The organism is Micromonospora sp. CPCC 205561, from assembly GCF_036906775.1.
Lineage (GTDB): Bacteria > Actinomycetota > Actinomycetes > Mycobacteriales > Micromonosporaceae > Micromonospora.
Window position 1 is genome coordinate 1 of sequence record NZ_JBAKHV010000028.1, and the last position, 56,460, is coordinate 56,460.

A 56,460-nucleotide genomic window follows, 5' to 3' on the forward strand; every position below is an offset into this window, starting at 1 on the left:
GCGGCCGCTGACCGGCTCGGCGTTCGCGGGCCGGCTCGCCGCCGAGGCCGACCGCGCCGCCGGCGGCGGGGCGGACGGGGCCCGGGCGGTCGCCGCCGTGGCCGCGCTGACGGCCCGCCACGGCGACACGGCGGTGGAGTTCGGGCACTGGCACGGCGACTGGGTGCCCTGGAACCTCGGCGTGCACGCCGGCCGCCTGGTGGCGTGGGACTGGGAGCACAGCGGGCCGGACGTGCCGCTCGGCTTCGACCTCGCACACGACGCGTTCCAGCGGGCTCTGGTGCTGCGCGGCGAGCCGGCGTCGGCGGCGGCGCGCGCCGTCGACGCCCACCTCGACCGGTACGGCGCCGACCTGGGACTCGCGCCGGCGGCCCGGCGGCTGGTGGCCGACGCCTACCTGCTGGAGATGTGGCTGCGCACCTGGCGTCTCGCTGACGCCGGGGCGGGTTGGAACGCCGCGCTGCATCCCGCCCTGCTGGACGTCGTCGAGAAACGACATAGCGGCTGATCCACCCGAAACGCCTGGTGCGGCGTTCCGCCCTCCGCTCCGGACGGTGACGAGAAAACTCCAGGTCGTGACGAACGTCGATGGCGACGCTCGGCGCGGCACGCCCGACCCGCCACCCGCGGAGCTCGCAGGTCGTCCGGTCGCCCTATTCAACCGGCCCGGGAACCTGTGATCTGCTGTCGCGTGGCGGCCACCGTAGGTCCAAGCGAACTTGTGGGGAGTCGCGTGGAAACGACAACCGAGGAAGCCGGCGAGCCCGGCGTCCTGCTCCTGGTGGGCTCCAGCGGCGGCCACCTGGCCCAGCTGCTCGCCCTGCGCCCGTGGTACGAACGCTGGCGGCGCTGCTGGGTCACCTTCGACACGCCCGAGGCGGTCTCGCTGCTCGCCGGCGAGGACCTGGTCCCGGCGCACCACCCGACCACCCGCAACGTGCCGAACCTGCTGCGCAACGCCGTACTGGCGTGGCGGGTGCTGCGGTCGCGCCGGGTCGCCGCCGTGGTCACCACCGGCGCGGGGGTGGCCGTACCGTTCGTGGTGCTGGCCCGGCTCCGGCGCGTCCCTACCGTCTACATCGAGGTGTACGACCGCATCGACACCCCGACCCTGACCGCCCGGCTCTGCCGGCCGTTCCTCTCCGCGATGCTCGTGCAGTGGGACGAGCAGCGCCGGCAGTACCCGGAGGCCACCGTCGTGGGGACCCTGCTGTGAGCGCCGAGAGCACCGGAACCGCACCCGCGCACCGGGTCGCCCCCGGGCGCCCCCGGACGGCGTCCCCCGCGCGGGTGCCCCGGCAACGCGGCTCCGGCGACCTCGCCCGGGCCCGGCTGCTGGTCGCCGTCGGCACCGACAAGCATCCCTTCGAGCGCCTGGTCGGCTGGCTGGAGGAGTGGCACCGCGCCGTCGCCGACGACGTCGGGCCGACCGTCCAGCACGGGCACACCCGTGCGCCCGCGATGCCCGGGGCGGTGGCCTTCCTCGGCCACGACGACCTCCAGAGCGCGATGGCCGAGGCCGACCTGGTGGTCTGCCACGGCGGGCCGGCCACGATCCTGGAGGCCCGCCGGCACGGCCACCTGCCGATCGTCGTCCCCCGGGACCCGGCGCGGGGCGAGCACGTCGACGACCACCAGCTGCTCTTCGCCCGCCGCCTCGGCGCGGCCGGCATGGTGGCGCTGACCGAGACCCGGGAGGCGCTGTTCGACGCGCTCACCGCCGGCCTCGCCGACCCGTCGCGGTACGCCGTCGCGGCCGACCCGCAGGCGTCCGAGGCGCGCCGGGCGGCGGTCGAGCGGGTGGGCCGGGTCGTGGAGGAACTGGTGGCGGCGTCGGTCGGCCGGCGGCAGCGCGCGAGGTGGCGGCCGTGGGCGCGGTCGGGCCGGAACGGAGAACGGCGATGACCGAACATCCGAGCGTCAGCGCGGTGGTGCCCACCCGGGACCGCCCGGAGCTGCTCCGGGCTGCGGTGCGGGCCATCCTCGACCAGGACCATCCCGGCCCGGTCGAGGTGGTGGTGGTACACGACCAGTCCGAACCGGACACTTCGCTGGCCGAACTGTCCCGCCCCGACCGGCTGGTCCGGGTCGTCCGCAACGAGCGCGCCCCCGGCCTGGCCGGGGCCCGCAACAGCGGCATCCTGGCCGCCACCGGCGAGCTCGTGGCGTTCTGCGACGACGACGACGAGTGGCTGCCCGGCAAGCTGCGCGCCCAGGTCGAGGCCCTCGCCGCCCACCCCGACGCCGAGTTCGTCAGCTGCGGCATCCGGGTCAGCTACGACGGGCACACCGTCGACCGGGCGCTGCCGAAGGACTCGGTCACCCTGGCCGACCTGCTGCGGGACCGGATGACGGAGCTGCACCCGTCGACCTTCCTGATCCGCGCCGCCGCCCTGCGCGACGGGTTCGGGCTGGTCGACGAGGAGATCCCGGGCAGCTACGCGGAGGACTACGAGTTCCTGCTCCGGGCCGCCCGCAGCGCGCCGCTGGTCAACCTGCGCACGCCGTACGTGCTGGTGCGCTGGCACAAGCGGTCCTACTTCGCGCAGCGCTGGGACACCATCTCGGAGGCGTTGCAGTGGCTGCTGCGGCGATACCCCGAGTTCGGCACCCAGCCGGCCGGCGAGGCACGGGTCGCCGGGCAGATCGCCTTCGCCCGGGCCGCGTCCGGCGACCGGCGGGGCGCGCTGCGCTGGGCCCGGCACACCCTGCGGCGCAACCCCCGCGAGCCGCGGGCGTACCTGGCCCTCGCCGTGGCCGGGCGGGTGGTCCGCGCCGACGCGGTGCTGCGCACCCTGCACAAGCGCGGCCGGGGCATCTGAGCACGCCAGCCATGTCGCACCTCCCCTGAACGACACCATCGACGATCGAAGGACCCCACTCCATGGCGCTGCACTCCCTCCGGTTCCGTCTCGTAGACTCGCCGACCTCGCTCGGCGCCAGGAGGCGGGCGCGGCGTGCGGCCTGGCTGTCGGACACGTTCCCGGACCTGGCTGAGATGAGCGTTCTCGACCTGGGCGGACGGGTGGAGAGCTGGGCCCGGGTCCCCGTCCGGCCGGCGCACGTGCACGTGGTCAACCTGGAGCCGTTGCCCACGGAACTGCCGGACTGGGCCGAGGCGGACCACGCCGACGCCTGCGAGCTTCCGAAGAGCATCCTGAGCCGACGCTACGATCTTGTCTTCAGCAACAGCGTTCTGGAGCACGTCGGCGGGCACGAGCGTCGTCAGCGGATGGCGGAGGCCGTCCGGGAGTTGGGGCGCGCGTACTGGGTGCAGACGCCGTACCGGTACTTCCCGATCGAGCCGCACTGGGTGGCGCCGGGCATGCAGTTCCTGCCGGTGTCGGCGCGGGTGGCGGTGGCCCGCAAGTGGCCGCTCGCCTACACCCCGGGAAAGTCCTACGAGGCGGCGATGAGGCAGGTCCTGACGACCGAACTCATCGGTCGTGCCGAGTTTCGTTACCTGTTCCCGGACGCCGTCATCCGTAACGAGCGCCTGCTGGGTCTGACGAAATCGATCATCGCGATCCGCAGGCCCTGACGGGCCGACCGGGGCGCGGCAACCCTAGCGGCGGTCCGTGTCGGGACCGCGGTCCACCCGGCGGTCGCGCCGGCGCCCCCGGCGATCGGCCGAGGCCTGTCGCAGCCTCTCGTACCAGGCCGGGGTGGTGGCCGGGTCGAAGATCCGGGCGATCACGATGTCGGTGGAGGAGTGCGCCAGGATCGACAGCACGATGGTCAGCGCCACCAGGTGGAATATCTCGTCACCGGCCGGAATGCCGGCCTGGAGCACCAACAGGCCGTAGACCACCGAGGCGAAGCCCTTCGGCCCGAACCACATCGCGGCGAACTGCTCCGTGCGGCTCAGCCGGGAGCCGAGGAACGAGACGGCCAGCGCCACCGGACGCGCCACCACGATGGCGAGCACCGCGAACAGCCAGCCCGGCCAGGAGATATCGCCGAGGAACTCGATCGAGATCAGCGCGCCGAAGACCAGCAGCGCGGCCAGCTTGAACACCTCGGCGATCAACTCGCCGAAGTGCTCGAAGCTCTCCCGCTGCCGCTCGCCGAAGGTGGCCACGGTGATGCCGGCGGCGAACGCCGCGAGGAACAGGTTGGCGTGGGTGACCTGGCCCAGGGCCAGCACCAGCAGGCCGATCGCCACGCCGTTGAGCGGCTCGTACTGGGTCGAGGCGGAGAAGAAGCGGGTCTTCTCCAGACGCAGCGCCAACCATGGCACCCCGACCCCGATCACCACCCCCAGAAGCAGTTCCAGGCCCAACTCGTCCAGGTGCAGGTCGTCCGAGCCGGCCGCGACGGCCAGGAACAGGATGACGAAGGGCAGCGCCAGGCCGTCGTTGATCCCGGACTCGACGTTGAGCAGGTGCCGCAGCCGGCCGGGCACCCGGTCGTTGCCGACCAGCGCCGAGGCGAACACCGGGTCCGTGGGTGCGAGGACCGCACCGAGCAGCAGCGACTCCGGCCAGTCCAACCCCACCACGTAGTGGGCCAGCAGCGCGGTGATCAGCAGCGTCAGCGGCAGGCCCCAACCCAGCGCCCGGCCGGGCAGCCGCCACGCCGAGCGCAGGTCCGCCCAGCCCACCCGCATGCCGTCGGTGAAGAGGACGGTGAACAGGGCCAGTTCGGCCAACGTCGCCACGATCGGCGAGTCAGCGGTGATGTCCAGCACGCCGGTGGTCTCCGGGCCCAGCACGAAACCGGCGACCAGGAAGAGCACGGCGGTGGAGAGGATCGTGCGGTGGGCCAGACTGGAGAGTAGGACCGCCAGCAGCAGGGCGGCGGCGAACGCGAAGAGCAGCACCGGGGCTCCCAGAAATCGGGGTCGACGAAGTCACTGCCGACCAGACTTCCCGGCGCACCGTGGCTGATCCTACGTTCCGCCCGAGCGTGGCGTCCGCAGGGCGGGACACGGCGGGCGGCGCACGGCGGCGGCCACCGGGCGTGACAGACTGGCCGCTGTGTTGCGCTGGTTGACTGCAGGGGAATCGCACGGGCCCGCCCTCGTCGCGATGCTGGAGGGCGTGCCCGCCGGCATCGAGGTGACCACCGGGGAGATCGCCGGTGAGCTGGCCCGGCGCCGGCTCGGCTACGGCCGGGGCGCGCGGATGTCGTTCGAGCAGGACGAGGTCGAGGTCGTCGGCGGGCTGCGGCACGGGGTGACCCTCGGCAGCCCGGTCGCGATCCGGGTCGGCAACTCCGAGTGGCCCAAGTGGCGCACCGTCATGGCCGCCGACCCGGTCGACCCGCAGGCGCTGGCCAGCCAGGCCCGCAACGCGCCGCTGACCCGCCCCCGTCCGGGCCACGCCGATCTGGCCGGCATGCAGAAGTACGGCCACACCGACGCCCGCCCGATCCTGGAGCGGGCCAGCGCGCGGGAGACCGCCGCCCGCGTCGCCGTCGGCACGGTCGCCAAGGCGCTGCTCCGGCAGGCCCTCGGCATCGAGATCGTCTCCCACGTGGTGGAGCTGGGCCCGGTGGCCACCAAGCCGGGGCTGCGCCCCGCGCCCTCCGACGCCGCCCGCATCGACGCCGACCCACTGCGCTGCCTCGACCCCGAGGCCAGCGCCCGGATGGTCGCCGAGGTCGACGCCGCGAAGAAGGCCGCCGACACGCTGGGTGGCGTGGTCGAGGTGCTGGCGTACGGCGTCCCGCCCGGCCTGGGCAGCCACGTGCAGTGGGACCGCAAGCTCGACGCCCGCCTCGCCACCGCGCTGATGTCCATCCAGGCGATCAAGGGCGTGGAGATCGGCGACGGCTGGCAGCAGGCGCGCTCCCGCGGTTCCGAGGCGCACGACGAGATCATTCCCAGCGCCACCGGCGTACGTCGGGTCACCGACCGGGCCGGCGGGCTGGAGGGTGGCATCACCACCGGCGAACCGCTGCGGGTGCGGGCCGCGATGAAGCCGATCTCGTCGCTGAACCGCGCCCTGGCCACCGTGGACGTCACGACCGGCGAGCCGGCCACCGCGATCAACCAGCGCTCGGACGTCTGCGCCGTGCCCGCCGCCGCCGTCGTCGCCGAGGCGATGGTGGCGCTGGTGCTGGCCGAGGCCGCCACCGAGAAGTTCGGCGGCGACTCCGTCGCCGAGATCCGCCGCAACCTCACCGGCTACCTCGACGCGCTGGTGATCCGGTGAGCGCGGGCCGACGGGCGGGGCGCGTGGCCGGCCGGCGGTGCCGCTGATGGCGCCGGTCTGCGTGCTGGTCGGGGCGCCCGGCTCCGGCAAGACCACGGTCGGGCTGGCGCTGGCGGAGCTGCTCGGGGTCGAGTTCCGCGACACCGACCTGGACATCGCGCGGCTCGCCGGCAAGCCGATCCCGGAGATCTTCATCGACGAGGGCGAGGAGCACTTCCGTACCCTCGAACGGGCCGCGGTGGCGGCGGGGCTGGCCTCGTGCGGGGGCGTGCTCGCCCTCGGCGGCGGCGCGGTCCTCGCCGAGGAGAACCGCGCCGCCCTGGTCGGGCACTCCGTGGTGCACCTCTCCGTGGAGCTGTCCGACGCGGTGAAGCGGGTAGGGCTCGGCGCCGGTCGCCCGCTCCTGGCGATCAACCCGCGCGCGACGCTGAAGCACCTGCTGGACCAGCGCCGCCCGCTCTACGCCGAGGTGGCCACCGCGACCGTGGTGACCGACGGGCGGGCCCCGGAGGAGATCGCCGCCGAGATCGCCGCGCTCCTGAAGCGCTGAGCCCTCCGTCGCCGGTCAGTCGCGGGCGATGCGGTCGAGCACGTCGGCCAGCGCGGTCGGCTCGCTGAGCATCGGCCAGTGCCCGGTGGGCAGCGCGTGCAGCCGGCCGCCGGCCAGGCCGGCGAAGAACGGGTGGCCCTGCGCGATCATGTCCTCGACCACCTCCAGCGGAATGGTGCTGGCCACCAGCGCCGTCGGCACCGCGCGTCCACCGGTGCGCCGCAGCGGGTCCGTCGCGGCCCGCAGCGGGTGGGCGGTGGCGCGCCGCCGCAGCAGCGCCAGCGTGGCGGGATCGAGCCCGGCCAGGTTCTCCGGGTCCGCCGCCGGGTCGAACGCCGGCGGCGGCAGCAGGTGCCCGTCGCCGATCTGGGCGCGCAGCCGCGACCGCTCCTCCGGCGGGTTGCTGTCGAACTGCGACATGCCGTCCGGCAGCGGCCCGCTCTCCACGTAGACCACCCGGGCGACCCGCTCCGGTACGCGGTCCGCCGCCTGGGCCACCGGCAGCCCGCCGCCGGAGTGCCCCACCAGCAGCACGTCGTGCAGCTCCTCCACCTCGATCAACCGGACGATGTCGGCGGTGTGCGTCTCCAGGCCGACCTCCGGGCCGGCCAGGTGGGCGCGCTCGGCCACCCCGGTCAGCGTCACGGGGTGCACCTCGTGGCCCCGCCCGCGTAGCTCGGCGGTCACCGCGCGCCACGCCCAACCGCCCAGCCAGAATCCCGGTACCAGCACGAACGTCGCCATCCGCGACCTCCCTCTCTCGTCGTCCCGGGAACCGTACGATCGAATCCGGACGTCTTCCGCCCGCTTTACAGGAGTGGCCCGTGTCACATCCCGCGGCCCGGGTCCTCGGCATGCTCGAACTGCTCCAGAGCCACCACCGGCTCACGGGGGCGGAGCTGGCCCGCCGGCTGGGGGTGGACGGGCGCACCGTGCGCCGCTACGCCGTGACCCTGGCCGAGCTGGGCATCCCGGTGACCGCCGAGCGGGGTCGCCACGGCGGCTACCGGCTCCGCCCCGGCTACAAGCTGCCGCCGCTGATGCTCACCGACGACGAGGCGGTCGCCGTGCTGCTCGGGCTGATCGCCGCGGAGCGGCTCGGGCTGGGCACGCAGGAGCCCGCGACCGCGACGGCGCTGGCCAAGATCCGCCGGGTGCTCCCGCCCACGCTGGGCGAGCGCCTCGCCGCCGTGCGGGAGCATCTCGGCTTCACCCTGCGCCGTTTCGCGCCGGAGGCCCGACCGGCGACGGCGACGCTGCTCACCCTCGCCACCGCCGCCCGGCACCGCCGTCGGGTACGGCTCGACCACCGCTCCTTCTCCGGCGCGGCGACGCGCCGGGAACTCGACCCGTACGGGCTGGTCTTCCATGCCGGCCGCTGGTACGTCACCGGCCACGACCACCTGCGCGGGGCCGTGCGGACGTTCCGGCTGGACCGGATCGGCGCGGTGGAGGCGGGGGAGGAGAGCTTCGCCGTTCCCGACGGCTTCGACCCGGTGGCCCACGTGACCCGCTCGCTGGCCCGCGTGCCGTACGCCCACGACGTCGAGGTGCTGCTGGAGACCGACCTGGCCGCCGCCCGACGCCGTCTCCCGCCGAGCGTGGCCGAGCTGAGCGCCAGCGCGGACGGCGTCCTGCTGCGCGCCCGCGCGGAGAACCTGGACGGGATGGCCCAGCTGCTCGCCGGGCTCGGCTGGCCGTTCACCGTCCGGCGGCCCGACGCCCTGCGGGAGGCGGTGGCCGCGCACGCCCGCCGGTTGGCCGGTTGGGCCGCGCGGGAGCCCGGGTGAACCGGCCGCCGACGGCGTGACCCGGGCGTCCTCGTCCGCGGCGGGAACCGGGTGCCCCGTCGACGGGGGCGGAACGGGGCGGGACGGCCACGAAGTGGACAGTTCGCGTCCCGGACGGGGCGGCTGGACTAGGCTGCCCGCGATGGACGAGGTGACCCGGATCCCGGTCGGCGGCGAGCGCCCGTACGACGTGCTGGTGGGACGTGACCTGCTCGACGCGCTGCCGGGGCTGCTGCCGGACGCGAACCGCGTGGCGGTGCTGCACGCGCCCCCGCTCAAGGAACTGGCCGACGCGATCGGCGGGCGGCTGCGATCGGCGGGCGTCACGCTGCTGCCCATCGAGGTGCCGGACGCCGAGGCAGGCAAGCACATCGACGTCGCCGCGACCTGCTGGGACCGGCTGGGCGAGGCGGGATTCACCCGTACCGACGCGGTGGTGGGCGTCGGCGGCGGCGCGGTGACCGACCTGGCCGGCTTCGTCGCGGCGAGCTGGCTGCGCGGGGTGCGCTGGGTGCCGGTGGCGACCTCGCTGCTGGGCATGGTCGACGCCGCCGTGGGCGGCAAGACCGGGATCAACACCGCCGCCGGCAAGAACCTGGTCGGGGCCTTCCACCCGCCGGTGGGTGTCCTCGCCGACCTGGCGACCCTGGACAACCTTCCCCGGGCCGACCTCGTCGCCGGTCTGGCCGAGGTGGTCAAGTGCGGGTTCATCGCCGACCCGGTGATCCTCGAACTGGTGGAACGGGACCCGGAGGCGGTCACCGAACCGGCCGCCCCGGTCACCCGCGAGCTGATCGAACGGGCCATCCGCGTGAAGTCGGACGTGGTCTCCGGCGACCTGCGGGAGTCGGGCGTGCGGGAGGTGCTGAACTACGGTCACACCCTCGCCCACGCCATCGAGAAGGCGGAGGGCTACCGCTGGCGGCACGGACACGCGGTGGCGGTCGGCATCGTCTACGCCGGTGAGCTGGCCCGGCTGGCCGGCCGACTGGACGCCCCCACCGCCGAGCGGCACCGGACGGTCATGGCGGCGCTCGGCCTGCCGACCCGCTACCACGCCGAGGCCTGGCCGGGACTGCTGGCCACGATGCGGGTGGACAAGAAGACCCGGGGCAGCCAACTGCGCTTCGTGGTGCTCGACGGGCTGGCCCGGCCCGCGATCCTCGAGGGTCCGGACGACGAACTGCTGGAGGCGGCCTACCGCGAGGTGGCCGCGTGAGGGTCCACGTGCTCAACGGCCCCAACCTCGGCCGGCTCGGCACCCGGCAGCCGGAGGTCTACGGCGCGACGAGCTACGCGGACCTGGTGACGCTCTGCGAGTCGACCGGACGGGAACTCGGCCTGGACGTGACTGTCCGGCAGACCGACGCCGAGCACGAGCTGCTCGGCTGGCTGTACGCCGCGGCCGACGAGGGCGCGGCCGTGGTGCTGAACCCCGCCGCCTGGTCGCACTACTCGTACGCGGTCCGCGATGCCTGCGCCATGCTGCGCGGGCCACTGGTCGAGGTGCACCTCTCCAACATCCACGCCCGCGAGGAGTTCCGGCACCACTCCGTGGTCTCGGCGGTGGCGACCGGGGTGATCTGCGGCCTCGGCGTCGACGGCTACCGCCTGGCCCTGCACCATCTGGCGAACCTCGGCCGCTGACGCCCCGCCGGTTCCGGTCCCGGTCGCGCGGTGCGCGGTGCGCGGGCGGCCGGGAAGGTCGGGCCGGGACTCATGAGTAGCCGGCCCCTGGCAGATCCGTCCGTGGCGCAACTGAATCCAGTCACGCTGAGTCACGACTTGCTGCCGTCACTCCGGGTCACCGGGCGCAGGACACCCGCCCCGCGCCTCTCGGCCGCTTTGCTCTGCAGCCGGATTCGCACCAGCGCGCTGATCTGCGGTTCTCTTGCCAACCGCGAATCGTCGCCGGTACGAGTGACGTGACCCAGGGTGCTTGGTGCATCCGCGGCTGCAGAGCAAAGGGGGGCGCGAGGGGTGGCGGTGGGGCGGGCGGCCGTGCGCGCAGGGTCACCTTCCGGCGCGCGATGTCGCCCGGAACCTCGCGAGCTTCCGGTCGGTGGCCAGGGCGGGGTGGGGCGGGGGTGGGGGAGGCGGGCCACGGCGACGCGGAACGCCGTGGGCGGACCGGGGCGGACAGCGCCGGGCGCCAGCGCTCGACGTAGCTAGTAGACTTGCCAGGTCTGTCCGCCAATTGATGATCAAGGCAGGAAATGGCCACCACCAACGACCTGAAGAACGGCCTGGTACTCAACCTCGACGGAGAGCTGTGGGCCGTCGTCGAGTTCCAGCACGTCAAGCCCGGTAAGGGCGGTGCGTTCGTGCGCACCACCCTGAAGAACGTGCTGTCCGGCAAGGTGGTCGACAAGACCTTCAACGCGGGCACCAAGGTCGAGACCGCGACCGTGGACAAGCGCACCATGCAGTACCTCTACGCCGACGGCGAGGACTACGTCTTCATGGATCTGGAGACCTTCGACCAGATCACCGTGCCGGGCGGCACCGTCGGCGAGGCGGCGAACTACCTGCTGCCCGAGGCCGAGGCGACCGTGGCCACCCACGAGGCGGTCCCGCTCTACATCGAGCTGCCGACCAGCGTCGTGCTGGAGGTCACCTACACCGAGCCGGGTCTGCAGGGCGACCGGTCGACCGGCGGCAACAAGCCGGCCACCGTCGAGACCGGCGCGACCGTGCAGGTGCCGCTCTTCATCACCACCGGCGAGAAGATCAAGGTCGACACCCGCGACGGCCGTTACCTCGGCCGCGCCTGATGGCCGAGGGGCCCAAGCAGCAGATGCCGGCGCGCCGCAAGGCGCGCAAGCGGGCGCTGGACGTGCTCTTCGAGGCAGACCTGCGGGACCGTCCGCCGGTGGAGGTGCTCGCCGGCTACATCGAGCGGATCGAGAAGCCCCGCCCCGAGCACCTGGGATACGCGGTGAGCCTGGTCGAGGGGGTCGCCGCCCATCTCGGCCGGATCGACGAGGTGATCGCCAGCTACGCCGAGGGGTGGACGCTCGACCGGATGCCGGCGGTGGACCGCAACCTCGCCCGGATCGCGGTCTACGAGTTGCTCTACGTCGACGAGATCGACGACGCGGTGGCCATCAGCGAGGCCGTCGAGCTGGCCCGGCAGATGTCGACCGACGACTCGCCGCGCTTCCTCAACGGCATCCTCGGCCGCATCGCGGAGTACGCCACCCGCTGAGAGGGCGCACGTCACACCGGACGTGCGTCACACCTGGGCGCCGTGATCCGCAGAACGACGCAGGGCCCGTGCCGTCCGGCACGGGCCCTGCGTCGTTCTGCGGTCAGCTGGCGAAGAACGCCCGCGGGTCGGCGACCAGCACACCGTGCTCGGTGAGCCGCTCGATCAGGCCGGACGGCGAGGCGTCGTAGACGATCGCGAGCGCGCGCAGGTCGTCGGCGCGGATGGAGAGCACCCGGCCGTTGTAGTCACCGCGCTGCTGCTGGATGGCGCGCGCGTAGCGGGCGACGTAGGCCAGGTCCTCGGAGGCCTCGTCGTAGAGCCGCTCCAGGTCCAGGACGATCTTGCTGGTGGGCTCGTGGCGCACCCCGCTGCCGTCGGGCAGCAACTCCGAGACGGGAACTCGGTAGAAGTCGGCCAGCTCAGCCAGGCGCGACACCGTGACGGCGCGGTCGCCGCGCTCGTACGAGCCGACCACCACCGCCTTCCACCGCCCGTTCGACTTCTCCTCCACGCCCTGCAGGGAGAGGCCCTGCTGCTGGCGGATGGAGCGCAGGCGGGCGCCCAGAGACTTGGCGTATTCAGAGGGCATTCGGACACTCCCAGTGCTGCTCGGGGTTCTCCCAGCGATCGCTACGGAGCGTGACGGTACGGGGATTGGCACAACTGGTCAAGTGGTCGTGACCTTACCGTTGGGATCACCGGTGGAGTTGTCCGTATTTCACCGGGCTGACCGGAGGGTCAGTGGCCGGCGGCGGGCAACGCGGTGACCACTGGTAACGTGGCGGGAAGCCCCGGTCCGGGCCGCTCGCGGTCCGGTGCCGGCACCCGACGTCCTTTAACGACCCGTCCCGTGAGGCGGGGAAGGAGGTCCGCCGTGGCCTACCCACCGGCTGCCCGCCCGTCACCGCCGCGACAACCCTCGGTGAAGGTGATCCTCGCCAGCGCCGACGTCCAGCGCGTGGTCGACCGCATCGCCCACCAGATCCTGGAGAAGACCCAGGGCGCCGAGGACACCGTGCTGCTCGGCATCCCCACCCGGGGCGTCCCCCTCGCGAAGCGGCTCGCCGCCCGGATCAGCACCTTCGAGGACGTGACCGTCCCCGTCGGCGTGCTCGACATCACCCTCTACCGCGACGACCTGCGCCGGCACGCCACCCGCGCGGTCGGACCGACGCAGGTGCCGCCCGGCGGCATCGACGGCAAACGGGTCGTCCTCGTCGACGACGTGCTCTTCTCCGGCCGCACGGTGCGGGCCGCGCTCGACGCGCTCAACGACGTCGGGCGGCCGGCGTCGGTGCAGCTCGCCGTCCTGGTCGACCGCGGCCACCGCGAGCTGCCGATCCGCGCCGACTACGTCGGCAAGAACATCCCGACCTCCCTGACGGAGAGCGTGAAGGTCACCCTCGCGGAGACCGACGGTGTCGACGAGGTCAAGTTGTACGGGGGTACCCCCTCGTGATCAGGCATCTGCTCTCCGGCGCGGACCTGGACGCCGCCTCCGCCACCCAGATCCTGGACACGGCCGCCGAGATGGCCACCGTCTCCGTGCGGGAGGTCAAGAAGCTCCCGGCGCTGCGCGGGCGCACCGTGGTCAACCTCTTCTACGAGGACTCCACCCGGACCCGGATCTCCTTCGAGGCGGCGGCGAAGCGGCTCAGCGCCGACGTGATCAACTTTTCGGCCAAGGGTTCCAGCGTGGCCAAGGGCGAGAGCCTGAAGGACACCGCGCTGACCCTCCAGGCGATGGGGGCCGACGCGGTGGTCGTCCGGCACCCCGCCTCCGGCGCCCCGCACCGCCTCGCCGACTGGGTGGACGGCTCGGTGGTCAACGCCGGCGACGGCACCCACGAGCACCCCACCCAGGCGCTGCTCGACGCGTACACGATGCGGTCCCGGCTGGGGCGGCTGGCCGGCCTGTCGGTCGCGGTGGTCGGGGACGTGCTGCACAGCCGGGTGGCCCGCTCGAACGTGCTGCTGCTCTCCACCCTCGGCGCCAAGGTGACCCTGGTCGGGCCGCCGACGCTCATCCCCGTCCACATCGCGCAGGCCCTCGCGCCCGGCACCGACGTCTGCTACGACCTGGACTCGGTGCTGCCGCACTCGGACGTGGTGATGATGCTGCGGGTGCAGCGCGAGCGGATGAACGACTCCTACTTCCCGTCCGCCCGCGAGTACGCCCGCCGCTACGGCCTGGACGGCCCGCGGATGCGCCGGCTGCCCGAGCACGCGATCGTCATGCACCCCGGCCCGATGAACCGGGGGATGGAGATCACGCCGGAGGTGGCCGACTCGCCCCGCTCCACCATCGTCGAACAGGTCGCCAACGGGGTCTCCGTGCGGATGGCCGTCCTCTACCTGCTGCTCGGGGGGAACAACCGGTGAGCTCGTACCTGATCTCCAACGTCAGCGTCGTCGGCGCCGCGCCGACCGACCTGCTGATCCGCGACGGCGTCGTCGCGGCCGTCGGCGCCGGGCTGGACGCGCCGGAGGCCACCGTCGTCGACGGCACCGGGCTGGTCGCCCTGCCCGGCCTGGTAGACCTGCACACCCACCTGCGCGAGCCCGGCCGGGAGGACGCCGAGACGGTCGAGTCCGGATCCCGGGCGGCGGCGCTGGGCGGCTACACCGCGGTCTGCGCGATGGCCAACACCTCGCCGGTGGCCGACACCGCCGGCGTGGTCGAGCAGGTCTGGCGCCTCGGCCGGGAGGCCGGGCTGGTCGACGTGCAGCCGATCGGGGCGGTCACCGTCGGCCTGGCCGGCGAGCACCTCGCCGAGCTGGGCGCGATGGCCGACTCGGCGGCGCGGGTGCGGATCTTCTCCGACGACGGGCACTGCGTGGCCGACCCGAGGCTGATGCGCCGGGCGCTGGAGTACGTGAAGGCGTTCGACGGGATCATCGCCCAGCACGCCGAGGAGCCCCGGCTCACCGAGGGCGCGCAGATGCACGAGGGCGAGGTGTCGACCCGCCTCGGGCTGACCGGCTGGCCGGCGGTCGCCGAGGAGGCGATCATCGCCCGGGACGTGCTGCTCGCCGAGCACGTCGGCAGCCGGCTGCACGTCTGCCACGTCTCCACGGCCGGCAGCGTCGAGGTGCTGCGCCAGGCCAAGGCCCGGGGCGTACGGGTCACCGCCGAGGTGACCCCGCACCACCTGCTGCTCACCGACGAGCTGGTCGGCGGCAGGGGCGAGCTCGGCAGCCCCGCGCTCGCGGAGAACTGGAGCCCGGCCGGGGCGTACGACCCGGTCTACAAGGTCAATCCGCCGCTGCGCACCGCGGCCGACATCGCCGCGCTGCGGGCCGCCCTGGTCGAGGGGGTGCTCGACGTCGTCGCCACCGACCACGCCCCGCACGCGGTGGAGGACAAGGAGTGCGAGTGGGCGTACGCCCGGCCGGGCATGCTCGGCCTGGAGACGGCGCTCTCGATCGCCCTCGACGTGCTCGGCCCGCAGTGGGACCTCATCGCCGAGCGGATGTCGCGGGCCCCGGCCCGCATCGCCGGGCTCGACGGGCACGGCCTCGACCCCGCGCCCGGCGTGCCGGCCAACCTGACCCTGGTCGACCCGGCCGCCCGCCGCACCATCGAACCGGCGGAGCTGGCCAGTCGCAGCCGCAACACCCCGTACGCCCGCATGACGCTGCCGGGTCGCATCGTGGCGACCTTCCTGCGCGGCGAGCCGACGGTCCTGGACGGAAAGGCGGTTCTATGACCAAGCGGAGGCCCGCGATCCTCGTACTCGAGGACGGGCGCACGTTCCACGGGGAGGCGTACGGCAGCGTCGGGGAGACCTTCGGCGAGGCGGTCTTCAACACCGGTATGACGGGCTACCAGGAGACCCTGACCGACCCCTCCTACCACCGGCAGGTGGTGGTGCAGACCGCCCCGCACATCGGCAACACCGGCGTCAACGGCGAGGACGACGAGTCGGGCCGGATCTGGGTCGCCGGCTACGTGGTCCGCGACCCGGCCCGGATCGGCTCGAACTGGCGGGCCACCGGCGGGCTGGAGGACCGGCTGGCCGCCGAGGGCGTGGTGGGCGTCAGCGGCGTGGATACCCGGGCGCTGACCCGGCACCTGCGCGAGCGCGGCGCGATGCGCGTCGGCATCTCCAGCGTCGAGACCGACCCCCGGGCCCTGCTGGCCCGGGTGCGGCAGTCCCCGGAGATGGTCGGCGCGGACCTCTCCGCCGAGGTCAGCACCGCGGAGCCGTACGTGGTGCCGGCCGACGGCGCGCACCGGTTCACGGTCGCCGCGCTGGACCTGGGCATCAAGCGCAACGTGCCGCGCCGGCTCGCCGCCCGCGGGGTCACCACCCACGTGCTGCCGGCCGGCTCCAGCATCGACGACCTGCTCGCCACGGGTGCCGACGCGGTGTTCCTCTCGCCGGGCCCGGGCGACCCGGCCACGGCCGACGGCCCGGTGGGGCTGGCCCGGGAGGTGCTGAGCCGGCGGATCCCGCTCTTCGGCATCTGCTTCGGCAGCCAGATCCTCGGCCGGGCGCTCGGCTTCGGCACCTACAAGCTCGGCTACGGCCACCGCGGCATCAACCAGCCGGTGCTCGACCGGGTCACCGGCAAGGTCGAGGTGACCAGCCACAACCACGGCTTCGCGGTCGAGGTTCCCGGCGCGCGCCACGGCGCGGTCGTACCCGACCAGGTGATCGAGACCGAGTTCGGCGGCGTCCAGGTGTCGCACGTCTGCCTCAATGACAACGTGGTCGAGGGGCTGCGGGCCAAGGACGTGCCCGCCTTCACCGTCCAGTACCACCCGGAGGCGGCGGCCGGCCCGCACGACGCGGACTACCTCTTCGACCGCTTCGCCGAGCTCGTCGAGGGCCGGATCCAGAGCGAGGGGCGCACACATGCCTAAGCGGACCGATCTCAAGCACATCCTGGTCATCGGCTCCGGGCCGATCGTGATCGGGCAGGCCTGCGAGTTCGACTACTCCGGCACCCAGGCCTGCCGGGTACTGCGCAGCGAGGGGATCCGGGTCAGCCTGGTCAACTCGAACCCGGCGACGATCATGACGGATCCCGAGTTCGCCGACGCCACCTACGTCGAGCCGATCACCCCGGAGTTCGTCGAGCTGGTGATCGCCAAGGAGCGCCCCGACGCGGTGCTGCCGACCCTCGGCGGGCAGACCGCGCTGAACACCGCGGTCGCCCTGCACGAGGCGGGCGTGCTGGAGAAGTACGGCGTCGAGCTGATCGGCGCCAACATCGAGGCGATCCGGCGCGGCGAGGACCGGCAGCTGTTCAAGGACATCGTCGCCAAGGCGGGCGTACGCCTGGGTGTCGACGACCCGGCGGGCCTGGTGCCCCGCTCGCGGGTCTGCCACTCGATGGCGGAGGTCGAGGAGACGGTCGCCGAGCTGGGCCTGCCGGTGGTGATCCGGCCGTCGTTCACCATGGGCGGCCTCGGCTCCGGCATGGCGCACACCCCCGAGGACCTGGCCCGCATCGCCGGCGACGGGCTGACCGCCAGCCCCGTGCACGAGGTGCTCATCGAGGAGAGCGTGCTCGGCTGGAAGGAGTACGAGCTCGAACTGATGCGTGACCGGCACGACAACGTGGTGGTGGTCTGCTCGATCGAGAACCTCGACCCGATGGGCGTGCACACCGGCGACAGCGTCACCGTGGCCCCGGCCATGACGCTCACCGACCGGGAGTACCAGCGCCTGCGTGACCTGGGCATCGCGGTGCTGCGCGAGGTCGGCGTGGACACCGGCGGCTGCAACATCCAGTTCGCCGTCAACCCGGCCGACGGCCGGATCGTGGTGATCGAGATGAATCCCCGGGTGTCCCGGTCGTCGGCGCTGGCCTCGAAGGCCACCGGCTTCCCGATCGCCAAGATCGCCGCGAAGCTGGCCATCGGCTACACCCTCGACGAGATCCCCAACGACATCACCCTGAAGACCCCGGCGGCGTTCGAGCCGACCCTGGACTACGTGGTGGTGAAGATCCCCCGGTTCGCGTTCGAGAAGTTCCCCGGCGCCGACCCGGAACTGACCACCACCATGAAGTCCGTCGGCGAGGCGATGAGCCTGGGCCGCAACTTCGGCGAGGCGCTGAACAAGGCGATGCGCTCGCTGGAGACCAAGGCCGCCGGGTTCTGGACCGTGCCGGATCCGGTCGTCGCCGCCGCGACGGGCGCCGGTGCGGCGGAGGTGACGAAGGAGAACACCCTCGACGCGCTGCGGATGCCGCACGACGGCCGGCTCTACACCGTCGAGCGGGCGCTGCGGTTGGGCGCCTCGATCGCCGAGGTCGCCGCCGCGTCCGGCGGGATCGACCCCTGGTTCCTGGACCAGATCGCCGCCCTGGTCGAGCTGCGCGCCGAGATCGTGGACGCCCCGGTGCTCGACGCCGACCTGCTGCGCCGGGCCAAGCGGGCCGGCCTGTCGGACCGGCAGCTGGCCGCGCTGCGCCCGGAGCTGGCCGCCGAGGACGGCGTACGCACGCTGCGGCACCGCCTCGGCGTCCGCCCGGTCTACAAGACGGTGGACACCTGCGCCGCCGAGTTCGAGGCGACCACGCCCTACCACTACTCCACGTACGACCAGGAGACGGAGGTCGTGCCGTCGGCCCGGCCGAAGGTGATCATCCTGGGTTCCGGGCCGAACCGGATCGGGCAGGGCATCGAGTTCGACTACTCCTGCGTGCACGCGGTCCAGGCGCTGCGGGCCGCGCCCCTGGGCGGGGTGGCCGGCTCCGGCTACGAGACCGTGATGGTGAACTGCAACCCGGAGACCGTCTCCACCGACTACGACACCGCCGACCGGCTCTACTTCGAGCCGCTCACCTTCGAGGACGTGCTGGAGGTCTGGCACGCCGAGGACTCCTCCGGCCGGGCGGCCGGCGGCCCGGGCGTGGTCGGGGTGATCGTGCAGCTCGGCGGCCAGACGCCGCTGGGCCTGGCGCAGCGGCTGAAGGACGCGGGCGTGCCCGTCGTCGGCACCTCCCCGGAGTCGATCCACCTGGCCGAGGAGCGCGGCGCGTTCGGGGCGGTGCTGGCGCGGGCCGGGCTGCGTGCCCCGGCGCACGGCATGGCCACCTCGTACGACGAGGCGAAGGCGATCGCCGACGAGATCGGCTACCCGGTGCTGGTCCGGCCGTCGTACGTGCTGGGCGGACGGGGCATGGAGATCGTCTACGACGACGCCACGCTGCGTGACTACATCGGGCGGGCCACCGCGATCTCCCCGGACCACCCGGTGCTGGTCGACCGCTTCCTGGACGACGCCATCGAGATCGACGTGGACGCGCTCTGCGACGCCGACGGCGAGGTCTACCTCGGCGGGGTGATGGAGCACATCGAGGAGGCCGGCATCCACTCCGGCGACTCGTCCTGCGCCCTGCCGCCGATCACGCTGGCCGGCTCGCACGTGGCCCAGGTGCGCCGCTACACCGAGGCGATCGCCCGGGGCGTCGGCGTGCGCGGCCTGCTCAACGTGCAGTACGCGCTGAAGGACGACATGCTCTACGTGCTGGAGGCGAACCCGCGCGCGTCGCGGACGGTGCCGTTCGTGTCCAAGGCGACGGCGGTGCCGCTGGCCAAGGCGGCGGCCCGGATCGCGCTGGGCGCCACCATCGCCGAGCTGCGCGCCGAGGGGCTGCTCCCGGCGACCGGGGACGGCGGCTCGATGCCGGCCGGCGCCCCGATCGCGGTCAAGGAGGCGGTGCTGCCGTTCAAGCGGTTCCGCACCCCCACCGGCAAGGGCGTGGACTCGCTGCTCGGCCCGGAGATGAAGTCCACGGGCGAGGTGATGGGCATCGACACGTCCTTCGGGCACGCCTTCGCCAAGTCGCAGTCGGCCGCGTACGGCTCGCTGCCGACCGGCGGGAAGATCTTCGTCTCGGTCGCGAACCGGGACAAGCGCGGCATGATCTTCCCGATCAAGCGCCTGGCCGACCTCGGGTTCGAGATCGTCGCCACCACCGGCACGGCGGAGGTGCTGCGCCGGCACGGCATCGCCTGCGACCAGATCCGCAAGCACTACGAGTCCGGCGGGGGCGAGGACGCGGTGTCGATGATCCTCGGCGGCGACGTGGCGCTGGTGATAAACACCCCGCAGGGCTCGGGTGCGAGCGCCCGTTCGGACGGCTACGAGATCCGCAGCGCCGCCGTCACGGCGGACATCCCGTGCATCACCACGGTGCCGGGCGCGGCGGCGGCGGTGATGGGCATCGAGGCGCGCATCCGCGGCGACATGCAGGTCCGCCCCCTGCAGGAGCTGCACGCCGCCCTGCGGGCGGCCGAGTGAGTGCCCCCGGCCGCCCCCCGGCGCCCACCGCGGGTCGGGCCGCCGCCAGCCCCGGCGGCGCGACGTGATGTTCGAGCGGGTCGTCCGGCCGCGGCTGTTCCGGATCGGCGGCGGGGACGCCGAGGCCGCGCACGAGTGGACGCTGCGCCGGCTGGCGGCACTCTCCCGCCGCCCGGCGGCCCTGGCCGCGCTGCGGGCCCGCTACGCCGTGCGCGCGCCGCGCACCGTGTTCGGCGTCCGGTTCCCCAACCCGGTCGGGCTCGCCGCCGGGATGGACAAGGACGGCGTGGCCCTGCCCGCCTGGCCGGCGCTGGGCTTCGGCTTCGTCGAGGTCGGTACGGTCACCGCGCACCCGCAGCCGGGCAACCCCCGGCCCCGGCTGTTCCGGCTGCCGGCCAGCGAGGCGGTGGTCAACCGGATGGGCTTCAACAATGCCGGCGCCGAGGCCCTCGCGGCCCGTCTGGCGGCGCTGCCCCGCCCGATCGGGGTGCCGCTGGGCGTCTCGCTGGGCAAGTCCAAGGTGACGCCGCTGGAGGAGGCGGTGGAGGACTACCGGGCCTCGTACCGCGCGCTGCGCGACCACGGCGACTACTTCGCGGTCAACGTCTCCTCGCCGAACACCCCCGGCCTGCGCTCGTTGCAGGACCGGGCGCACCTGGACGCCATCCTGGCGGCCCTGGTGGGGGAGAAGCCGGTGCTGGTGAAGATCGCCCCGGATCTGACCGAGCCGGCGATCGCCGAGCTGCTGGAGGTCTGCCTGGAGCGGGGCGCGGCCGGGGTGATCGCCACCAACACCACGCTCGGCCGCGACAAGCTCGCCCCGGCCGACCGGGCCCGCGGCGCCGAGACCGGCGGCCTCTCCGGCCGACCGCTCGCCGGGCGCGCCCGCGAGGTGGTCGCCTTCGTGCACCGCGAGTCGGGCGGCCGGCTGCCGGTGATCGGCGTCGGGGGCATCCTGGACCCGGACGCCGCGGCCCGGATGTTCGACGCCGGCGCCGCCCTGGTCCAGCTCTACACCGGTTTCATCTACCGGGGACCGGCCCTGGTCCGCGCCGTCGCCCGCGCCGCGGCCGCCGTCCCGGCGCCGCCCCGGTAACCCCCTCGCCCGGCGATCTTGCACTTTCCGCCCCGGCACATGCCGCGAACCGGACGGGACACGGGGCCACAAGTGCAAGATCGCGGGGAGCGACGACGAAGGAGCGCGCGCGTGACACCCGAGGAGATCCTGGCCGCCGACCGGGCGCACGTCTGGCACCCGTACGGGGCGCTGCCGCCGGCCAGCCCGCCGTACGTGGTGGAGCGGGCCGAGGGCGTACGGCTGCGGCTGGCCGACGGCCGGGAGCTGGTCGACGGCATGTCGTCGTGGTGGGCGGCGATCCACGGCTACCGGCACCCGGTGCTCGACGCGGCGGTGACCGACCAGCTCGGCCGGATGAGCCACGTGATGTTCGGCGGGCTCACCCACGAGCCCGCGGTGCGCCTGGCGACGACCCTGGTCGACCTCGCCCCGGAGGGGCTGGAGCACGTCTTCCTGGCCGACTCCGGCTCGGTCGCCGTCGAGGTGGCGGTCAAGATGTGCCTCCAGTACCAGCGGGCCGCCGGCCGGCCCCAGCGGCGCCGGCTGGGCACCTGGCGGGGCGGCTACCACGGCGACACGTTCCACCCGATGAGCGTCTGCGACCCCGAGGGCGGCATGCACCATCTCTGGGGCGACGTGCTGCCCCGGCAGGTCTTCGCCCCCGTGCCGCCCAACGGCTTCGACGGCCCGCCCGACCCGGCCTACGAGGCGGCGCTGACGGAGGCGGTCGAGCGGCACGCCCACGAGCTGGCCGCCGTGATCGTGGAGCCGGTGGTCCAGGGCGCCGGCGGGATGCGCTTCCACCACCCGCACTACCTGCGGGTGCTGCGCGAGGTGACCCGGGCGCACGGCGTACTGCTGATCTTCGACGAGATCGCCACCGGCTTCGGCCGCACGGGCGCCATGTTCGCGGCCGAGCACGCCGGGGTGGCGCCCGACGTGATGTGCGTGGGCAAGGCGCTCACCGGCGGGTACCTGACGCTCGCCGCCGCGCTCTGCACGGCGGAGCTGGCCCGGGGCATCTCCGCCGGCGGCGGGGTCCTGGCGCACGGCCCGACGTTCATGGGCAACCCGCTGGCCTGCGCGGTCGCCAACGCCTCCCTCGGCCTGCTGCGGGCCGGGGACTGGGCGGGGCGGGTGGCGAGGGTGCGCTCGGGCCTGCGGGCCGGCCTGGAGCCGTTGCGCGGGACGCCGGGGGTCACCGACGTGCGGGTGCTCGGTGCGATCGGCGTGGTCCAGCTCGACCACGAGGTGGACCTGCCGGCCGCCACCGCCGCCGCGGTCGCCGAGGGGGTCTGGCTGCGGCCCTTCCGTGACCTGGTCTACACCATGCCGCCGTACGTCACCGACGACGCCGATCTGGCCCGGATCGCCGCCGGGGTCGCCGCCGCGGTGCGGGCGGGCTGAGCCGCCGGCACGGTCCGGCGGGAGTACGCGGGCGGCGCGCGCCGCCCGCCCGACGAGCGTGTCCGGGCGGTGGACGCCCGGGCGCCGAGGAGAGGGAGAGCACCGGATGGAGAGCTTCGGCGTCCGCCTGCACCGGGCCGTCACCGAGCGGGGACCGCTCTGTGTCGGCATCGACCCGCACCCCGGGCTGCTGGCCCGCTGGGGGCTCGACGACGACGTCCGGGGGCTGGAGCGGTTCGCCCGGACGGTCACGGAGGCCCTCGGTGACCGGGTCGCGGTGGTCAAGCCCCAGTCGGCCTTTTTCGAGCGGTTCGGCTCGAAAGGTACGGCGATTCTAGAGTCAACTATCCGACAGTTACGCGAAGCGGGCTCGCTCGTTCTCCTCGACGTCAAGCGCGGCGACATCGGCTCGACCGTCGCCGCGTACGCCTCGGCGTACCTCGACCCATCCAGCCCGATCCATGTCGACGCGGTGACCGCGAGTCCCTATCTCGGCGTCGGCGCCCTCGCGCCGATGTTCGATCTGGCCGCCGAGCACGGCGGCGGGGTGTTCGTGCTGGCGCTCACCTCCAACCCCGAGGGCGCCGCCGTGCAGCGGGCCCGCACCGCCGACGGGCGCACCGTCGCGCAGACCGTGATCGACGAGATTTCGCAGCTCAACGCGGGTGCGCAGCCGCTCGGCAGCTTCGGGCTCGTGGTCGGCGCGACCATCGGCGACACCGGTCACGACCTCTCCGCCGTGAACGGTCCGCTGCTCGCGCCGGGCCTCGGGGCGCAGGGCGCCACCGCGGCGGATCTGCGCGTCGTCTTCGGCCCCGCCCTGTCCTCGGTGCTGCCCTCGTACTCCCGCGAGGTGCTGGGGGCGGGGCCGGACCCGGAGGCGCTGCGCGCCGCCGCCGACCGGGCCCTGACCGACTGCCGGACGGCACTCGGCGCCCACTGACTGACTGACGGGTCGGTCACTTTGGGATGATCATCGCGCGTCCACGTTGCCGAATGCGCCGTTGACCGCTAGTTTTCCCCGCGCTGGGAACCACGGACCCCTTGGTTCACAGCGACACCACGTTTCACAGATGCGGCGGTGCGCCCCGCCCGTCGCGATAGGGACCTGAGGAGAACTGGTGCCGCTCCCGTCACTGACCCCCGAACAGCGCGCTGCCGCGCTGGAGAAGGCCGCGGAGATCCGCAAGGCCCGTGCTGAGCTGAAGGAGCAGCTCAAGCAGGGCAAGACCACCCTCGGAGCCGTCCTCGAGCGTGCCGAGTCCGACGACGTCGTCGGCAAGCTCAAGGTCTCCGCCGTGCTGCAGGCGATGCCGGGTATCGGCAAGATCCGGGCCACCCAGATCATGGAGAAGCTCAAGATCGCCGACAGCCGTCGCCTGCGTGGCCTCGGCGAGCAGCAGCGCAAGGCACTGCTTGGAGAGTTCGCCGCCAACTGAGGCTGGCTGCGTGTAGAAACAAGCAGTGAGCACGGATGACGAGGCGCGCCCGGCGGCTCGGCTCACTGTCCTGACGGGGCCTTCGGGCTCCGGCACGGAGAGTGTCGTCGAGCGCGTCCGGGCGCGTTCTCCGTCCGTGTGGATCCCGGTGCCGGCCACCACGCGCCCCCGTCGGGAGCGCGAACTGGACGGCGTCGACCGCATCTTCCTGACCCCCGCCGAGTTCGACCGGATGGCCGCCGCCGGGGAGCTGCTGGAGTGGAGCCGTGCCGGGCCGCACCGGCGCGGCACCCCCCTCGAACCACTGCGCTCCCGGCTCGCCGCCGGTCAGCCGGTCCTGATCGGCCTCGACCTCGCCGGCGCGCGGCTGGTCCGGGCGGCGCTTCCCGACGCCCGGCTGGTGCTGCTGCACCCGCCGGGGATCGCGCCCCCGCCGGCCGCCCTGGCCGCCTTCGCGCACACCCTGGCGCACGACCTCACCGGGCGGGTCGTGGACGAGCTGGTAGGCTTGTCCGGTTCTTCTTTCCTGGCTCCGGCGTCGCCGCATTCGCGCGGTTGACCGCCGGCACCGCGCAGCGGTGCGATAGACGCAGAGGTTAATTCGTGGGATCCATCGCCAACCCCGAAGGCATCACCAACCCGCCGATCGACGAGCTCCTCGAGAAGACGACCTCGAAGTACGCGCTGGTCATCTTCGCCGCGAAGCGCGCGCGCCAGGTCAACGCCTACTACAGCCAGCTCGGTGAGGGCCTGCTGGAGTACGTGGGTCCGCTGGTCGAGACCACGCCGCAGGAGAAGCCGCTCTCCATCGCCATGCGCGAGATCAACGCGGGCCTGCTCACCGCCGAGCCGACCGACCAGCCGTAATCCGCCGCGCGCCGATGCCCCCCCGGATCGTCCTCGGGGTCGGCGGCGGCATCGCCGCCTACAAGGCGTGTGAGCTGCTGCGACTCCTCACCGAGTCGGGCCACCAGGTCCGGGTCGTGCCGACCTCGTCGGCGCTCCGCTTCGTCGGGGCCCCGACCTGGGCGGCGCTCTCCGGGCAGCCGGTCGCCGACGACGTCTGGTCCGACGTGCACGAGGTGCCGCACGTCCGGCTCGGCCAGCAGGCCGACCTCGTCGTCGTCGCGCCGGCCACCGCCGACCTGCTGGCCAAGGCCGCCCACGGCCTCGCCGACGACCTGCTGACCAACACGCTGCTGACGGCCCGCTGCCCGGTGGTGCTGGCCCCGGCCATGCACACCGAGATGTGGGAGCACCCGGCCACCGTCGCGAACGTCGCGACGCTGCGCGCGCGGGGCGTCCGGGTCGTCGAGCCCGCCGTCGGCCGCCTCACCGGCGCCGACTCCGGCAAGGGCCGGCTGCCCGACCCGGCGGAGATCTTCGCGGTCGCCCGCCGGGCCCTCGCGCGGGGCGTCGCGGCCCCGGCCGACCTGGCCGGGCGGCACGTGGTGGTGACGGCCGGCGGCACCCGCGAGCCCCTCGACCCGGTCCGCTTCCTGGGTAACCGCTCCTCGGGCAAGCAGGGCTACGCCTTCGCCCGCTGCGCCGTCGCCCGGGGCGCCCGGGTCACCCTGATCGCGGCCAACGTCTCGCTGCCCGATCCCGCCGGCGTCGACCTGGTCCGGGTCGGCACCACCGGCGAGCTGCGCGACGCCACGCTGGCGGCGGCGGCCGAGGCCGACGCGGTGGTGATGGCGGCGGCTCCGGCCGATTTCCGACCCGCCAGCTACGCGACTGGCAAAATCAAGAAGTCGGACGACGGCAGCGCGCCCACCATCGAGCTGGTCACCAACCCGGACATCGCGGCCGAGCTGGGCCGGCGCCGCCGCCCGGAGCAGGTGCTGGTGGTGTTCGCCGCCGAGACGGGCGACGCCGAGGCCAACGGCCGGGCCAAGCTCGCCCGCAAGCGGGCGGACCTCATCGTCATCAACGAGGTCGGGCCGGACAAGGTCTTCGGCGCCGAGACCAACGCGGCGACCGTCATCGGCGCGGACGGTTCGGTCAGCCGGATGCCCGAACGGTCCAAAGAGGACCTGGCCGACGGCGTCTGGGATCTCGTGGTCGCGCGGTTGTCCGGCCGTTCCTGACGGCTGGAACCGCGCACGACCGGAGGAGCCCGGCGCTGGCGCGGTCAATTAGACTGCCGCGGAACGACTTCCACAATTTAGGAGTGCCGTGACACGCCGCCTCTTCACTTCCGAATCGGTCACGGAAGGCCACCCGGACAAGATCGCTGACCAGATCAGCGATGGCATTCTCGACGCACTGCTCGCCGAGGACCCGCGCAGCCGTGTCGCGGTGGAAACCCTCATCACCACCGGTCAGGTGCACATCGCCGGCGAGGTGACCACCAGGGCGTACGCCGACATCCCCACCATCGTCCGCCGCACCATCCTCGACATCGGCTACGACTCGTCGAAGAAGGGCTTCGACGGCGCCTCCTGCGGCGTCAGCGTCTCGATCGGCGCGCAGTCGGAGGACATCGCGCAGGGCGTCGACAACGCCTTCGAGCTGCGTACCGGGGCGTCGGAGAGCGCGCTGGACGCGCAGGGCGCGGGCGACCAGGGCATGATGTTCGGCTTCGCCTGCTCCGAGACGCCGGAGCTGATGCCGCTGCCGATCGCCCTGGCGCACCGGCTGGCCCGGCGGCTCTCCCAGGTCCGCAAGGACGGCACCGTCCCCTACCTGCGCCCCGACGGCAAGACCCAGGTCACGATCGAGTACGAGGGGCTGCGTCCCGTCCGGCTCAACACCGTGGTCGTCTCCAGCCAGCACGCGGCGGACATCTCCCTGGAGTCGCTGCTCACCCCGGACGTGCGCGAGCACGTCATCGCCCCGGAGCTGGAGAGCCTCGGCCTGGACACCGAGGGCTACCGGCTGCTGGTCAACCCGACCGGCCGGTTCGAGATCGGCGGGCCGATGGGCGACGCCGGCCTGACCGGGCGCAAGATCATCGTCGACACCTACGGCGGCTACGCCCGGCACGGTGGCGGCGCGTTCTCCGGCAAGGACCCGTCGAAGGTCGACCGCTCGGCGGCGTACGCGACGCGCTGGGTGGCCAAGAACGTGGTCGCCGCCGGCCTCGCCGAGCGGTGCGAGGTCCAGGTCGCGTACGCGATCGGCAAGGCCCACCCGGTGAGCCTCTTCGTCGAGACGTTCGGCACCGAGACCGTGCCGGTCGCCTCGATCGAGAAGGCCGTCTCCGAGGTCTTCGACCTGCGCCCGGCCGCCATCATCCGGGACCTCAACCTGCTCCGTCCGATCTACCAGCAGACCGCCGCGTACGGCCACTTCGGCCGGGAGCTGCCGGATCTGACCTGGGAGAGCACCGACCGGGCCGCCGACCTCAAGTCGGCCGCGGGAGCCTGACCGGCACCAGGCGCAGCGACCGGCGACCCGCCGAGGGGTCGCCGGTCGCTCGTGTCTGCGTCGACGTGCCCCTGGCCCACCTGGACCGGCCGTTCGACTACCTCGTCCCGGCCGAACTGGCCGCCGACGCGGTCCCCGGCGTCCGGGTGAAGGTCCGCTTCGCGGGGCAGCTCGTCGACGGCTGGCTGCTGGAGCGGGCCGACGACTCGGGGCACACCGGCCGGCTGGCCTACCTGGAGAAGGTGGTATCCCCGGAGCCCGTGCTCGCGCCGGAGGTCGCCCGGCTGGCCCGGGCGGTCGCCGACCGCTACGCCGGCGGCCTCGCCGACGTGCTGCGCCTCGCCGTACCGCCCCGGCACGCGCGGGTCGAGAAGGACGTCCGGGCCGGAGCCACCGCCGCGCCCGACGTCCCTGTCGCCGCGCCGGGCACCGGTCCCGCCGCGCCCGACGTCCCTGCCGCCGCGCCGGACGCCGGGCCCACCGCCGCTGCCATCACGCCGGACGCCGGGCCCACCGCGCCCGGCGCCGGCCCCGCCGCGACGCGGGGCGGTCCTGCCGCCCACGACCCGGCCGAAGGTGGTCCCGGCACGCCCGACGGGGGCGCCCGGGTCGGCTCCGCCCCGGTGGACGCGCCCGCCCCGGACGCCTGGCGGGACTACCCGACCGGGCCGGCGCTGCTCCGGGCGCTCTCCGCCGGGCGGGCCCCCCGGGCGGTCTGGTCGGCGCTGCCGGGGGAGGACTGGCCGGCCTGCTACGCCGAGGCCGTCGCCGCCACGGTGGCCGGCGGCCGGGGCGCGGTGGTGGTGGTCGCCGACAACCGCGACCTCGACCGGCTCGACGCGGCGCTGCACGACGCCCTCGGCGCGGGGCGGCACGTCTGCCTCTCCGCCGCGCTCGGCCCCGCGCGGCGGTACCGGGCGTTCCTCGCCGCCCGGCGCGGCGACGTGCCGGTGGTGGCGGGCACCCGGGCCGCGATGTTCGCCCCGGTCGCCCGGCTCGGCCTGGTGGCGATCTGGGACGACGGCGACGACCTGCACGCCGAGCCGCGGGCGCCCTACCCGCACGCCCGGGAGGTGCTGCTCACCCGCGCCCAGCTCGCCGACGCCGCGGCCCTGGTCGGCGGCTACACCCGCACCGCCGAGGCGCAGCTACTGGTGGAGACCGGGTGGGCCCGGGAGGTGCTGGCCGACCGGGCGACCGTCCGGGCGCGGATGCCGGCGATCGCACCCACCGGCGACGACCCGCAGCTGGCCCGGGACCCCGGGGCGGCCACCGCCCGGCTGCCCAGCCTCGCCTGGACCACCGCCAGGGAGGCGCTGCGGGCCGACCTTCCGGTCCTGGTCCAGGTGCCCCGCCGCGGTTACCTGCCCTCGGTGGCCTGCGCCGAGTGTCGGACCCCGGCCCGCTGTCCGCACTGCGCCGGGCCGCTGGCGCTGCCCTCGGCGGCGGGCACACCGGCCTGTCGGTGGTGCGGGCGGGTCGCCGCCGCGTACGCCTGCCCGGAGTGCGGCGGTCGGCGGCTGCGCGCCTCCGTCACCGGTGCCCGGCGCACCGCCGAGGAGCTGGGGCGGGCCTTCCCCGGCGTGCCGGTACGCACCTCCGGCCGCGAGGAGGTGCTGGCCGGCGTCCCCGGCGGTGCCGGCCTGGTCATCGCCACCCCGGGCGCGGAACCGGTCGCCGAGGGCGGCTTCGGTGCGGTGCTGCTGCTCGACTCCTGGGCCCTGCTCACCCGGGCCGACCTGCGGGCGGGGGAGGAGGCGCTGCGCCGCTGGCTGGCGGCCGCCGCGCTGGCCCGCCCCGCCTCCGCCGGCGGCCGGGTGGTGGTGGTCGCCGACGGCGCCCTCGCCCCGGTGCAGGCGCTGCTGCGCTGGGACGCCGGCTGGTTCGCCGCCCGGGAGCTGGCCGAGCGGCGGGAGCTGGGCTTCCCACCGGCGGTGCGGATGGCCAGCGTGACCGGCCCGCCGGCCGCCGTGGCCGACCTGCTGGCCGAGGCGCGGCTGCCGGCCGAGGCCGAGCTGCTCGGGCCGGTGCCGGCCGACGGGGAGCGGGAGCGGATGCTGGTCCGGGTGCCCCGGGCCCGGGCCGCCGCGATGGCCGCGGCGCTGCACTCGGCGGCGGGGGTGCGCACCGCCCGCAAGGCGGCCGATCCGGTGCGCCTCCAGGTCGATCCGCTGACCCTCTTCTGACGGGCGGAGGGTTCGCCGGACCGCCCGGGCGGCGCACGCCGTGTCCGGCGGTCGGTCGCCGGACGGGTGATAGCATCGCCCGTCATGCCCGGGCGTACGACGGCTCCTGGTCGCGGCGCGGCGCGAGACGCGCCGAGCCGGGGTCGTCGCGGGATCGCGCGACGATGGCGGGAGCGCGCCGGTTCGGCGCGATCTCGATGATGTCAAACAGCCGGTGATCAGGGGTGGACCAGTCGTGACCGTTCGTCAGTCGATCGTCTTCAATGGTGACCTCGGCAGCGGCAAGAGCACCGTCTCCGTGGAGATCGCCGAGCGGCTCGGCCTGCGCCGGGTCAGCGTCGGCGACCTCTACCGCCAGATGGCGCAGGAGCGGCAGATGACCGCGCTCCAGCTCAACCTGCACGCGGAGCTGGATCAGGCGGTCGACGGCTACGTCGACCAGCTCCAGCGGGACATCGCCGCCTCCGGCGAGCGGTTGGTCATGGACTCCCGGCTGGCCTGGCACTTCTTCACCGACGCGCTCAAGGTGCACATGATCACCGAGCCGGGCGAGGCCGCCCGTCGGGTGCTCGCCCGCCCCTCCGGCCCCGCCGAGAGCTACGCCTCGACGGAGGAGGCCAAGGCCAAGCTGCGGGAGCGCAGCGAGAGCGAGCGGGGCCGGTTCATCGTCCGCTACGGCGTGGACAAGGCCCGGCTGCGCAACTACGACCTGGTCTGCGACACCACCCGCGCCCCGGCCGCCGAGGTCATCGAGCACATCGTCGACGCGTACGAGGGTCGGCTCTGCGCCGACGTGCTGCGCGACGCCCCGCCGCTGCTGCTGCTCGACCCGGCCCGGGTCTACCCGACGGAGGACATCGCCCACCTGCGCGACCTGTGGGACTCGGAGTTCGTCGGCGAGGTGGCCGCCGGCGGCGACGAGGCGCTGGAGCCGTTGCGGATCGGCTACACGGGGGAGTACTTCTTCGTCGTCGACGGGCACCGCCGGCTCAGCGCCGCCCTGCAGAGCGGCTTCCGCCTGGTGCCGGCCCAGCTCGTCGCCGAGGTGGACGAGCCGGTGGTCGGCGGGATGAGCGCGGTGGAGTACTTCACCGCCCAGGCCCGGCCCGGTCTGATCCACGACTGGGCCGCCGCCCACGAGATCGAGCTGCCGCTGCCCGAGCACGCCCTGCTCGGCGGGGCCACGGTCCTGGCCGGGGAGCCGGGCAGCGGCGCCTGAGCCGCCCGCACCGCCCGCCGTCGGACCCGTGTGGTGACCACCGACACGCAGCGGGCCGGGCCGCGTCCCGGTACGCGGGCCGGGGCGGCCGACGGCACTCCGTAGACTGGTACGGCACCAGTCCGCCCGCCGAAGGAGCCATGTCGAGTGACCGTCCAGCCCATCCGTCTGTTCGGGGATCCGGTGCTGCGCACGCCGGCCGATCCGGTGGTCGACTTCGACGTCGAGCTGCGCAAGCTCATCGCCGACCTGACCGACACGATGCGTGAGCAGAACGGCGCCGGCCTCGCCGCGCCGCAGCTCGGTGTGGGCCTGCGCGTGTTCGCCTTCGACGTCGACGACGTGGTCGGCCACCTGGTCAACCCGGTGCTGGAGTTTCCCGACGAGGAGGAGCAGGACGGTCCCGAGGGCTGCCTCTCCATCCCCGGGCTCTACTTCGACACCAAGCGCCGGCAGAACGTCATCGCCAAGGGCTTCAACGGCTACGGCGACCCGATGCAGATCGTCGGCACCGGGCTGATGGCCCGCTGCGTGCAGCACGAGACCGACCACCTCGACGGGGTGCTCTTCCTGGACCGGCTCGACCCGGCCGGGCGCAAGGAGGCGATGAAGGCGATCCGCCAGGCGGAGTGGTACGACCCGGCCACCCCGCCGACGGTGAAGCTCAACCCGCACGCCTCCGGCAGCCCCTTCGGCCTGGGGCGGTGAGCCCGTGCGCGTGATCTTCGCCGGCACGCCGGCCGTCGCCGTACCCGCCCTGGCCGCCGTGGCCGACTCCCGTCACGAGTTGGTCGCCGTGGTGACCCGCCCGGACGCGCCCGCCGGCCGTGGCCGGGGCCTGGTCCGCTCCCCGGTGGGGGCGTGGGCCGACGAGCACGGGATCGAGGTGCTCACCCCCGCCCGCCCCCGCGAGCCGGAGTTCCTCGACCGGCTGCGCGAGCTGGCCCCGGAGTGCGTACCCGTGGTCGCCTACGGCGCGCTGGTGCCGCCGGCCGCCCTGGAGATCCCCCGCCACGGCTGGATCAACCTGCACTTCTCGCTGCTGCCCGCCTGGCGCGGGGCCGCGCCCGTGCAGCACGCCGTGCTGCACGGCGACGAGCTGACCGGGGCCAGCGTGTTCCAGCTGGAGGAGGGGCTGGACACCGGTCCGGTCTACGGCACGCTGACCGACGAGATCCGTCCGGCCGACACCTCCGGCGACCTGCTGGAGCGGCTCGCCGACTCCGGCGCCGGCCTGCTGGTGGCCGTCCTCGACGCGATCGGCGACGGCACCGCCCGGGCCGAGCCGCAGCCCGCCGACGGGGTGTCGCTGGCGCCGAAGCTGACCGTGGAGGACGCCCGGGTGCGCTGGTCGGATCCGGCCTTCGCGGTGGACCGTCGGGTCCGGGCGTGCACCCCGGCGCCCGGCCCGTGGACGACGTTCCGGGGCGAGCGGGTGAAGCTCGGTCCGGTCACCCCGGTCCCCGACGGGCCCGAGCTGAAGCCGGGGGAGCTGCTGGTGGAGAAGTCCCGCGTACTGGCCGGCACGGCCACCGCCCCGGTGCGGCTCGGCGAGGTCCGGGCGGCCGGCAAGCGCGCCATGGCGGCGACCGACTGGGCGCGCGGCGCCCGGGTCGCCGCGGGGGAGGAGCTCGCGTGACGGGCGCTGGGAACTTCGCTGGCGGCGAGCGCCCCCCGCGGGGAGAGCAGCGCGGCGAGCGCCCCTCGCGCGGGGAGCGGCCGGCGCGGGGCGGCCAGTGGGGCGGCGACCGGCGCGAGGGCGGCCGGCGGCCGACCCGGCCGACGGTGGACCTCCCGCGCCAGGCGGCCTACGAGGCGGTCGCGGCGGTGCACCGGGACGACGCGTACGCGAACCTGGTGCTCCCGTCGCTGCTGCGGGACGCCGGGCTGACCGGCCGGGACGCCGCCTTCGCCACCGAGCTGACCTACGGCACGCTGCGGCACCTCGGCACCCTCGACGCGATCCTCGGCGACGCCGCCGGGCGGGACGTGCAGCGCATCGACCCGCCGGTGCGCGACGCGCTGCGGCTCGGGGCGTACCAGCTCCTGCACACCCGGGTGCCGGCGCACGCCGCCGTCTCCTCGACCGTCGACCTGGTCCGGGCGGTCGGCCCCGGCGCCACCGGCTTCGCCAACGCGGTGCTGCGCGAGGTCGCCGGCCGGGACGCCGACGCCTGGGTGGCCAAGCTCGCCCCGCCCATGCAGAGCGATCCGGTCGGGCACCTGGCCCTGGCGTACAGCCATCCGCAGTGGATCGTGCGGTCCTTCGCCGAGGCGCTCGGCGGCGACCTGGGCGAGACGACCCGGCTGCTCATCGAGGACAACGAGCGCCCGCCGGTGCACCTGTGCGCCCGGCCGGGGCTGGCCGATCCCGGGGAGCTGGCCGACGAGGCCGGCGGGGCGCCAGGGGCCTTCTCCCCGTACGCCGTCTATCTCTCGGGAGGGGCGCCGGGTGACCTACCGGCGGTGGCGCAGGGGCGCGCGCACGTGCAGGACGAGGGCTCCCAGCTGGTGGCGAACGCCCTGGCGGTGGCCCCGCTCGACGGCCCGGACGGGCGCTGGCTGGATCTCTGCGCCGGCCCCGGCGGAAAGTCCGGCCTGCTCGGCGCCCTCGCCGCCCAGCGCGACGCGCGGCTGACCGCCGTCGAGGTCTCGGAGCACCGGGCCCGGCTGGTCGAACAGGCGACCCGCGGCCTGCCGGTGACCGTGCTGCACACCGACGGCCGCACCGTCGGGGCGGACCCGAAGCTGCCGGAGGCGCACTTCGACCGGGTGCTGGTCGACGCGCCGTGCACCGGGCTGGGTTCGTTGCGCCGCCGGCCGGAGTCGCGCTGGCGACGCCAGCCCTCGGACCTGCCGCCGCTGACCCGGCTCCAGCGGGAGCTGCTCACCGCGGCGCTGCGCGCGGCCCGCCCGGGCGGGCTGGTCGCCTACGTGACCTGCTCCCCGCACACGGTGGAGACGCACGTGACGGTGACCGAGGCGGCCCGTCGCTCCGGGGTTCCGGTCGACTTCGTCGACGCCCGGCCGCTGCTGCCGGCGCGGATGCCCGGCCTCGGCGACGGGCCGACGGTGCAGCTCTGGCCGCACCGGCACGGCACGGACGCGATGTTCCTCGCGATGCTCCGCCGCACCTGAGCGGGGGTTCCCAGGGGCTCGTCCGGCCGTCGCCTCCGGCGTGGCCCGCGCGGCGCCGCGGAGGACCACGGCCGCGGCACGCTCACCGAGCGTGCCGCGGCCGTGGTCCGCGCACGGTGACCGTCGGGACCTGAAGGGCACCCCCGTCATCCCTGGTCGAGGCCCCAGACGAAGCAGAAGGGCTTGCCGGCGGGATCGGCGTAGACCCGCCAGTTGTCCCCCTCGCCGGGCAGGCGGGTGGCGCCGAGCGCGAGCGCCGCCGGCTCGGCCGCCGCCACGTCGTCGACCCGCACGTCGAGGTGGATCTGCTGCGGGTGGGCGGGGTCGGGCCAGCGCGGCGGCGAGTAGTCGGCCACCTGCTGGAACATCACCGGTTGGGCGCCGTCCTCGCCGATCATCGCCATGCCGTCGCCCTCGTAGGTCACCGGCTTGCCGAGCAGCTCCGCGTAGAACACGCTGAGCGCCCTGGCGTCGGGGCAGTCCAGCATCACGCCCGCCAGCGTGGTGCGCGGGTCGTCGGCGCCGAGGCACAGGTCGAACGGGTGCCCGGCGGGGTCGGCCAGGGTGTGCCATCGCTCGTTGCGACGCAGCAGCGTCGCGCCCAGCTCCTGCGCCCGCTCGGTGGCCGCCGCCAGGTCGGGCACCCGCAGGTCGAGATGGGCCTGCTGGGGGCGGGCGGGATCCGGCCACCGCGGTGGCACGTGGTCCGGCGCGAGCTGGGCCGCCACCCGCCAGCCGTCGCCGGTGGTCATGGTGATCCAGTCGTCCTCGGCATAGATCTGCCGCCACCCGGCCAGCTCCTGGTAGAACCTCGCCAAGCCGGCGATGTCACGGGTGTCCAGGGCGACGGTCCACAAGGTGCCGATCATCGTTCCTCCCCCCTCCGTCGGGCGTCGACACATGATTGCCCAGCGGTACGACACCACGCCCGTCGGTCCGTCGACGATAGGCGGCGCGGCGGGACACACCGCCCTTTCGCCTGCCCCCACGATCGTGCTCCACGGTGGCATCATCAGGCGCAACCTATCGAGGAGCGTCCATGAAACGAAGAATTCTGACCGCCGGCCTCGCGCTCGCCGTCGTCACCGGCGGCATGGTGACGCCGACCGCCGCGCCGGCGTGGGCGGCCCCGGCCGCCGGCGTGCTCGCGCCCGCCGCGCAGGCCCTGGCCGCGCCGGACGTCGCGATCGCCAACGTCCAGGCCCACCTGACGCAGTTCCAGACCATCGCCACCCAGAACGGCGGCAACCGACGGGCCGGCAGCGCCGGCTACACCGCCTCGGTGGCGTACGTGAAGACGAGGCTCCAGGCCGCCGGGTACACGGTGACCGAGCAGGTCTGCACCGACTGCACGTACCGGTCGAACAACCTGATCGCGGAGTGGCCGGGCGGCCCCGCCGACCAGGTCGTCATGTTCGGCGCGCACCTCGACGGCGTCTCGGCCGGCCCGGGCATCAACGACAACGCCACCGGCTCGGCGGCCCTGCTGGAGAACGCGCTGGTGCTGTCCCGGCAGAACCCGACGATGACCAAGCGGGTCCGGTTCGCCTGGTGGACCGACGAGGAGCAGGGCCTCAACGGCTCGGACTTCTACGTCCGTTCGCTGAGCGCCACCCAGCGGGGCTACATCAAGGGCTACTACAACTTCGACATGGTGGGTTCCGTCAACGGCGGCTACTTCATCAACCGGATCACCTCGACCACCGCCGCGCCGCTGAAGGCGTACTGGGACTCGCTGAACATCCAGCCGGAGGAGAACGTCGAGGGCCAGGGCCGCTCCGACGACTACTCGTTCCAGCAGGCCGGCATCCCGACCTCCGGGTACGCCTCGGGCGCCAGCGCCCGCAAGACCTCGTCGCAGGCCGCCAAGTGGGGCGGCACGGCCGGTTCGGCGTACGACCCGTGCTACCACCGCTCCTGCGACACCACCTCGAACGTCAGCGCCACGGTGCTCAACCGCAGCGCCGACGGGATCGCCCACACCGTCTGGCAGACCGCCGTGGGCACCGGGACCAACGACTTCTCGGTCGCGGTGAGCCCGGCGTCGGGCTCGGTGCGCCCGGGCGCCTCCACCACCGCCACGGTCGCCACGGCCACCACCGGCGGCGCCGCCCAGCCGGTGCCGTTGACGGCGACCGGCGCCCCCTCCGGCGTCTCCGTGTCGTTCAGCCCGTCGTCGGTCACCTCCGGCGGCTCCGCCACGATGACGGTCAGCGCCGCGGCCTCCGTGCCGGCCGGCTCGTACACCCTCAGCGTCACCGGCACGGGTGCCGGCGGGCTCTCCCGCACCGCCACCTACGCACTGACCGTCGGCGGGGCCGGCGGCTGCGCCGGTGGGCAGGTGGTCGGCAACGGCGGGTTCGAGAGCGGCTCGTCGCCGTGGGTGGCGTCGTCGGGTGTGATCACGAACGACAGCCGCCAGCCGGCACGCTCCGGCTCGTACAAGGCCTGGCTGCTCGGCTACGGCTCGGCGCGCACGGAGACCCTGTCGCAGTCGGTGTCGATCCCGGCCGGGTGCGCGCGCTACACGCTGTCGTTCTGGCTGCACGTCGACACGGCCGAGACGTCGTCGAGCACGGCGTACGACCGGCTGGTGGTGCAGGTGGGGTCGGCGACGATCGCGACGTACTCGAACCTGAACGCGGCGGCGGGCTACACCCAGCGCTCGTTCGACGTGGCGGGGTACGCGGGGCAGACCGTGACGGTGAAGTTCACCGGCACGGAGGACTCCTCGTTGCAGACCAGCTTCGTCGTCGACGACGTGACCCTGCAGGCCGGCTAGGTGCCACGGTGGGGCGGCCGTCGCGGTGGCCGCCCCGTCCGGCACCGGGGCTCAGGTGACCGGCAGCCCCTTCGTGCCGGCGCCCCTCATCGACCGGGTGAGGTTCCGGTCGACCCAGAGGAAGCACTGCACGCCCCGGTTGCCGTTGCGCCACTCCCGCTCGTGCGGGTGGTAGTAGATCGAGCCGGCCCGGTACCGCAGGTCGCCGTTGTCCGGCACCTTGGCGTACTTCGCGATCAGCGTCAGGCACGCCCGGTGCACCTTCATGTTGTCCCGGGTGAAGGCGTCGTAGCTGGTCTCCGGCGCCTGCCAGACGCCGACGAACTCGGCGCGGTGCTTGCTGGTGCAGGAAACCGGCGTCATCTCGCGGATGTCGTCGGCCCGCACCTTCGGGTTGAAGCACCGGTGGGCGAGCGGGGCGGCGCCGGTCAGCGCGCCCTTCAGGCTCCCCGTGCGGGTCTTCGGGCCGGCCTCGTCGAGGCTGGTCTGTTCGCTCAGGTCGCAGCGGAACCAGCGGGCGCCGCCGCTCCACGCCTGCGGCGACGGCAGCACCACGCCCACCGCGAGCCGCCCGGCACGCCAGTCCCCGCCGACCACCTCGTTGACCTTCCGGTCGCACTCGCCCCGGGCGGCGCGCATCCCTTCGGAGCCGGCCGGCGGGGGCGTGCTGCGGTCGGCTCCCGCACCGGTCAGCGTGCCGACGTGCACGGTCTCCGTCCGGTGCGACTGGGCACAGTCGACGGGGTGGTAGGCGCTGAGGTAGCCCACGTCCTGCGCGCCGACGTGGCAGACGCCGGCGGCGGGGACGAAGGCCTGCGGCGCGGCGGGCCCCGGCCAGTCGTCGGTCAGGTCGCGGTCGGTGCCGGCCGGGGCCGCGCAACCGGTGAGCGCCAGGGCCGCCACCGCGCCCGCCGCGGCCGCCGTCCACCACCGTCGCATCCCGACCTCCCGCCCTCCGTGGTCCACCGGCGCGGAGGCGGCCGGACACGCCACGGTGCGGCAGCATACGGCACCCGCGCTCAGATCGCGGGTAGCCCCTGCGGGCCGGCGCCCCGCATGGAACGGGTCAGCTTCCGGTCGTCGCTCCACAGGAAACACCGCACGCCCCGGTCGCCCTCCTCCCACTCGCGCTGCGTCGGGGGATAGAAGATCGAGCCCGCCCGGTACGGCAGGTCGCTGTTGTCGGGCACCTCGGCGAAGGCCGCGATGAGCGCCATGCAGCGCCGGTGCGTCTGCCGGTGGGACCGGCCGAACTCCGCCCAGGTCATGTCGCGCTCCACGTGGACGCCGACGAACTCGGCTCGGTGCGGCTCGGTGCAGAGCACCGGGGCCAGGTAGTTGAGGCGCTCGCCGATCAGCTTGGGGTCGAAGCAGCGGTGCACGAGCGGGGAGTCGCCGACCATGGCACCCCGCAGGCTGCCCGTGCGGTTCACCGGCCGGGTGTTGTCGACGCTGGCGGTCTCGCTCAGGTCGCAGCGGAACCAGCGGGCGCCCCCGCGCCACGCCGGCACGGAGGGCAGCGCCACGTTGAGGGTGATCCGGGCGGCGTGCCAGTCACCGCCGAGCACCTCCCGGGCGCGTTCGTCGCACTCGGCCCGGGCGGGGCGCAGGGCCGGGGAGCCCGGCTCGGGCCGGTCGCCGGCCGCGGCCGGCCCGGTGAACCTGCCGACGTGCACGGCCTCGGCCAGGTGGTTGCGGGAGCAGTCCACCGCCTCGTAGGTGCCGGCCCGCACGACCGCGGTGACCCGGGGCAGGCAGGCGTCCGTGGGGGGCACGAAGGCCTGCGGGGCCCGCACCGCAGGCCAGTCGTCGGTCAGGTCGCCGTCGGCACCGCCGGGGCGTACGCAGCCGCCGAGCAGGGCCGTCACCGAGCCGGCCAGCGCCAGCGCCGCGAACCACCGTCGCATCGTCCGCCCTTCCCGGGAGCTGACACCCTCCGCCGCCGAAGCGCCACGCGGGGCGTACGGCTCCCGTCACCGTCCCCGATGGAGTCTCGTCGCCCTCGCGCCGTTCGGCCAGTCGCGGGTGGCCCCTCGTCCGGCCGGGCGGACCGATGGTCGCCTGTCGCGTACCGTCGGTCACCGGTGGGTCACCGGTCGTCCCGGTGGGTGGCGCGCCGTGGGGGTCCGCCGGCCGCGTTCGTACACTGGCCCCGTGACCGTACCGCCGCCGATCGTCGCGCCCAGCATCCTCGCCGCCGATTTCGCCCGCCTCGCCGAAGAGGTCCGCGCCGTGGAGAACGCCGCGGACTGGCTGCACGTGGATGTCATGGACAACCACTTCGTGCCCAACCTGACCATCGGGCTGCCCGTGGTGCAGAGCCTGCGGGCCGCCACCGAGCTCCCCTTCGACGTGCACCTGATGATCGAGGATCCGCGCCGGTGGGCCCCCGGGTACGCCGACGCGGGGGCGTACAACGTCACCTTCCACGCCGAGGCGTGCGACGACCCGGTGGCCCTCGCCAAGGACCTGCGCTCCGCCGGGGCCAAGGCCGGGCTGGCGATCGACCGGGACACCCCGATCGAGCCGTACCTGGAGCTGCTGCCGAGCTTCGACACGCTGCTGATCATGACGATCAAGGCCGGCTTCGGCGGGCAGCGCTTCATCCCGCAGCTGTTGGAGAAGGTGCGCGCGGCCCGCCGGCACGTCGACGCCGGCCACCTCGAACTGCGCATCGAGGTCGACGGCGGCATCGCCGCCGACACCATCGCCCAGGCGGCCGAGGCGGGGGCCGACGCGTTCGTCGCCGGCACCGCCGTCTACGGCGCCGACGACCCGGCCGAGGCGATCCGGAAGCTGCGGGCGCTCGCGGAACGCGCCGCCCCCGGGGCCTGACGTGGAGCCTGCCGGCGACCGCCCGGACGTCATCCTCGTCGTCGACGACGACGAGGACATCGCGCGCTTCGTCGAGTTCAACCTCCGGCTGCACGGCTTCGAGGTGATCCACGCCAGCGACGGGCAGGAGGCGCTCGAGGTGATCGAGCGCGAGCGCCCCGACCTGGCGGTGGTCGACCTGATGATGCCGCGCATCGACGGGCTGGAGCTGACCCGGCGGCTGCGCGCCGACCCGATGACCTCGGCCCTGCCGGTGATCATGCTGACCGCCAAGGGCATGACGGTGGACAAGGTGCACGGGCTCAGTGCCGGCGCGGACGACTACCTGGTCAAGCCCTTCGACACCGCGGAGCTGGTCGCCCGGGTCAGCTCCACCCTGCGGCGCAACAAGGAGTTCCGCGAGGTCTCCCCGCTGACCGGGCTGCCCGGCAACAGCCGGATCCGCCGGGAGATCTCCGACCGGGTCCGCAGCGGGGTCGACTACGCCGTCGGCTACATCGACATCGACCGGTTCAAGAGCGTCAACGACCGGTACGGCTTCGTCCGCGGCGACGACTTCATCTCCGCGCTGGCCCGCAGCCTGCACCGGGCGGTGGTCTCGGTGGGGCTGCCGCCGGCCTTCCTCGGTCACGTCGGCGGGGACGACTTCGTGATCGTCTGTGCCCCGGAGCAGGTCCGGCCGCTCACCTCCCGGGTCTCCGCCGACTTCGAGCGGGCCGCCGACTCGCTCTACGACCCGGTCGACGCCGCCCGCGGCTACGTGGAGCTGAAGGACCGCCGGGGCAACATCCGGCGGGCCGCCCTGGTCACCCTCTCGATCGGCGTCTCCCTCTCCGACGCCGACAAGCGCTTCACCGACCCGCTGGAGGCGATCGCCGTGGCCTCCGAGATGAAGACGGTGGCCAAGAGCCAGCCCGGCTCGTACGTGGCGGTGGACCGGCGCCGCCGGGTTTCCTGATTCGTGCCCTGTTGCTGTGAGGTAGCCCGCCCGGGTGGCCCCACCCCCCGTCCGGCGTGTAACACTTCCCGTGTACCCACCACGCGCTGGCGGGACTCGGTGTAATTCCGAACCGGCGGTGATCCACGGTGTGACCGTGGTAAGCCCGCGACCCGGTCGGCCTCGTGCCGCCCGGTGGACCTGGTGAGAATCCGGGGCCGACGGTTGGGAGCGGGAGACCGCTTCCAGACAGTCCGGATGGGAGACAGCGCGCGGGACGGACGGGCCTCGCCCGGCCGCTGGCTTCAGCGTGCCGTGCGCGCCCCCCGGGGCGGCCGCGCCGTACCCGGATATCCGCCGCCGCACGCACGCGGCCCCATGCCGTCGCCTCCCGTCACCGCCCGCGCGCCGAGCGGCGAGTGAGAGGGCAGGGCATGGCCGGCGTCTCCGTCGACGAGGCGATGCGTCGCGCGGTGGAACTCGCCGCGCGCGGTCTCGGAACGACCAGCCCCAACCCGGTGGTCGGCTGCGTGCTGCTCGACGCCGCCGGCGAGGTCGTCGGCGAGGGGTTCCACGCGTACGCCGGCGGGCCGCACGCCGAGATCGTCGCGCTGGCCCACGCGGGGGAGCGGGCCCGCGGCGGCACGGCCGTCGTCACCCTCGAACCCTGCGACCACACCGGCCGCACCGGCCCCTGCAGCACCGCGCTGATCCAGGCCGGCATCGCCCGGGTGGTCATCGCCGTGCCCGACCCCAACCCGCTCGCCACCGGCGGGGCCGCCACGCTGCGGGCCGCCGGGATCCAGGTCGACCAGGGGGTACGCGCCCACGAGGCCGAGGCCGGCAACATCGCCTGGCTGACCTCGATGCGCCGGGGCTGGCCGTACGTGATCTGGAAGTTCGCCGCGACGCTGGACGGCCGGTCGGCGGCGGCCGACGGCACCAGCATGTGGATCACCTCCGAGGCCGCCCGGATGGACGTGCACGCGCTGCGCGGCACGGTCGACGCGGTGCTCGCCGGGGTGGGCACGGTGCTCGCCGACGATCCCCGGCTCACCGCCCGCAACCTGCGCGACGGCACGCTCGCCATCCGGCAGCCGCTGCGGGTGGTGGTGGACTCCACCGGGCGTACGCCGGCCGACGCCCGGGTCCGCGACGGCGCGGCCCGCACCTGGATCGCCACCGCGGCGGAGGTCGGGGCCGGCCCCGACGGCCGCGTCGACCTGCCGGCGCTGCTCACGGCGCTGCACGGGCGCGGGGTGCGTGCCGCGCTGCTGGAGGGCGGCCCACGGCTGGCCGGCGCGTTCCTGGCCGCCGGCCTGGTCGACAAGATCGTCGGCTACGTCGCGCCCCGGCTGCTCGGCGCCGGCCCGACCGCCCTGGTCGACGCCGGCGTGACCACCATCGCCGAGGCCATCGACCTGGAGTACGTCGACGTCACGCAGGTCGGACCCGACCTGCGGATCACCGCGCTGCCCCGGAAGAGGGAGGGCTGACATGTTCACCGGCATCGTCGAGGAGTTGGGTGAGGTCGTCCGGATCACCGAGACGGCGGGTGACTCCGCGCTGGTCGCGCTCCGCGGCCCGCTGGTCACCTCCGACGCCCGGCACGGCGACTCGATCGCGGTCAACGGCGTCTGCCTGACCGTGGTGGACGTCTCCGACGGGACCTTCACGGCGGACGTGATGGGGGAGACGCTGCGCCGCTCCGCGCTGGGCGCGCTGCGGGCCGGCGACCCGGTCAACCTGGAGCGGGCCGCCGCGCTGAACAGCCGCCTCGGCGGGCACCTGGTGCAGGGGCACGTCGACGGCGTCGGCGAGGTGATCGCCCGCGAGCCGGCCCCGCAGTGGGAGACGGTCCGGTTCCGGCTGCCGGCCGCCCTGGCCCGGTACGTGGTGGAGAAGGGCTCGATCACCGTCGACGGCGTCTCGCTGACCGTCGCCGAGGTCGGCGCGGACTGGTTCTCGGTGGGGCTGATCCCGACCACGCTGAAGCTGACCACCCTCGGCGCCCGGCGCGTCGGCGACCCGGTCAACCTCGAGGTGGACGTCCTCGCCAAGTACGTCGAGCGGCTGCTCGGCGCCCGGCTGGCCGGACCGGCCCTGCCGGACACCGGCCCGCCCGGCGGGCCGCCGGGCGCCGGGCTGCCGGGCACCGCCGCGACGGGCGGGGTGGCCTGATGGGCCCGCTCGGCTGGCTGCTCGACGCGCAGGTGAGCGTCGCCGGTTCGCCGGTGCTGGTCCGGGAGATCGTCGGCAACGGCTTCGGGCTCGCCTCGGCGGTGTTCGGCCTGCGCAGGCTGGTCTGGGCCTGGCCGGTCGGCATGATCGGCAACGCGCTGCTGTTCACCGTCTTCCTGGGCGGCGTCTTCGCCACCCCGCAGGCGCACGACCTCTACGGGCAGGCGGGCCGGCAGGTCTTCTTCTTCTCGGTCAGCGTCTACGGCTGGTGGCGCTGGTCGCGCAACCGCGGCGGCGCCGGCGACGCCGTGACGCCCCGCTGGGCCACCGGCCGGGAGCGGCTGGGGCTGCTGGCCGCGGCCGGCATCGGCACCGCCGCCGCGTACCCGGTGCTCGCGGCGCTCGGCTCCTGGGGTCCGCTGCCGGACGCCTGGATCCTCACCGGCAGCCTGCTCGCCACCTACGGCATGGCCCGCGGCTGGGTGGACTTCTGGCTCATCTGGATCGCCGTCGACGCGGTCGGCGTGCCGCTGCTGCTGCGCGGCGGGTTCTATCCCTCGGCCGCCATGTATCTCGTCTACGGCGCCTTCTGCGCCTGGGGCCTCGTCGCCTGGTGGCGCACCTCACGGGCGGCCCGCCCGGGGCCGGCCCGGATCCCGTCGACCTACTCGGAGGCCGTGGCATGACCACCTTTGCGAGCATCGAGCAGGCGGTGGCGGACATCGCCGCCGGTCGGCCGGTCGTCGTGATCGACGACGCCGACCGGGAGAACGAGGGCGACCTGATCTTCGCCGCCGAGCGGGCGACGCCGGAACTGCTCGCGTTCATGGTGCGCCACACGTCCGGCTACATCTGCGCGCCGCTGACCGAGAGCGAGTGCGACCGCCTCGACCTGCCGCCGCAGCACCACACCAACCAGGACCGGCGCGGCACCGCCTACACCGTGACCGTTGACGCGCGGGAGGGGATCAGCACCGGCATCTCCGCCGCCGACCGGGCGCACACCATCCGGCTGCTCGCCGACCCCGGCACCGGCCCGGCCGACCTGGCCCGCCCCGGGCACGTGGTGCCGCTGCGGGCCCGCGAGGGGGGCGTGCTGCGCCGGCCCGGGCACACCGAGGCCGCGGTGGACCTGACCCGGCTGGCCGGGCTGCGCCCCGCCGGCGTGCTCTGCGAGCTGGTCAACGACGACGGCACCATGATGCGGGTGCCCGACCTGGAGAAGTTCTGCGCGGAGCACTCGCTGACCCTGGTCACCATCGCCGACCTGGTGGCGTACCGGCGGCGCACCGAGAAGCAGGTCGAGCGGGTCGCCGACGCGCGGATGCCCACCCGGCACGGCGTGTTCCGCGCGCTGGGCTACCGCAGCGAGCACGACTCGGCCGAACACGTCGCCCTGGTGGCGGGCGAGATCGGCGACGGGCGGGACGTGCTGGTGCGGGTGCACTCCGAGTGCCTCACCGGCGACGTGTTCGGCTCGGTGCGCTGCGACTGCGGCCCGCAGCTCGACGCGGCCCTGGAGCGGATCGCCCGGGAGGGGCGGGGCGTGGTGCTCTACGTGCGCGGCCACGAGGGACGCGGCATCGGGCTGCTGCACAAGCTCCAGGCGTACCAGCTCCAGGACCAGGGCCGGGACACCGTCGACGCCAACCTCGACCTGGGGCTGCCGGCGGACGCCCGCGACTACGGCACCGGCGCGCAGATCCTGTACGACATCGGGGTGCGCTCGATGCGGCTGCTCACCAACAACCCGGCCAAGCGTGCCGGGCTGGAGGGCTACGGGCTGACCGTCACCGGCCGCGAGGGGCTGCCGGTGCGCCCGCACCCGGAGAACGTGCGCTACCTGCGCACCAAGCGGGACCGGATGGGGCACCTGCTGGACGAGCTGGACGAGGTGACCGAGGCCCCGATGGGCCGCCCCGTCCGCGGCGACGAGATCGGAGCGTAGGCATGGCGGGTTTCGGTGAACCGGGCGTGACGGCGGTCGACGCCGCCGGGATGACCGTCGGCGTGGTCGCGGCGCGCTGGCACGGCGAGCTGACCGACCACATGCTCGACCGGGCGGTCGCCGCCGCCGAGGCGTGCGGGGCCCGGGCGGTCACCGCCCGGGTGGCCGGCTCGGTGGAGCTGCCGGTGGTGGCCCAGGCCCTCGCGCGTCGCTGCGACGTGGTGGTCGCGCTCGGCGTGGTGGTCCGGGGCGCCACCGCCCACTTCGACTACGTCTGCCGCTCGGTCACCGACGGGCTGACCCGGGTGGCGCTGGACGAGGGCAGGCCCGTCGCGCACGGCGTCCTCACCGTCGACACCCTGGCGCAGGCCCGGGACCGGGCCGGGCTGCCGGGCTCGGCGGAGGACAAGGGCTGGTCCGCCACGGTCGCGGCCCTCGACGCCGCCCTGGCCATCCGGGACCTCGCCGGCAACGGCCAGCGGGTCGGCTTCGGCGGCTGACCCCGCCGCCCCGGCGCCCCGGGCCCGACCCGGCGCACCGGGGCTCTCGGGGCGACTGGAAGAATCGCCTCCCGTGAAGACGTTCGAGGAGTTGTTCGCCGAGCTGCAGGCCAAGGCCGCCGCGGGCACCCCCGGCTCGGGCACGGTCGCCGCGCTCGACAAGGGCGTGCACTTCATCGGCAAGAAGGTCGTCGAGGAGGCGGCCGAGTCGTGGATGGCCGCCGAGCACGAGGGGCCGGAACGCACCGCCGAGGAGATCTCCCAGCTGCTCTACCAGGTCCAGGTGCTGATGCTGGCCACCGGCCTCGACCTGAAGGACGTCTACCGACATCTCTGAGTGCGCCCCGTCGTTGATCAGAACCGATCGAAGGAGCACTCCGCCATGTTGCGTGTCGCCATCCCCAACAAGGGCACCCTGGCCGAGCCGGCCGCCCAGATGCTGCGCGAGGCGGGCTACCGCCAGCGCACCGACCCGAAGGACCTGGTCTGCCGGGACGAGCCCAACGACGTCGAGTTCTTCTACCTGCGCCCCAAGGACATCGCCACCTACGTCGGCTCCGGCGACCTGGACCTGGGCATCACCGGCCGGGACCTGCTGATCGACTCCGGCGCCCCCGCCGAGGAGGTCGTCGACCTCGCCTTCGGCCGGGCCACCTTCCGCTTCGCCGCCCGCCCCGACGACATCGCCTCCGCGCGTGAGCTGGGTGGGCACCGCGTCGCCACCGCGTACCCGGGGCTGGTCGAGCGGCACCTGGCGGACCTGGGCGTCAAGGCCGAGGTGATCCGCCTCGACGGCGCGGTGGAGAACGCGGTCCGCCTCGGCGTCGCCGACGTGGTCGCCGACGTGGTGGAGACGGGCGCCACCCTGCGCCAGGCCGGCCTGGTGGTCTTCGGCGAGCCGCTGCTGCGCTCGTCGGCGGTGCTGGTCCGCCGCGCCGAGGCCCCGAACCACCCGCAGGCCGCGCAGCTGCTGCGCCGGCTGCACGGGGTGCTGGTCGCCCGGCGGTACGTGATGCTCGCCTACGACGTGCCGGCCGGCCTGCTCGACCGGGCCAGCTCGCTGACCCCGGGCATCGAGTCGCCGACCGTCTCCCCGCTGCACCGCGAGGGTTGGGTGGCGGTACAGGCGATGGTGCTCCGCGACGACGTGCACCGGATCATGGACGAGCTGTACGAGCTGGGCGCCCGCGCCATCCTGGTCACCAACATCCACGCCTGCCGGCTGTGACAGGCGCGCCCACGGTGGCGGGCGCCCCGGCGGCGCGCGGCCTGCCGCCGGGGGCGGCGCTGGCCGCGGTCACCCTCGCCGGCGTCGCCTCGGCGGCGCAGGGCGTCGTCAACGCCGAGCTGGGCGAGCGGGCCGGCGACCCGACCCTGGGCGCGTTGGTCAACAACCTCGGCGGCGCGCTGCTGGTAGGCCTCGGGGTACTGGTGCTGCCGTCGGCGCGGACCGGCCTGGTCGCGCTGCGCCGGGCCCGGCTGCCCTGGTGGGCGTACCTGGGCGGGCTCGGCGGCGCGGGCATCGTGCTGGCCGGCGTGTACATCGTGCCGGTGCTCGGGGTGGCGATCTTCACCATCGCCCAGGTCGCCGGGGGCAGCCTCGGCGGGCTGGCCGTCGACCGGGCCGGCCTGGCGCCGGGGGGACGGCTGGCGCTCACCCGACCACGGGTGGCCGGGGCGCTGCTCGGCGTGGCCGCCGTGACGCTGGCCCAGCTCGGCCAGCCCGTCGGTGACCTCGCCGTCGGCCTGGTCCTGCTCGCCGTGGCCGGCGGGCTGGGCGTCGCGCTCCAGTCCGCGCTGAACGCGCGCGTCTCCGCCGCCGGCTCGGCCGCCGCCGGGATGGTGGTCAACTTCGCCACGGCCACGCCCGTCGTGCTGCTGGTCGCGGCGCTCGCCGGCGCCCTCACCGGGCCGGGCCCGACGTGGCCGGGCGACTGGTACCTCTACACCGGCGGCCTGCTCGGGGTCGTCATCGTGGCCGCCCTGCTGGTCGGGGTCCCCTCGGTCGGCGTGCTGCGCACCGGGCTCGCCCTGGTCGCCGGCCAGCTGGGCGGCGCCCTGCTGCTGGACGCGCTGCTGCCGGGCGGCCCCGGGCTGCGGCTGCCGGTGCTCGCCGGGGCCCTGCTCACCCTGACGGCCACCCTGGTCGCCGGTCGGGGTCCCCGCCGCAGCGGCTCGCGCGACGTCGCGCCGCCCAGCGCCGGCGGTCCGGCAGCCTCCGCCGCGACCGCCGGATCAGCGACGCCCGGGTAGGCGCCGGTGACCCGGCGGTACGGGGGGGACCGGCGTTCGGTCAGTTCACCCGCTGGGAGAGCCCGTGGTGCCGCTCGTACGTCCGGATCGCCGCGTCCCACGCCTCGGTGTACTCCGAAGGTCCCATACCGAGGTCGCCGTGTCCCCGGACGGCCTCGCGCAGCAGCTCCACCAGTTCAGGCACCGTCCCTCGGCGCTCCTGCACGTAGCGACGGAAGACCTCGGCGAACTGCTCACCGGTCAGCCGGGCCGCGTGTGCGGTCACCGGATCGTCCTCCAGGCTCTGCAACACGGCGCACCACCGGCGCGTCAGCTCGTCCGCCTGCTGGGCCCGGATCTTCTGCAGCTCGTGGTTGCATTCGAGCTTGATCCGTTCCTCCCAGTACGGTCGCAGCCGCTCCCGCACCCGCTCGTCCGGGCTGACTCGGACCTGCACCCAGAAGTGCGGCTGACAGCCCTCCCGGGGCCAGCGCTGACCGGCCAGCCGGTCATTCAGCGCGCGCTCCAGGTCGTGCGAGCGGTGTGGCTCGTACTGCCGGGCCAGGTCCATTGCCCGCTCCCGGACGACGCCACCCGCCCAGGCGAGATAACGTTCCGCCCGCAACCGCAGCCCCTCATAGGTCATGTTCTGCGCGGTCCAGGTGTAGACGGCGTGCAGCCGGAAGTCGAAGGCGTCGCCCCTCGCCGGGACCAGGATCGGCTGCGGCACGTCGTGCCGGAACGTCACCGTGCTGGGGACCGGCGGCGTCGGAGGCGTGGAGTGGGGGCCGTCCGGCGGGAGGAGGACGTGCCACCAGCGGCGGCGCTCCGGCTGGGTCGGTACGGACGCTCCCGTGGTGGGCGGCTCGCTGGGGTGAGTGGTCATGGCAGGTCCTCGTCGATGAGTGCGTGTACGGCGTCGAGCAGGTCGTTGCGCGGCATGATGGGCCGCCAGACGTGTCGGATCTGGTGGTCGAGGCGGTGGCGCAGCGGTGGCCGACCTGCGATCACGTGCCGCAGCAGGGCCAGGCAGTGGGCCGCCACCTCGGGGTCGCCGTCCGCCCGGTTCAGCCAGAAGCCGAGCGTCCGCCACGATCGGTAGGCCGTCTGCGGCATGCCCAGCGCCGCGGCCCAGAGCGCGGCGACGTCGTGCGGCTCGACGATCCGCCGCCGAACGAGATCGAGCAGCTCCGGCCAGTGTTCCCTGGGCGGCTCGGTCCAGCGGTCGGCGAGGACGCGCAGCGTGCGCGCCGCGTGCAGCCGCACCTCCGGGTCGTCGGAGGCGCTCCAGCCGACCAGCTCCGGCACGAGCGTGGCCCCGTGGCCGGCCCGGTAGACCTCGACCAGGCCCCGGACCACGGAGTTGTTCCGCCGCTGCATGCGGGCCTGCGCCACCAGGCGGAGCTGCATCAGGGCGGCGTCGGGCCAGAGGCGGGCCAGACCGAGTCCGTACGCCCGGGCGACGGTGTCCCGCAGGTGCGCCGCCGGCCCTGCCGCCCACTGGTCGAGTTCGGTCCGCACGCGCTGCCGCAGACCGGGTTGCATCGCCATCGCGACCAGCACGATGGCGGCGGCCTGCCGGACGCCGGCCCGCCGTTCCCGGGCCAGGTCGCCGACCGTCTTCAGGGCCGCCCGCACGTCCCGCCCGGCCGACCAGCCGATGGCGCCCGCGGCGGCCTGTCGGACTTCGGGCACGTCGGAGCGCACCAGGTCCGCCCACCAGCCGAGCAGCTGTCCCGGCAGCCACCAGTCCGTCCAGGCGACCTCCAGCAGCGTCGAACGGAGCTGGTCGCTGCCGGCGCCGAACTCGATGCGCCAGCCGCCCACGGCGCGTTCGTCGCTGACCACGACGACCGCCTGGCGCAGCGTCGACCCGAGCATCGTGTCGAGGTCCGGGCCGCGCAGCCACGGGCCGCCTGACGGAATTCCGGTGAGACCGGCCCCGGTCAGGCGATGTGCCGCCTGACGAATCTCCGCCACCGGCTGCCCGGCCAGTACGGCGCAGGCCAGCCGGAACGCGCGGGCCTGGTCGGCGGTCCAGCCGCCGACCCCGTGCCGGCCGTCGTGCCGGCCCACGTCGAGGATCTGCGCAGCGCGTTCGCGCAACTGGCGCGGGAGCAGCTGCTCCAAGCGCTCGGTGAGGGCGGGTCCGTGCGGAACCGACTGGGCGATCAGCTCCACCACGGGCACGACCTCGCCCGGACGCGGCTCGCCGGCGAGATAGGCCGAGAGCAGCGGATGGGTGACGCATTCGTCGTCGAGGTAGCGCTCCACGCAGACGCCGTCGCAGCCGTCCGGACACCAGCCGACGCATCGTCCCGTCAGGTGCTGGCGCAGCCGCGCCCTGAACACCTCCACCGCCGGCGGCACCCGGTGCTCCACCACGTGGCCGGCGAGATCCTGGGCGTGCCGGGAGAAGTCGCCCAGCAGGATCAGGGTCATGCCGGTCTCCTCGGCCCGCGCCGCGAGCGCCACGAGGGTGAACCCGTCGACGGCGCTCGCCGCCTCGTCCGCGAGCCGGAGCACGTACCCGCGACCGCCGGGCAACCGTTCGGTCGACCCGAGCAGGTCGTCAAGCTCCTCCGCACCCAGCACGCAGGCACGGTCGTGCCCGTGCCTGCGCGCCGTGGCGAGGACGGCGGAGGTGAACCGGCCGCTCGAGGAGGGGCCGGACAGGCACACCAGGTGGCGGCGCTTGAGGTGACGGTCGAGTTGCTGGTCGCTCGACGTGGGCGCGTACCCCTGCGCCCGTTCCCGGACGTCAGTCTCGCTCAGGCGCTCGTACCAGATCCGCCCCGTGCCGTCGGTTCCCGAGGCGGTCACGTTGACGGTGCCGATGGCGACGGCGCCGTGACCGGTGGCGTTCTGCCCCCGTACACGCACGTCGCCGAGGCCGATCGTGGGACCGCCGAGCAGGCCGGCCAGCCGGCGGAGCACATCGTCCGAGTCGAGCGGCTCGTCCGACTCGCCGCCGTCCGACGACTCCACAGGGTCCGCCGGCCTGTCCGCCGGGTACTCCTCCGGGCCCGCCGCCGGGCCCTCCTCGAGAGGGTCGTAGCCTTCGTCGCCGGGGGCATCCCAGAGCTCCTCCGGGTCGCCGGTGTCGTCGTCGTACGGGTGCGGCAGGCCGAGGGCGGTCACCGTGTCCGGCTTTCCGGCCCGCCGCCGAAAGCCAGATCGCGGCCGACGGAGCCGATCGCCGTGGCACCGGGCCCGATCGCGTTCTGGCCGTCGACCCGCACGTCGCCCGTCCGAATGCCGCCCGCGTCCGGCGGCGTCCGGGCCGCCGGGGAGCCGGACGACTCCCGGCGGTGCTCCGCACCGGTTCCCACGCCCCGCGGTGGGGGCGGTGACAACGCGGTCTCCGCCGACGGCGGGGCGGACATGTCCTCGTCCACGACGCAGAGCCAGGCGTCTTCCTGGAACCCCTTGTCCGGATGGACGACCTCGACCCGCCGGAACCGCTCCGGGCGCATCTCCTCCGGGTACTCGGTGACGACGTCGCGGAATATCTCTCCCGACACGATCAGTGCCACCCCGGCGTCGGGGAAGGCCGCCAAGGCGCGCTTGACGGGCTCCGCCTCGCACAACCGGCAGACGAAGACGACGGCGTTGCCGGGGAAACCGTTGGCCCCGTCGAGGTGGACGAGTCCCTGGTGGACGGCGACCCGCAGCCGGATGCGGGCGTCTTGCACCCGGCTGCTGTTGTAGCCGCGTAGCCGCCTGTTGAGCTCCGGCACGAAGCGACCGATGACGCGGGATTCGGCCACGTCCCGGGGAAGGATCGCCAGTTCGCCGTCACCGGCCTGCTGCGTCGTCCAGGCGACCCGGTCCAGCCCGACGTCGCCGGCGGCCTGGTGCAGCAGGTCCCGGAAGTCCTTCTGCGCCTCGTACTGTTGGAGATTGGTGCGCCGGCTGTACCGCTCCATGTCCACGGAGACCAACAGTCGCCGCTCGGGATGTCGCATCGTCGTGCCGCCCTTCCTCGCCCGACCCGCCCCACAGGCGGGCACCGCAGGAGACATCGAACCGAGGCGGGTCGCGCGGAACCCCGTAGAAGTACGGCATCGTCCGAAACTGTCGTCAGGGCGTCATCCCCTCCTGCGCGGGTGTCCGGCACGCGGTGGGCCGGTGTCCTGTTCGCATGAGGATCGGTCTGATGGAGCTGTTGCTCGCGGTGGGTTGGCCGCCGGGCGTCCTGCTGGCGTTGGTGACCGTCCAGCTCGCCGTCGCCGCCGCACTGCGTATGCGGGCGTCGCGGAACGCGCAGGGCCGGCTACGCTTCGACGGCTGTCGCTGGCCGAGGAGGATGAGAGCGCTGATGCGACGACCAGCCGAACCGTCCGCCGTCACCTGGCCGTACGGCACGTTCCTGCAACGGCTCGGCCCCGCGGTCCGCGTCGCCCTGCTGGAGCTGGGTGTCCGCCGGCGGGTTCCGGCCGGACAGATCGTCATCCACGAGGGCGTACGCGAGTCGCACCTGGTGCTTCTCGAGGAGGGGCTGACGAAGGTGACCGCGGCCCTCCCGGACGGGCGGGCCGCGCTGCTGGCCCTGCGCGTCGGTGGTGACCTCGTCGGCGAGATGTCGGCACTCAACGACCGGCCCCGTTCGGCGAGCGTCACCACCTGTGGGCCGGCGATCTACCGGGTCATCCAGCCCGACCGGTTCAAGGCGTTCCTCAAGGAGCACCCGGACGCCGCACTGGAGCTGGCGGCGGTGGTGTCGGACCGGCTGCGCTGGTCCAACCGGCGACGCGTCGACTTCACCTCGTACCCGGTGAAGATCAGGGTTGCCCGGGTCGTCGCCGAGCTCTGCCGCACCCACGGCCGCCAGGGTCGCGACGGCGTCGTCATCGACGTGCGGCTCACGCAGCCGGAACTCGCCAGCATCTGTGGCGCCGCCGAGACCTCCATCCAGAAGGCCCTGCGCGAGCTGCGTGCGGACGGACTGGTCGACACGGACTACCGCCGGATCACGGTCCGCGATCTGCCCCGTCTGCGGCGGGCGGGCGAGCTGGAGGCCGAGGAGGGTTGACGGGGCACGCCGGGCGGAGGTCGAAACGTGTGGCGGCGCGGGACCGCCCGGGCGCGGGTGGCAGACTGGTGGGGTGAGCGAAACCGAGTCCGTCCACCTCCGGCCGCGCCGCATCCGGCTGGTCTGCTGGAGCTCCGCGGTCGTGCTGCTCGTGGTCTTCAGCCTGTTGGCGACCACGCTGAGCGGCGGCACCGGCAACGGCTACGGCAGCTTCCAGCGGGGTGACCAGATCGCGATGGTCGGTCTCGGCGTGTTCGGCGCGCTCGCCCTGCTGGTCTTCACCCGCCCCCGGGTCGAGGCGGACGCGCACGGCGTGCGCGTCCGCAACATCATCGGCTCGTACGAGCTGCCCTGGGAGGTCGTCCGGGGGGTCCGCTTCGACCGGGGCGCGCCCTGGGCAAGCCTGGAGCTGCACGACGACGACCTGCTGCCCATGGTCGCCCTCCAGGCCGCCGACAAGGAGCGGGCCGTCGAGGGGGTCCGCGCCCTGCGCCGGCTGCACCAGGCCCACCAGGCCCGGCTCGCCGGGAGTGCCGCCGGCGGCTGACGGGGTGCCCGGTTTGGGGGTGCTCGCGGCGAGGGTGTAGTGTGGTCGAGTCGACCAGGCTGTCCCCGCGTGCACGTCAAGCGCACGCACACAGCCATGAAAGAGGAGCGCCTGCTCCCACCCGAGTCACCACCACGGTGGCCGGGTCCGGTCACCGGTTCCGGGCACGTCCCGGTGCCGGACGCGCGATCATGTGATCGTGCCGACCGGTCGAGCGGGCCCTGGCATGCGCCGGGGCCTTCTGCTTTCCGGGTTCGGCTCCCACCCGGGAGCCGCGGGGTCGGCCACACGGAGACTTTTACTCGAGGAGGCCCCATCAGCGTCGAACCACGCGTGAACGAGCAGATCCGGGCACGTGAGGTCCGACTGGTCGGCCCCGAGGGCGAGCAGGTGGGCATCGTCCCGCTGGAGCGCGCCCTTCAGCTGGCCGCGGACGTCGACCTGGACCTGGTCGAGGTTGCGCCGATGGCGCGCCCGCCGGTGTGCAAGCTCATGGACTTCGGCAAGTTCAAGTACGAGAGCGCACTCAAGGCGCGCGAAGCGCGGCGTAACCAGCAGCAGACCGTCATCAAGGAAATGAAGCTCCGACCCAAGATCGACCCGCACGACTACGAGACCAAGAAGGGTCACGTCGTGCGGTTCCTCAAGGCCGGGGACAAGGTCAAGGTGACGATCATGTTCCGCGGTCGCGAGCAGAGCCGCCCGGAGCTGGGTTACCGGCTCCTGCGCCGGCTCGAGTCGGAGATCTCGGAGCTGGGGTACGTCGAGGCCGCGCCCAAGCAGGACGGCCGAAACATGATCATGGTGCTCGCGCCGCACCGGGCCACGAAGGCCGCCGCGGTCGCCGCGACGGCCACCCGTGGCGGGCCGAAGGAGCGGGACGCCGAGGGCGCCGCCCCGGTCGGCGAGCCCGCAGCGGCCGGTGACACCGGCACCGCCGCCGACAACGGTGGCGAGTAACAGGGGAGAGACGTTCCACATGCCGAAGATGAAGAGCCACACGGGAATGGGCAAGCGGGTCAAGGTGACCGGCAAGGGCAAGATCGTTGCCCAGCAGGCCGGCCTCCGACACAACCTGGAGAAGAAGCCCTCCACCCAGACCCGTCGGCTGACCGGCACCGTCGTGCTGGCCAAGGCCGATGTCAAGCGCATCAAGAAGCTGCTCGGCCGCTGACGCGCGCCACCCGACGTAAGAAGGAGTTGAGATGGCACGCGTCAAGCGGGCTGTGAACGCCCAGAAGAAGCGCCGTACCCTGCTGGAGACCGCGAGCGGCTACCGCGGTCAGCGCTCCCGCCTCTACCGCAAGGCCAAGGAGCAGGTGCTGCACTCGATGCAGTACGCCTACCGGGACCGCCGCGACCGCAAGGGTGACTTCCGGCAGCTGTGGATCCAGCGGATCAACGCGGGCGCCCGCGCCAACGGGATGACCTACAACCGCCTGATCCAGGGCCTGCGCCTGGCCGGCATCGAGGTCGACCGCAAGATCCTGGCCGACCTGGCCGTCAACGACGCCGCCGCCTTCACGGCGATCGTCGAGCTGGCCCGGGCCGCGGTCGCGGCCGAGGGCACCGGCGGCGCGGCGGCCCAGGCCGCCTGATCCCCGCGCACCAGCAGATCGAGGCGTCTCCCATGCAGTCACCATCGCGCGGGAGACGCCTCGACGCCGTCCCCGGCCTCTTCACCCCGCGTACGCCCAGGGTGGTCGCCGCCCGCCGGTTGCAGCGCCGCCGGGACCGCGAGGCCGCCGGCCGGTTTCTGGCCGAGGGACCGCAGGCGGTCCGCGAGGCCCTGGCGCGCACCGGGACGGTCACCGAACTCTTCGGTACGCCCGCCGCCCTGGACCGCCACGCCGACCTGGCCGCCGTCGCGGCCCGCGCCGACGTGCCCGTCTCCGAGGTGACCGACGAGGCGCTCGCCGCGCTGGCCGAGACCGTCGCCCCGCAGGGCGTCGTCGCCGTCTGCCGCCACCTCGACGTGCCCCTGGAGCGGGCGCTGGCCGGCGGGCCGAGGCTGGTCGCCGTGCTCGCCGAGATCCGCGACCCGGGCAACGCCGGCACCGTGCTGCGCACCGCCGACGCCGCCGGCGCCGGCGCCGTGGTCTTCGCCGGCGACGCCGTCGACCCGTACAACGGCAAGTGCGTCCGCTCGTCGGCCGGCAGCCTCTTCCACGTCGACGTGGTCCGCGCCCCCGAGCCGGCGGGGGTGGTCGCGGCGCTGCGCGCCGCCGGCCTCGCCGTACTCGCCACCACCGGCTACGGCGACGTCGACCTCGACGACCTCGCCGACGCCGGCCGCCTCACCGCCCCCACCGCCTGGCTCTTCGGTTCGGAGGCGCACGGCCTGCCCGAGGCGCTCGCCGCCGCCGCCGACGCCCGGGTCCGGGTGCCGCTGCACGGGCGCGCCGAGAGCCTGAACCTGGCTGCGGCCGCCGCGGTCTGCCTGTACTCTTCAGCCAGAGCACAGCGGCGGCCGTGACCCGGTCGTCGCAGGCACTGATCGCAGGGGAGACCGTCCGCCCATGAACGCGCCACGGCGTTCGTTTAGCCAGCCCGCCGGTGTCGGCGGGCGGCGGGCCTGACCTGCTCCCCGCGTAACTCCCACCGGCGGGCTACGGCACAGCCGCGCGTCCGTAGACTCGCTTCGCCTGCCTGAGTGAGGGCCGGCGCCGCCGTGAGGGAGTGCCCGTACGTCATGAGCTACCGCAACGATCCGTACGATCCGAAGCAGGTCGCCCTGCTCGACCCGGCCGCCCTGGCCGAGGCCGTGGCCACCGCCGAAAAGGCGTTCGCCGACGCCGGTGACCCGGACGCGCTGACCGCGCTGCGTCCGGCGCACCTCGGCGACCGGTCGCCGGTCTCGCTGGCCCGCCGCGAGATCGGCGCGCTGCCGCCGGCCGCCAAGTCCGACGCCGGCAAGCGGGTCAACGAGGCCCGCCGGGCCATCGACGCCGCGTACGCCGCCCGCCAGGAGATCCTGGAGCGGGAGCAGGCGCAACGGGTGCTGGTGGAGGAGCGCGTCGACGTGACGCTGCCCCAAGACCGGCGGCCCCGGGGCGCCCGGCACCCGATCAGCACGCTGACGGAGCAGATCAGTGACCTCTTCGTCGGCATGGGCTACGAGGTGGCCGAGGGGCCCGAGGTCGAGTTGGAGTGGACCAACTTCGACGCCCTGAACATCCCCGCCGACCACCCGGCGCGCGGCCTGATGGACACCTTCCACGTCGCGCCCGCCGACGGCGCCGGCGACTCCGCCGGGTCGGGCCTGGTGCTGCGCACCCACACCTCGCCGGTGCAGGCGCGCACCATGCTGACCCGCAAGCCGCCGATCTACGTGATCGTGCCCGGCCGGGTCTACCGAACAGACGAGCTGGACGCCACCCACGCGCCGGTCTTCCACCAGGTGGAGGGACTCGTGGTGGACCGGGGTATCACCATGGCGCACCTGCGCGGCACCCTGGACCACTTCGCCCGGGCGATGTTCGGCGAGGGCGCGAGGACCCGCTTCCGGCCGCACTACTTCCCGTTCACCGAGCCGTCCGCCGAGTTCGACGTCTGGTTCCCGGAGCACCGCGACGGCCCGCGCTGGGTGGAGTGGGGCGGCTGCGGCATGGTCAACCCGCGGGTGCTGCGCGCCTGCGGCATCGACCCGGA

Annotated in this window: 56 protein-coding genes, 1 pseudogene and 1 riboswitch (1 of these 58 only partly in view); of the genes and pseudogenes, 48 read left to right on the plus strand and 9 right to left on the minus strand. The window is 74.2% G+C overall.

Features of this window, described 5'->3' with window-relative positions; all coding sequences use genetic code 11:
* The 5 genes and pseudogenes from V6V16_RS16265 to V6V16_RS16285 form a co-directional block, all read left to right on the plus strand.
* Positions 1–508, plus strand: a pseudogene (locus tag V6V16_RS16265) (hypothetical protein); the annotation flags it as partial.
* 225 nt (positions 509–733) lie between these two features.
* Complete coding sequence (locus V6V16_RS16270) at positions 734–1,216, plus strand: UDP-N-acetylglucosamine--LPS N-acetylglucosamine transferase (protein WP_334562970.1); 483 nt, start codon at positions 734–736, stop codon at positions 1,214–1,216.
* A gap of 74 nt (positions 1,217–1,290) precedes the next feature.
* A complete protein-coding gene (locus V6V16_RS16275; protein ID WP_334563093.1) occupies positions 1,291–1,905 on the plus strand; it encodes a glycosyltransferase in 615 nt (204 codons plus the stop codon).
* Positions 1,902–2,822: a glycosyltransferase family 2 protein gene (locus tag V6V16_RS16280; RefSeq protein ID WP_334562972.1), complete on the plus strand. Its 921-nt coding sequence runs from the start codon at positions 1,902–1,904 to the stop codon at positions 2,820–2,822. Before V6V16_RS16275 ends, V6V16_RS16280 begins: the two co-directional genes overlap by 4 nt.
* A 62-nt stretch (positions 2,823–2,884) precedes the next feature.
* Positions 2,885–3,541, plus strand: coding sequence for a class I SAM-dependent methyltransferase (locus tag V6V16_RS16285; protein ID WP_334562973.1), 657 nt, complete (start codon positions 2,885–2,887; stop codon positions 3,539–3,541).
* Between the two features lie 24 nt (positions 3,542–3,565).
* On the opposite strand, the gene V6V16_RS16290 is transcribed toward V6V16_RS16285, so the two are convergent.
* On the minus strand, positions 3,566–4,822 hold the full coding sequence (locus V6V16_RS16290) for a cation:proton antiporter (RefSeq protein WP_334562976.1): 1,257 nt from the start codon (positions 4,820–4,822) through the stop codon (positions 3,566–3,568).
* Between the two features lie 157 nt (positions 4,823–4,979).
* On the opposite strand from V6V16_RS16290, the gene aroC reads away from it, so the two are divergent.
* Both aroC and V6V16_RS16300 read left to right on the plus strand, forming a co-directional pair.
* Positions 4,980–6,158 carry a chorismate synthase gene (gene aroC, locus V6V16_RS16295; protein ID WP_334562978.1) on the plus strand — a complete coding sequence of 393 codons (1,179 nt, stop codon included), beginning with the start codon at positions 4,980–4,982 and terminating at the stop codon, positions 6,156–6,158.
* A 46-nt stretch (positions 6,159–6,204) separates the two neighbouring features.
* Entirely contained in the window at positions 6,205–6,708 is a 504-nt protein-coding gene (locus V6V16_RS16300) for a shikimate kinase (protein ID WP_334562980.1), read from the plus strand.
* A 15-nt stretch (positions 6,709–6,723) separates the two neighbouring features.
* On the opposite strand, the gene V6V16_RS16305 is transcribed toward V6V16_RS16300, so the two are convergent.
* Positions 6,724–7,452, minus strand: a complete 729-nt coding sequence (locus V6V16_RS16305; protein WP_334562982.1) for an alpha/beta fold hydrolase — start codon at positions 7,450–7,452, stop codon at positions 6,724–6,726.
* 80 nt (positions 7,453–7,532) lie between these two features.
* On the opposite strand from V6V16_RS16305, the gene V6V16_RS16310 reads away from it, so the two are divergent.
* From V6V16_RS16310 to nusB, 5 genes are all read left to right on the plus strand, one after another.
* Complete coding sequence (locus V6V16_RS16310) at positions 7,533–8,498, plus strand: helix-turn-helix transcriptional regulator (RefSeq protein ID WP_334562985.1); 966 nt, start codon at positions 7,533–7,535, stop codon at positions 8,496–8,498.
* A 142-nt stretch (positions 8,499–8,640) separates the two neighbouring features.
* Entirely contained in the window at positions 8,641–9,717 is a 1,077-nt protein-coding gene (gene aroB, locus V6V16_RS16315) for a 3-dehydroquinate synthase (protein ID WP_334562988.1), read from the plus strand.
* Positions 9,714–10,145 (plus strand): type II 3-dehydroquinate dehydratase, encoded by a 432-nt coding sequence (aroQ, locus tag V6V16_RS16320; protein WP_334562991.1) that lies wholly within the window; start codon positions 9,714–9,716, stop codon positions 10,143–10,145. Before aroB ends, aroQ begins: the two co-directional genes overlap by 4 nt.
* Positions 10,146–10,714: 569 nt before the next feature.
* Positions 10,715–11,272 (plus strand): elongation factor P, encoded by a 558-nt coding sequence (efp, locus tag V6V16_RS16325; protein WP_334562992.1) that lies wholly within the window; start codon positions 10,715–10,717, stop codon positions 11,270–11,272.
* Between the two features lie 23 nt (positions 11,273–11,295).
* Positions 11,296–11,706 (plus strand): transcription antitermination factor NusB, encoded by a 411-nt coding sequence (gene nusB / locus V6V16_RS16330; RefSeq protein WP_334563095.1) that lies wholly within the window; start codon positions 11,296–11,298, stop codon positions 11,704–11,706.
* A 103-nt stretch (positions 11,707–11,809) separates the two neighbouring features.
* Here nusB and bldD read toward each other — a convergent pair whose 3' ends face one another.
* Positions 11,810–12,298 (minus strand): transcriptional regulator BldD, encoded by a 489-nt coding sequence (gene bldD, locus V6V16_RS16335; RefSeq protein ID WP_013285505.1) that lies wholly within the window; start codon positions 12,296–12,298, stop codon positions 11,810–11,812.
* Positions 12,299–12,583: 285 nt separating this feature from the next.
* Between bldD and pyrR the strand changes: the two genes are divergently transcribed.
* From pyrR to V6V16_RS16425, 18 genes are all read left to right on the plus strand, one after another.
* Complete coding sequence (gene pyrR / locus V6V16_RS16340; RefSeq protein ID WP_334562993.1) at positions 12,584–13,168, plus strand: bifunctional pyr operon transcriptional regulator/uracil phosphoribosyltransferase PyrR; 585 nt, start codon at positions 12,584–12,586, stop codon at positions 13,166–13,168.
* The gene (locus V6V16_RS16345) at positions 13,165–14,091 is read left to right on the plus strand and encodes an aspartate carbamoyltransferase catalytic subunit (RefSeq protein WP_334562996.1); all 927 of its coding nucleotides are present in this window, start codon (positions 13,165–13,167) and stop codon (positions 14,089–14,091) included. The genes pyrR and V6V16_RS16345 overlap by 4 nt, the downstream gene beginning before the upstream one ends.
* On the plus strand, positions 14,088–15,419 hold the full coding sequence (locus V6V16_RS16350) for a dihydroorotase (RefSeq protein ID WP_334562998.1): 1,332 nt from the start codon (positions 14,088–14,090) through the stop codon (positions 15,417–15,419). Before V6V16_RS16345 ends, V6V16_RS16350 begins: the two co-directional genes overlap by 4 nt.
* A complete protein-coding gene (gene carA / locus V6V16_RS16355; protein WP_334562999.1) occupies positions 15,416–16,579 on the plus strand; it encodes a glutamine-hydrolyzing carbamoyl-phosphate synthase small subunit in 1,164 nt (387 codons plus the stop codon). The genes V6V16_RS16350 and carA overlap by 4 nt, the downstream gene beginning before the upstream one ends.
* Complete coding sequence (gene carB / locus V6V16_RS16360; RefSeq protein ID WP_334563000.1) at positions 16,572–19,973, plus strand: carbamoyl-phosphate synthase large subunit; 3,402 nt, start codon at positions 16,572–16,574, stop codon at positions 19,971–19,973. Before carA ends, carB begins: the two co-directional genes overlap by 8 nt.
* A 64-nt stretch (positions 19,974–20,037) precedes the next feature.
* A complete protein-coding gene (locus V6V16_RS16365; protein WP_334563002.1) occupies positions 20,038–21,069 on the plus strand; it encodes a quinone-dependent dihydroorotate dehydrogenase in 1,032 nt (343 codons plus the stop codon).
* Positions 21,070–21,180: 111 nt separating this feature from the next.
* Positions 21,181–22,458, plus strand: a complete 1,278-nt coding sequence (locus V6V16_RS16370; RefSeq protein WP_334563005.1) for an adenosylmethionine--8-amino-7-oxononanoate transaminase — start codon at positions 21,181–21,183, stop codon at positions 22,456–22,458.
* A 106-nt stretch (positions 22,459–22,564) separates the two neighbouring features.
* On the plus strand, positions 22,565–23,401 hold the full coding sequence (gene pyrF, locus V6V16_RS16375) for an orotidine-5'-phosphate decarboxylase (RefSeq protein ID WP_334563007.1): 837 nt from the start codon (positions 22,565–22,567) through the stop codon (positions 23,399–23,401).
* Positions 23,402–23,579: 178 nt separating this feature from the next.
* On the plus strand, positions 23,580–23,897 hold the full coding sequence (mihF, locus tag V6V16_RS16380) for an integration host factor, actinobacterial type (RefSeq protein WP_007458370.1): 318 nt from the start codon (positions 23,580–23,582) through the stop codon (positions 23,895–23,897).
* Positions 23,898–23,922: 25 nt separating this feature from the next.
* On the plus strand, positions 23,923–24,456 hold the full coding sequence (locus tag V6V16_RS16385) for a guanylate kinase (protein WP_334563011.1): 534 nt from the start codon (positions 23,923–23,925) through the stop codon (positions 24,454–24,456).
* 44 nt (positions 24,457–24,500) lie between these two features.
* Entirely contained in the window at positions 24,501–24,764 is a 264-nt protein-coding gene (gene rpoZ / locus V6V16_RS16390) for a DNA-directed RNA polymerase subunit omega (RefSeq protein WP_007075826.1), read from the plus strand.
* Between the two features lie 14 nt (positions 24,765–24,778).
* Entirely contained in the window at positions 24,779–25,987 is a 1,209-nt protein-coding gene (gene coaBC / locus V6V16_RS16395) for a bifunctional phosphopantothenoylcysteine decarboxylase/phosphopantothenate--cysteine ligase CoaBC (protein ID WP_334563012.1), read from the plus strand.
* An 88-nt stretch (positions 25,988–26,075) separates the two neighbouring features.
* Positions 26,076–27,269: a methionine adenosyltransferase gene (gene metK / locus V6V16_RS16400; protein ID WP_334563013.1), complete on the plus strand. Its 1,194-nt coding sequence runs from the start codon at positions 26,076–26,078 to the stop codon at positions 27,267–27,269.
* 65 nt (positions 27,270–27,334) lie between these two features.
* Entirely contained in the window at positions 27,335–29,455 is a 2,121-nt protein-coding gene (locus V6V16_RS16405; protein ID WP_334563014.1) for a primosomal protein N', read from the plus strand.
* 235 nt (positions 29,456–29,690) lie between these two features.
* On the plus strand, positions 29,691–30,674 hold the full coding sequence (locus V6V16_RS16410) for an AAA family ATPase (RefSeq protein WP_334563017.1): 984 nt from the start codon (positions 29,691–29,693) through the stop codon (positions 30,672–30,674).
* A 147-nt stretch (positions 30,675–30,821) separates the two neighbouring features.
* Entirely contained in the window at positions 30,822–31,382 is a 561-nt protein-coding gene (gene def / locus V6V16_RS16415) for a peptide deformylase (RefSeq protein ID WP_334563020.1), read from the plus strand.
* A gap of 4 nt (positions 31,383–31,386) precedes the next feature.
* Positions 31,387–32,313, plus strand: coding sequence for a methionyl-tRNA formyltransferase (fmt, locus tag V6V16_RS16420; RefSeq protein ID WP_334563022.1), 927 nt, complete (start codon positions 31,387–31,389; stop codon positions 32,311–32,313).
* Positions 32,310–33,812 carry an RsmB/NOP family class I SAM-dependent RNA methyltransferase gene (locus V6V16_RS16425; protein ID WP_334563024.1) on the plus strand — a complete coding sequence of 501 codons (1,503 nt, stop codon included), beginning with the start codon at positions 32,310–32,312 and terminating at the stop codon, positions 33,810–33,812. The genes fmt and V6V16_RS16425 overlap by 4 nt, the downstream gene beginning before the upstream one ends.
* Positions 33,813–33,958: 146 nt before the next feature.
* Here the strand turns inward: V6V16_RS16425 and V6V16_RS16430 are convergent, their stop codons facing one another.
* Positions 33,959–34,681 carry a VOC family protein gene (locus tag V6V16_RS16430; RefSeq protein WP_334563026.1) on the minus strand — a complete coding sequence of 241 codons (723 nt, stop codon included), beginning with the start codon at positions 34,679–34,681 and terminating at the stop codon, positions 33,959–33,961.
* 170 nt (positions 34,682–34,851) lie between these two features.
* Here V6V16_RS16430 and V6V16_RS16435 point away from each other — a divergent pair, with 170 nt between their 5' ends.
* Positions 34,852–36,594 (plus strand): M28 family peptidase, encoded by a 1,743-nt coding sequence (locus V6V16_RS16435; protein WP_334563028.1) that lies wholly within the window; start codon positions 34,852–34,854, stop codon positions 36,592–36,594.
* 51 nt (positions 36,595–36,645) lie between these two features.
* Here V6V16_RS16435 and V6V16_RS16440 read toward each other — a convergent pair whose 3' ends face one another.
* The gene (locus V6V16_RS16440; RefSeq protein ID WP_334563030.1) at positions 36,646–37,533 is read right to left on the minus strand and encodes a septum formation family protein; all 888 of its coding nucleotides are present in this window, start codon (positions 37,531–37,533) and stop codon (positions 36,646–36,648) included.
* Positions 37,534–37,613: 80 nt separating this feature from the next.
* A complete protein-coding gene (locus V6V16_RS16445) occupies positions 37,614–38,501 on the minus strand; it encodes a septum formation family protein (RefSeq protein ID WP_334563031.1) in 888 nt (295 codons plus the stop codon).
* Between the two features lie 247 nt (positions 38,502–38,748).
* Here V6V16_RS16445 and rpe point away from each other — a divergent pair, with 247 nt between their 5' ends.
* The 10 genes from rpe to V6V16_RS16495 all read left to right on the plus strand — a co-directional run bounded on the left by rpe (position 38,749) and on the right by V6V16_RS16495 (position 47,248).
* Positions 38,749–39,429, plus strand: coding sequence for a ribulose-phosphate 3-epimerase (rpe, locus tag V6V16_RS16450; protein ID WP_334563033.1), 681 nt, complete (start codon positions 38,749–38,751; stop codon positions 39,427–39,429).
* Between the two features lies 1 nt (position 39,430).
* Entirely contained in the window at positions 39,431–40,387 is a 957-nt protein-coding gene (locus V6V16_RS16455) for a GGDEF domain-containing response regulator (RefSeq protein WP_334563035.1), read from the plus strand.
* 81 nt (positions 40,388–40,468) lie between these two features.
* A riboswitch (FMN riboswitch) is annotated at positions 40,469–40,640 on the plus strand.
* A gap of 160 nt (positions 40,641–40,800) precedes the next feature.
* Positions 40,801–41,862 carry a bifunctional diaminohydroxyphosphoribosylaminopyrimidine deaminase/5-amino-6-(5-phosphoribosylamino)uracil reductase RibD gene (gene ribD, locus V6V16_RS16460; RefSeq protein WP_334563036.1) on the plus strand — a complete coding sequence of 354 codons (1,062 nt, stop codon included), beginning with the start codon at positions 40,801–40,803 and terminating at the stop codon, positions 41,860–41,862.
* Position 41,863: 1 nt separating this feature from the next.
* Complete coding sequence (locus V6V16_RS16465) at positions 41,864–42,547, plus strand: riboflavin synthase (protein WP_334563037.1); 684 nt, start codon at positions 41,864–41,866, stop codon at positions 42,545–42,547.
* The gene (gene pnuC, locus V6V16_RS16470) at positions 42,547–43,233 is read left to right on the plus strand and encodes a nicotinamide riboside transporter PnuC (RefSeq protein WP_334563038.1); all 687 of its coding nucleotides are present in this window, start codon (positions 42,547–42,549) and stop codon (positions 43,231–43,233) included. Before V6V16_RS16465 ends, pnuC begins: the two co-directional genes overlap by 1 nt.
* A complete protein-coding gene (locus tag V6V16_RS16475; RefSeq protein ID WP_334563040.1) occupies positions 43,230–44,495 on the plus strand; it encodes a bifunctional 3,4-dihydroxy-2-butanone-4-phosphate synthase/GTP cyclohydrolase II in 1,266 nt (421 codons plus the stop codon). Before pnuC ends, V6V16_RS16475 begins: the two co-directional genes overlap by 4 nt.
* A 2-nt stretch (positions 44,496–44,497) precedes the next feature.
* Positions 44,498–44,995 (plus strand): 6,7-dimethyl-8-ribityllumazine synthase, encoded by a 498-nt coding sequence (ribH, locus tag V6V16_RS16480; RefSeq protein WP_334563041.1) that lies wholly within the window; start codon positions 44,498–44,500, stop codon positions 44,993–44,995.
* A 73-nt stretch (positions 44,996–45,068) separates the two neighbouring features.
* Entirely contained in the window at positions 45,069–45,332 is a 264-nt protein-coding gene (locus tag V6V16_RS16485) for a phosphoribosyl-ATP diphosphatase (protein WP_053655491.1), read from the plus strand.
* Between the two features lie 45 nt (positions 45,333–45,377).
* On the plus strand, positions 45,378–46,223 hold the full coding sequence (gene hisG, locus V6V16_RS16490) for an ATP phosphoribosyltransferase (RefSeq protein WP_334563042.1): 846 nt from the start codon (positions 45,378–45,380) through the stop codon (positions 46,221–46,223).
* A complete protein-coding gene (locus tag V6V16_RS16495) occupies positions 46,220–47,248 on the plus strand; it encodes a DMT family transporter (protein WP_334563043.1) in 1,029 nt (342 codons plus the stop codon). The genes hisG and V6V16_RS16495 overlap by 4 nt, the downstream gene beginning before the upstream one ends.
* Before the next feature lie 40 nt (positions 47,249–47,288).
* Here the strand turns inward: V6V16_RS16495 and V6V16_RS16500 are convergent, their stop codons facing one another.
* The 3 genes from V6V16_RS16500 to V6V16_RS16510 are packed head-to-tail and all read right to left on the minus strand — an operon-like array spanning position 47,289 to position 51,195.
* The gene (locus V6V16_RS16500) at positions 47,289–48,113 is read right to left on the minus strand and encodes a hypothetical protein (RefSeq protein WP_334563044.1); all 825 of its coding nucleotides are present in this window, start codon (positions 48,111–48,113) and stop codon (positions 47,289–47,291) included.
* Positions 48,110–50,368, minus strand: coding sequence for a hypothetical protein (locus V6V16_RS16505; RefSeq protein ID WP_334563046.1), 2,259 nt, complete (start codon positions 50,366–50,368; stop codon positions 48,110–48,112). The genes V6V16_RS16500 and V6V16_RS16505 overlap by 4 nt, the downstream gene beginning before the upstream one ends.
* On the minus strand, positions 50,365–51,195 hold the full coding sequence (locus V6V16_RS16510; protein ID WP_334563048.1) for a hypothetical protein: 831 nt from the start codon (positions 51,193–51,195) through the stop codon (positions 50,365–50,367). Before V6V16_RS16510 ends, V6V16_RS16505 begins: the two co-directional genes overlap by 4 nt.
* Positions 51,196–51,371: 176 nt before the next feature.
* Between V6V16_RS16510 and V6V16_RS16515 the strand changes: the two genes are divergently transcribed.
* The 7 genes from V6V16_RS16515 to pheS form a co-directional block, all read left to right on the plus strand.
* The gene (locus tag V6V16_RS16515) at positions 51,372–52,262 is read left to right on the plus strand and encodes a Crp/Fnr family transcriptional regulator (protein WP_334563050.1); all 891 of its coding nucleotides are present in this window, start codon (positions 51,372–51,374) and stop codon (positions 52,260–52,262) included.
* 73 nt (positions 52,263–52,335) lie between these two features.
* Entirely contained in the window at positions 52,336–52,809 is a 474-nt protein-coding gene (locus V6V16_RS16520; RefSeq protein ID WP_334563052.1) for a PH domain-containing protein, read from the plus strand.
* A gap of 333 nt (positions 52,810–53,142) precedes the next feature.
* Positions 53,143–53,769, plus strand: a complete 627-nt coding sequence (infC, locus tag V6V16_RS16525; protein ID WP_334563053.1) for a translation initiation factor IF-3 — start codon at positions 53,143–53,145, stop codon at positions 53,767–53,769.
* A 19-nt stretch (positions 53,770–53,788) separates the two neighbouring features.
* Positions 53,789–53,983, plus strand: a complete 195-nt coding sequence (gene rpmI / locus V6V16_RS16530; RefSeq protein WP_007458415.1) for a 50S ribosomal protein L35 — start codon at positions 53,789–53,791, stop codon at positions 53,981–53,983.
* 31 nt (positions 53,984–54,014) lie between these two features.
* Entirely contained in the window at positions 54,015–54,407 is a 393-nt protein-coding gene (gene rplT, locus V6V16_RS16535; protein ID WP_334563054.1) for a 50S ribosomal protein L20, read from the plus strand.
* Between the two features lie 32 nt (positions 54,408–54,439).
* Entirely contained in the window at positions 54,440–55,285 is an 846-nt protein-coding gene (locus V6V16_RS16540) for a TrmH family RNA methyltransferase (RefSeq protein ID WP_334563057.1), read from the plus strand.
* A 216-nt stretch (positions 55,286–55,501) separates the two neighbouring features.
* On the plus strand, positions 55,502–56,460 hold the 5' portion of the coding sequence (pheS, locus tag V6V16_RS16545) for a phenylalanine--tRNA ligase subunit alpha (RefSeq protein ID WP_334563059.1). The gene runs 130 nt beyond the window's last position; 959 of the gene's 1,089 nt are visible here — the first part of the coding sequence; the start codon lies at positions 55,502–55,504; its stop codon lies off the right edge, out of view.

Coding starts and splice junctions, on each gene's coding strand:
- V6V16_RS16280 (WP_334562972.1), top strand. CDS start 1,902: ATGACCGAACATCCGAGCGTCAGCGCGGTGGTGCCCACCCGGGACCGC.
- V6V16_RS16285 (WP_334562973.1), top strand. CDS start 2,885: ATGGCGCTGCACTCCCTCCGGTTCCGTCTCGTAGACTCGCCGACCTCG.
- V6V16_RS16300 (WP_334562980.1), top strand. CDS start 6,205: ATGGCGCCGGTCTGCGTGCTGGTCGGGGCGCCCGGCTCCGGCAAGACC.
- V6V16_RS16305 (WP_334562982.1), bottom strand. CDS start 7,452: ATGGCGACGTTCGTGCTGGTACCGGGATTCTGGCTGGGCGGTTGGGCG.
- aroB (WP_334562988.1), top strand. CDS start 8,641: ATGGACGAGGTGACCCGGATCCCGGTCGGCGGCGAGCGCCCGTACGAC.
- efp (WP_334562992.1), top strand. CDS start 10,715: ATGGCCACCACCAACGACCTGAAGAACGGCCTGGTACTCAACCTCGAC.
- nusB (WP_334563095.1), top strand. CDS start 11,296: ATGCCGGCGCGCCGCAAGGCGCGCAAGCGGGCGCTGGACGTGCTCTTC.
- bldD (WP_013285505.1), bottom strand. CDS start 12,298: ATGCCCTCTGAATACGCCAAGTCTCTGGGCGCCCGCCTGCGCTCCATC.
- carA (WP_334562999.1), top strand. CDS start 15,416: ATGACCAAGCGGAGGCCCGCGATCCTCGTACTCGAGGACGGGCGCACG.
- carB (WP_334563000.1), top strand. CDS start 16,572: ATGCCTAAGCGGACCGATCTCAAGCACATCCTGGTCATCGGCTCCGGG.
- pyrF (WP_334563007.1), top strand. CDS start 22,565: ATGGAGAGCTTCGGCGTCCGCCTGCACCGGGCCGTCACCGAGCGGGGA.
- coaBC (WP_334563012.1), top strand. CDS start 24,779: ATGCCCCCCCGGATCGTCCTCGGGGTCGGCGGCGGCATCGCCGCCTAC.
- V6V16_RS16430 (WP_334563026.1), bottom strand. CDS start 34,681: ATGATCGGCACCTTGTGGACCGTCGCCCTGGACACCCGTGACATCGCC.
- V6V16_RS16435 (WP_334563028.1), top strand. CDS start 34,852: ATGAAACGAAGAATTCTGACCGCCGGCCTCGCGCTCGCCGTCGTCACC.
- V6V16_RS16440 (WP_334563030.1), bottom strand. CDS start 37,533: ATGCGACGGTGGTGGACGGCGGCCGCGGCGGGCGCGGTGGCGGCCCTG.
- V6V16_RS16445 (WP_334563031.1), bottom strand. CDS start 38,501: ATGCGACGGTGGTTCGCGGCGCTGGCGCTGGCCGGCTCGGTGACGGCC.
- ribD (WP_334563036.1), top strand. CDS start 40,801: ATGGCCGGCGTCTCCGTCGACGAGGCGATGCGTCGCGCGGTGGAACTC.
- V6V16_RS16465 (WP_334563037.1), top strand. CDS start 41,864: ATGTTCACCGGCATCGTCGAGGAGTTGGGTGAGGTCGTCCGGATCACC.
- pnuC (WP_334563038.1), top strand. CDS start 42,547: ATGGGCCCGCTCGGCTGGCTGCTCGACGCGCAGGTGAGCGTCGCCGGT.
- V6V16_RS16475 (WP_334563040.1), top strand. CDS start 43,230: ATGACCACCTTTGCGAGCATCGAGCAGGCGGTGGCGGACATCGCCGCC.
- ribH (WP_334563041.1), top strand. CDS start 44,498: ATGGCGGGTTTCGGTGAACCGGGCGTGACGGCGGTCGACGCCGCCGGG.
- hisG (WP_334563042.1), top strand. CDS start 45,378: ATGTTGCGTGTCGCCATCCCCAACAAGGGCACCCTGGCCGAGCCGGCC.
- V6V16_RS16500 (WP_334563044.1), bottom strand. CDS start 48,113: ATGACCACTCACCCCAGCGAGCCGCCCACCACGGGAGCGTCCGTACCG.
- V6V16_RS16510 (WP_334563048.1), bottom strand. CDS start 51,195: ATGCGACATCCCGAGCGGCGACTGTTGGTCTCCGTGGACATGGAGCGG.
- V6V16_RS16515 (WP_334563050.1), top strand. CDS start 51,372: ATGAGGATCGGTCTGATGGAGCTGTTGCTCGCGGTGGGTTGGCCGCCG.
- rpmI (WP_007458415.1), top strand. CDS start 53,789: ATGCCGAAGATGAAGAGCCACACGGGAATGGGCAAGCGGGTCAAGGTG.
- rplT (WP_334563054.1), top strand. CDS start 54,015: ATGGCACGCGTCAAGCGGGCTGTGAACGCCCAGAAGAAGCGCCGTACC.
- V6V16_RS16540 (WP_334563057.1), top strand. CDS start 54,440: ATGCAGTCACCATCGCGCGGGAGACGCCTCGACGCCGTCCCCGGCCTC.